Raw genomic sequence first — 57,671 nt, forward strand, 5'->3', positions numbered from 1 at the left:
GCATCTCTAAAGACTCGCACATCACAAGGCCCGTGGGAATCCCAGATCGGACTCTTTCGTTCCGGTCAAACCACTAGATTAAGGGTTTCGGCAAAATATGGTTTAGATAAAGCGCGTATATATACCCAATTAGTGGTAGAAATTACCACCTTGCCAAAACAAATGCTCTCGCTGAAACTCTTCGGATGCTCAATCTCTTGGGAAAGAGCCGGGAAGACGAAACGCGGAGGGGCGCCAGACTTAAAACTTATCTTCTCTTGTGCTGGGCGAAATGGCAGGTGAGCTCTATGGTGGTAAATGCCGAAGAGGCAAAAACGCTGCGTCATTTTCTGGAAAGCGCACCCATCGGTGCGGTTTTCGAAGAAACCGATCTCAACGTGCTCGGCACCCTGCCAATATCGTCAAAAACCTATGACCCGCACACAGTGGTCAGCAGTCAGGGGGATTGGGCCAACTCGGTCCATATCATAAAGACCGGCTGGGGATGCATCTATCGCGATCTGCCGGACGGCGACCGACAGATCCTCGACTTTCCCATGAAAGGCGATTTCCTGGGTTTCCGAACCGGACTTGGCTTCAATTATTACACGCTGATTTCGGTCACGGAGCTTTCCGTCCTCGAAATCTCTCTGGATCATCTCACCGAAAGCCTGCTCAAATCACCGCGGCTGGCCATGACTTTCATGGAACTGATGGCCCGGCAGCGCGCCATTCTGATCGAACATCTCATCAGCATCGGTCGCCGCAGTGCGCTTGTACGCATTGCACATCTTCTGCTGGAGTTGGGCCATAGGGCGCGGATCAACGGAACGGGCGATGAAAACCACTTCTTTTGCCCGCTGACGCAAAGCGAACTGGCAGACGCGCTTGGACTCACCCCGATCCATATCAATCGAATGCTGCGCGAACTGCGCGAAGACGATCTTTTGATTTTTCGCAATAATGAGGTCGAATTTCTCAACCGGTCGGCGCTGGTTCATATCTCAAGCTTCGACGAGCACTACCTGACCATGGAAATCTTCCCGCGGGTCCGGATCAGTCGGTAGGTATTTCCCGCAATAATGCGAAATGGTTTTACGCAAGATAGAAGCAGCTAAAGCATGACTTCCGAAAGTGGAAACCGGTTTCGGGATGAAGACGTTTGTGAAAACAAATAGATAGAGTGGTTCCGGCCACTCCGCTTTAACTGGAAACGCTCTAATTGCCTGTTTTACATAGACCACACCCGCAAATTGCCTCGCTACTTACTGGAGATGCGCAAGTTATGCCTCTGCTGTATTCACGTATCATGACATTTCGATACAATCCTTGACAGCGCACCGAAACTCGCGAACTGAAAACTGTTTTCATATAAAAATATTATCGAATTTTCGATGTCGATACCGAGGATAACTGTGTTGCCCATATAGCGAACATCGAAGCGGAACCTCAAATACGCCAATCATTATTCATATACATGATATCTATTTATCAGAGAATTATAGCTGGTTTCCGCTCCATCATGATGCCCGGAGGGGCAGCATTGAGGAGGACGCTCAACGATGCAAGACAATCTCGTCGATTCCGCCGTCGGCAAGGCGACCAGGCGACTTCTGCCATTTCTGGCGTTTATGCTGATCCTGGCATTTTTGGATCGCGCGAATATCGGTTTCGCCAAAGACGATCTTCAAGCCGACACAGGCTTAAGTGATGCTGCCTATGCGTTTGGTGCTGGCGTATTTTATATCGGATACGCTCTCTTCGAGGTTCCGAGCAACCTCGTCCTGCACAAGGTCGGTGCACGCCTCTGGCTGAGCCGTATCATGATTTCATGGGGCCTCGTCTCTGCCGCCATGATGTTTGCTCATACGGAAGGGGTTTTCTACACGCTTCGTTTCCTGCTCGGCGTTTGCGAGGCTGGCTTTTATCCCGGCGTCCTGCTCTACCTGACCTACTGGTTCCCGGCAAAGCAGCGCGCCCGCGCCACCGGCATCTTCTATCTCGGCGTTCCGCTGGCACTTGTTCTGGGAAGTCCGCTCTCCGGTTGGCTGCTGACCCAGCACGGCATTTTTGGTCTCACCAACTGGCAATGGATGTTCTTGGTGGAAGGACTCGGAGCGTCACTGGTTGGATTCTTCGCGCTCTTCTATTTGACGGATCGGCCGGAAAAGGCACGATGGCTTTCGCCCAAAGAGCGCAACGCCCTCACCCAGATCATCGTCATGGAAGAAGCAGCAAAGGAAACGCACGCGCCCCATTCGGCAATGTCGGTGCTGAAAGACCTTCGCGTCTGGGCATTCATCGGCATCTACTTCTTCTTTCAGATAGGCTCGGCACCCTTGACATTTTACCTCCCGTCACGCTTCGCACAGGTGGCGTCGAACGGAGAGATGAACCTGCTGATCGGCTCGCTCCTTTCATTGCCCTGGATATGCTCAGCCATCGCGACCCGTTACTTCACGGTGCTCGCCGATCGGACCAACCGGCATCGGCTTGTCTGCATGGGCATGGTGACCGCGGGAACGGTGGCACTTGCTGCCATCGGCTTTACCGGCAACCCCTGGCTGATGCTTCTCGCCGCCTGTATTGCAGTTCCAGGCCTTACAGCCTCGCAGCCTGTGTTCTGGAGCCTACCTACCCATTATCTGGGTGGAATTGGAGCGGCAAGCGGCATCGCTTTCATTGTTTCAATCGGCAATCTGGGAAATTTTTTCGCGCCTCAGATCAAGAATTGGGCCGATGTCGCAATGGGCAATCACGATGCCGGATTCTATACGCTTGCAGCGCTCTGCGGCATCACCATTCTGCTTCTGGCAAGTGTCGGCAAAACCTTTCCAGGAGAACGACCGACCACCGTAAAGTAGGGTTCATCTTCGAGAAATTATTGCTCCCGCTTTGGCGAGGTTTAGCCAGTCGCAAAGTTGTGAAAACATTCTATACTCGGCGATGGAAATCAACATTCGGAAGGACAGCATGATGAGGATAAGCGCTCGCAATCGACTAAAGGGAACCATCGTCGAAGTAACCAAAGGTGCAACCACATCTCATGTCCGCATCGATATCGGCAACGGCGTGATCGTTACCTCGTCCATTACCAATGAGGCCGTCGATGAACTCGGCCTGAAAGCTGGCGGCGCTGCGTATGCCGTGGTGAAAGCATCAGACGTGATGATTGCCGTGGACTAATGAGCCTTCCGCGTGCGAACGAAAAATCCTTCGCACGCAAATCCTCTTCTTCAACAGTTCGTCAATTGCGACAGACTGGAATAGTTGCTTCCTTCGTCCTAGATTCAGGATAGGCATCAAGGGAGCGCACATCATGACCTACAGCAAGAATCCGGAAGCGATTGCAAAGCTCACGCCGGAGCAATATCGCGTCACGCAGGAAAGCGGCACCGAGCGCCCCGGAACCGGCGAATACCTCTATAATAAGGAGCCGGGAATCTATGTCGATATCGTCTCCGGCGAGCCGCTTTTCGCTTCGTCCGACAAATATGAGTCCCATTGCGGGTGGCCCAGCTTCACCAAGCCGATCGAACCCGCCAACGTCGCGGAACTGACCGACATTTCGCATGGCATGGTGCGGACAGAAGTGCGTTCGACACATGGCGACAGCCATCTGGGACACGTCTTCCCCGACGGCCCGGTAGATCGCGGCGGTCTTCGCTATTGCATCAATTCGGCGTCGCTCCGTTTCGTTCCCAAGGACCGGATGGAGGCTGAGGGATACGGTCTGTATCTCGATCAGGTCGAGGATATCGGTTGAAGGTTTTGACCTGAGATGACAGTCGAAATCGGAGGCGTGGCCACGCGAAGTATTTGAAATGAAATACCGACGATATGAAATTAATTTACATTCAATCTAACTGATCCACAGGCATTCGACAGGGCAATTAAGTAAGACTTCTTTCTGTCGTAATGATCACTAATCTGATCCGGCGCACCGCTTCGGCGGAATCAGGCAAATGCGCAGCCTCGGTATGATTATGCTATCACCACACATACCGGGGCTTTCCGGGGCTTTTGACCAGTTCACATTGCCCTGCACATGCCATTCTGGATCTTTTTCCTGCCCAGAGCAGATGAATCATCCGATATTGCGGTTGCAGTTACCTCCTGAATTCTATTGCAAATAGCGGACAATTATATTCAATATACTGTCCCATTCTTACGAGACTGCGTGTTTCGGTTAAGCAATATGTTTGGAGGCGATTTGGACAGCGCGTTTGGGGCCTACCGGATTTATTCCGAGGAGGAGTGTGCGGAAGCACCGGCACTCGACTGGCCCTATGTTTGCGCACTGCACCTGCTTCGGAAACCCGTCGAAAGCGCCGTTTCCGAGTTTCTTGCCTTCGTTGGCAATGCATCGCGGTCGGATCGGGCATGGATGATCGGGTATACACCCGATCTCCTGCGGTTTCGCAATACGCATGAATGGTGTAAGGGCGACACCACAGCCTATATTTCCGAGCTTCAGGAGGTGCCCACCACGCTGATTGCATGGTTGCACCGTTATCTGACCGAGGGACAGGCCGTTGCCGTCCACGATGTCAAAGGTCTGCCGCGCACCGCACGCCTCATTCAGGCGGAATTCCTGCGTCAGGGAAACAAGAGCATTCTCAGCATACCGGTTTTTTATCAGGACCGGCTGCGGGGGATCATCGGCTTCGATGCAACCGTGGAAGCCAGACGCTGGTCACGCGCGGAAATCAAAGCCATGTTCCACTGCGCCAGCCTGATTGCCCACGCAAAATACTCCATACAAGATAACGAGCCGCCTTCAGACGAAGAGCCCGACCCGACATCGGTACTCTATGTCAGCAAAAGGGGGGTGATGCGTGGGGTTCCGCCCGAGGAAATCATCGGCGTTCGTTCGGCAGGCAATTACAGCGAGATATGGCTTAGCGACGGTTCCATGGTTCTCGATTCCCGTCCGCTCGGCCTATGGGCGGGCATGCTTCCGGCAAGCATCTTTTTCCGCATTCACCGTACCACATTCATAAATGTCCTGCAGGTCTCCGACATAGACAGAAGCATGATCGACAAATGGCTGGTCAGGATGCGCGGCATCGACCAGTCATGGCCGGTCTCGCGGTCCTATCGCAAAGCACTTCGTGAGCGCTTGGGCTTTTAGCCTTTATTTCGCCTTACTTTTGTCCGTTCTTCGCCGCAAAATTCGACACGAAATGCGCAGGCTTTTCTCCCATTGGTGTCATTTAACCGCTGAACAGGGTCAAATTCCGGTTTTGCCTTAATCTAAAATCGGCCGCTCAATGCAGATCCAGATGTGCTTTGAGCGGTGTGTCGTCATGCACCGGAACTGTCTGCCTTTCGATCATGCGATGGACGAGCGGCGGTTTGTCTCCCTTGTGCAACGCAAAGAGGCGTTCCGACACTTCAGCATCGGCCTGTGTCCGGCGCTGGTTATGTCGGACATATTCTACCCAGGTCGGCACGTGATAACTTTCCGTCCAGGTTTCCGGGTTCTCCAGATCACGCAGCAGCGCCCATTGCCGGGCACCGTCGCGGATGCGTATGCGGCGACGCAAGGCCATAGCGGAAAGGAACGCCGGAACGTCTTCCTGTGCAATTCTGTAATCGACCATAATCATGATCGGGCCGCTGCGTGAACGCAGATCAAGACGAAGCTGCGGCTCACTGAAACGGTTGAGCGGATCGAGATTGAGGGCCTCGAAATCAGGCTGCGGAAGGAGAAGGCCGATCAGCGCCCCGAACATCAGCACCACGGCAGCGGCCAGAAGCGCACCCGGCACGCCATATTCGTCCGCGACAGCACCCCAGAGCCAGCTGCCAGCCGCCATGCCGCCGAAGGTCGCCGTCTGATAGAGCGCCAGCGCGCGCCCCACGACCCAGCGCGGCGTGGAAAGCTGCACCGTGACATTGAACAATGACAGCGCCAGAACCCACGAAACCCCGGCAGGCAGCAGGAAAATACAGCTCAGCCACATATTCCGGCTGATCGACAGCAAGGCGCAGCTGATCGCAAAGGCGACGAAAGCGCCGCGCACCAGCCACTCATTGCCAAGAAGTTCGCGAAGCCGGGCGCTGAGCAAGGCCCCGCCAATCGCCCCAAGCCCGAAAAAGCCCAGCATGATGCCGTAGGTCAAGGCTGTTCCGTGAACGAGATCGCGCGCGACGAGCGGCAGAAGCGCCAGAATGACAATCGCGGACAGGCCGAACAGAAAGCCGCGGAACATCACTTTCAGGAGGTTCGGCGACATGGCGACATAACGCAGCCCCGCCACCATGGCTGGTCCAAGCGTTTCGCGCGGCAGGGTGGATTTGACCGTTTCCGGCTTCCACTGCCATAGCGCCAGAATGAGCGCACAATAGCTGAACGCATTGAAAATGAAGGCAAAAGCTGCACCCGCCGCCGCGACGATGATACCGCCGATGGCGGGACCGATGCTGCGCATGAGATTGAAGCTCATGCTGTTGAGCGCCACGGCCGCAGGCAGATCGGTACGGGGCACGATGTCGCCCATCGATGCCTGCCACGATGGATTATGCAACGCCCCGCCGCAGCCAATCAGGAATGTGAAGCTGAGCAGCATCCATGGGGTGAGAATGCCGAGATAGGCAAAAGCCGCCAGCGCGACCGAAATGATAAGCAGCAGAACCTGCGCGGTCAGCATAATGCGGCGGCGGTCAAAATTATCGGCCAAAGCCCCTGCCGCAACTGAAAAGATCATCACAGGCAGGGTTGTCGAAGCCTGTACCAGTGCAACCATATCGTCCGAATGGGCGATGGTTGCCATCATCCAGCCAGCGCCGACCGTCTGAACCAGACCGCCGAGGTTGGAAACCAATGTAGCAGACCAGAGCGCCCGAAATGTCTTGTATTGGAAAGGCGCCAGGGGGGAAACTTTCTGCGGCACCGGACGACCTCCCGTTCCACCTGCCTGAGAGCCAGAATCAAAAAGCGACATGTGTGTGCGAAAATGGTGATTTTCGAGTACCGGAGCGGAGCGTACTTGAACGTCCGTGAGCACCGGAACGCAGGAAATTGCCATTTGCAGCCACAGATGGCGGCTTTTGGAACAGGCTTGAATAGAGCGGATACGTGAATCTCTCTCCACGGACAAGGGGTTAAAACCGTCGGCACACGAGAATGATGATTGACTCCATCTTTCAACTAGGTAGACTGGTCTACCTAGTTACTCGGGTAAAATGTGATGAGCGATCCTGCAACGACGAGTTCAAGACCGGCACGCGAGCGGCTTTTAGCAGCGGCGGCGGAACTGTTTTACGACGAAGGCATTTCGGCAACCGGGATCGACGCGATCATCCAGCGTGCAGGCGTGGCAAAGCAGAGCCTCTACAATAACTTCACGTCCAAGGCAGAGCTGGTGGCAACCTATCTGGAGCACCGCCATGCCGAATGGCTGGACCTCTATGACAAGCGACTGGAACAAGCCGCAAACCCGATGGACGGGATTCTGGCGGTGTTCGACGCCTATCGCGATCATGCGGAATTTGCCTATGAGCACGGGTTTCGAGGCTGCGGCCTCTTGAATGCGGCAGCCGAACTGCCTGCTGGCGATCCGGGCCGCGAGGCGGTAAGAAAACACAAGGAAGAGGTCGAGGGCCTGCTTGTGACACATCTCACTGGCCTGATCCCCGACGACCCGCCCCGGGTTCAGCAGATGGCCGTGCAGCTTTCCTTCATTCTCGAAGGAGCGATCATGCGGGCTGGTCTTGAAGGCAATAGTGCACGACTGGGCGAAGCCAAGGCCATGGTCGCGACCATTTTGAAGCCAATTTAAAATGCAATCATCGAGAGACTATTTTCTGGGGGTGACCGCCATCATCGTCGCTTCCACCATCTGGGGCACGACCGGAACTGCGGCAACCTTTGCGCCAGAGGTCGGCGCGGCTGCAATCGGTGCTGCGGCCATGGGCCTTGGCGGACTGGCGCAAGCCGCAATCGCCTGGCGCGGGCTGATCGCCTCGCGAAAGGCGCTCGCCGGTCAATGGCGCATCCTCATACTGGGCGCGGTCTCAGTCGCGATCTATCCCCTCGCCTTCTATGCTTCCATGCGCATGGCTGGCGTGACCATCGGAACAGTCATTTCGCTCGGTTCCGCCCCGCTTCTTTCGGCAGGAATCGAGTATCGGCAAAGCGGCTTTCGCCCGTCGCTGCGCTGGCTGGCAGGTGCAATCATCGGCATTATCGGCATGGTCCTGCTCAGCTTGTCGGAACATGGCGGCACCCATGCCCCATCTGACGGGAACTCTATCCTCACAGGCTCTCTGGTCGGGCTGATAGCAGGCTTTACCTATGCGCTTTATTCCTCGTGCGCGCGCCAGCTGATGCAGGGCGGCATATCATCGACAACTGCAATGGGCGCGACCTTCGGCATAGGCGGTCTTCTGCTGATGCCGGTGCTGATCGCAACCGGCGGACCATTTCTCGCTTCATGGAACAATGCGGCTGTCGGGCTCTACATGGCTTTCGTGCCGATGTTTCTCGGCTATGTCTGTTTCGGTTACGGCTTGAGCCGCGTCGAAACGAGCGTGGCGACCACGATCACCCTGTTCGAGCCGGTGGTGGCAGCGTTCTTCGCGGTGGTGATCGTTGGCGAGCGGCTTTCCGCTCTCGGCTGGTTTGGCGTTCTTCTGGTCGTCATCTGCCTTGTCTGCATCACCATGCCGACCCGCAATCAGAGAATGCCGCTGGAAGCACCAGAAGCCTCGGCTTGACATGCTTTAAGCCAGTCTTTCACTGCGGTAACAGATTCCGGATGGCGCGGCTTTCTCAATGAAACCGCATAGAAATCTGCGCCCACCCGCAACTCGGTAGCCAGAGGCTGCACAAGACTGCCTGCGGCCACTTCCTTTTCCACGAAGAAACGGCTTGCCAGCGCCAGCCCTTGCCCGGCAATCGCCGCATCGATGGCAAGCGAAGTCTGGTTGAAGCGAATATTCTTCGCCGAAGTCGACACGCCATCCGGAAAAGCCTTTTCCAGATAGCGCGGCCAGAAATTATGCCCGTCATGCAGCAGCGGATAGCGTTCCAGATTTTCCGACCGCCCCGGATCGCCAAGCTTTTCGACCAGCACCGGACTTGCAACGGCGACAATCACATGCTCGAAAAGCAGCTCCGCATTCAGCCCCGGACCGAAAGGCGGCTCGCCGTAGCGAACCGCCAGATCGACGGCATCGGTCTGGAAATTGGCGACCTTGTCGCTGGCGACAATGCGCAATTCTATATCGGGCTGCGCACGCGTGAATTCGGCCAATCGCGGAATCAGCCATTTCGATGCGAAGGTCGGCGTCACGCTGATCGTCAGGTGCTGCGGTTCAGGTCGCAGCATCTCGGTCGCCTCAGAAAGCAGATCGAACGCGCGCCGCACATTGGCAATATATGCACGGGCCGGTTCGGTCATAACCAGCGTGCGGGGTTGGCGTTCAAAGAGTTTCAGTCCAAGCTCTGCCTCAAGCCCGCGTATCTGCTGGGCCACCGCCGCCTGTGTCACGCCAAGTTCTTCCGCCGCCAGCCGGAAATTCAAATGCCGCGTGACGACTTCAAACACACGCAGACCGTTGAGCGAGGGAAGTCTTTTCATAAATCTAACTCGATAGATTTTCTACTGATTAGTGTTACGCATTCTCGTTCGTAAGAATAGTAGATTTCCGATATAACGTCAAAAATGGTTATAGAAAGTTGCCGTTTCGCGCAACACTCTGAAAAAAGGAACGCACCATGACAGTAGAAAAAGTAGCGATTGTAACGGCCGGCGGAAGCGGCATGGGCGCAGCCGCCGCGCGCAGGCTTGCACAGGACGGCTTCAAGGTTGCAATTCTCTCATCTTCCGGCAAGGGCGAAGCGCTTGCACAGGAACTGGGCGGCATCGGCGTTACCGGCTCGAACCAGTCGAATGACGATCTGAAGCGCCTCGTGGACGCGGTTCTGGAAAAATGGGGCCGTATCGACGTGCTGGTAAACAGCGCAGGCCATGGCCCGCGCGCGCCGATCCTCGAAATTACCGATGAAGACTGGCACAAGGGGATGGACACCTATTTCCTGAATGCAGTTCGCCCGTCCCGTCTGGTCGTGCCGACAATGCAGAAGCAGAAGTCGGGCGTCATCATCAATATCTCGACCGCATGGGCATTCGAGCCGAGCGCCATGTTCCCGACTTCGGCGGTGTTCCGCGCCGGGCTTGCCTCTTTCACCAAGATTTTTGCCGACACCTATGCAGCAGACAATATTCGCATGAACAATGTTCTTCCGGGCTGGATCGACAGCCTGCCGAAGGTAGAAGAGCGCCGCGCAAGCGTTCCGATGCAGCGCTATGGCAAGAGCGAGGAAATCGCAGCCACGATCGCCTTCCTCGCATCGGATGGTGCCGCCTATATCACCGGCCAGAACTTGCGCGTGGATGGCGGGTTGACCCGGGCCGTTTAAGTTGACGACGCGGCGGCAGCGCAAAACCTGCCGCCGCGCCGCATCCATCAGGCCGAATAACGCTTGGCGCCATCCATCCAGGTTTCGCTGACCTTGATTTTACTGATCTTCACATCGGGCGCGGTGGGGTCTTCTTCCAGAATGGCGAAGTCCGCGAATTTTCCGGTTTCCAGCGAGCCTATCTGGTCTTCCATATGGCACTGCCAGGCCGCATCGATGGTGACGGCGCGCAGCGCTGCATCCACCGGAATACGCTCTTCCGGGAAGAACACGTCGCCGCCTTCATTCATTACGCGAGTGACGGCATCCTCGACATAGCGCAGCGGTTCAATCGGCGTCACGTTCCAGTCGGAATGGAGCGAAATCTTGAGGCCCGCAGCCAGCGCCGACGCACACGGATCGTAGAAGCGAGCGCGCTCGGGCCCCAGAAGACGGTCGCGGAACGCCTTGCCCCACCAGCGCACATGGCCGATCAGGAACGATGGCGAAACGCCCATATCCTTCATACGCACCATCTGTTCCGGATGGAAAACGCTGCAATGCTCGATGCGATGACGCAGATCGCTGTTCGAGGTTTTTCCAAGAACGGCCTCGTAGGCATCCAGAACCATATCGATTGCCGCATCGCCATTGGCGTGAACGCCAACCTGCCAGCCGCCTTCATGCGCCCGACGGATGACATCCGTTACCTGCTCGAGGCTATAGTTCAAAGCGCCGCGTGCATCGGTGCCCAGATAGTTTTCGCGCTGATAGCCGGTCTGCGCCTGATTGGAACCATCCGCCCAGGCCTTGATGCCGTCGACGCGGAAAAGATCGTTGCCGCGACCGGGCTTGATCCCTTCCTTTTCCCACTCATCCATGATCGTCGACACCAGCATGCCGCGATAGCGCACCGGAGCCTTGCCTTCGCCCAGAACCGCATCGAGGATTTTCAGATCCTGCGCACCGGCCATAATGCCGATGCCGCAATCGTGCAGCATGGTACAGCCGACGGAACTTGCATGATCCAGAAGGCGTTGGACCCGCCCGATCATATCCGCCGCCGTGGGAGACGGCATGGCCCCCAGGAACATCTGCTGCGCGGCCATCTCTTCAAGGCGTCCGGTCAGATTGCCATTGGCATCCTTCACAAAGCGGGCGCCGGATGGATCAGGCGTCTCGCGGGTGATGCCGGCAGCCTTGAAGGCGGCACTGTTGGCATAGGCGATATGGCCGTTGCTTTCCTGCATGAAGAACGGATTGTTGGGCGCAAGCGCATCCAGTTCGGCCAGCGTCGGAATTTTGGCGTCACGGGTGATGCTGGCGTCGAACTGCTGCGCGCGCACCCATTCGCCCGGCTTGGCATCAGCCACACCTTTCTGCAACTTCGACCAGACGGTCGCGTAATCCGGCGTCGTGATCGGGCTGACATCGATCCAGTCCTCGAAGGCCGTGAACACGAAATGCATATGCGGATCGATCAGGCCCGGCATCAGGGTGCGGCCCTGAAGATCCACCACCTGCGTGCCGGAACCAATGGCCGTCTGCACGTCATCCAGTTTGCCGACGGCCAAAATCTTGTTGCCGCGAATGGCAATCGCTTCGGCCTGCGGGGCCTTGTCGTTCATGGTCAGGATCGTCCCGCCCTTGAAGATGATATCGCTTGCAGGTGCCGCAGCCTGCTGCGCAAAGGCCCCGCCCGGCACGGAACAGGCAAAAGCCGAAGTCGCGGCGGCAGCGCCGAGATATTTGAGAAAATCACGCCTTGAGGCGGTGGATCGCAGATAGGCCACCATACCAGGATTACAGGCTATACACATCCGAATACCCTTCTTTACCGCCGCAGCAAAACATCACCGATCAGGTGGCAATCAACTTGCAGTTCTACACGATACTGAAAGAGTATTACAAATTATAAAATGGCAATTATTCTTATTTAAATTAGAATATGCTAAAATTAATATTCATAGCGAAATCGAAATAAAGATAAACCTTGATATGTGTTTTATCTTGTCGATTTCATATGCCCGCAACTTTGAAGCAACGATTCATAAAGTTTCTCGCCGCTTCAAGAAAGTCCAGTCAGCCGCGTTTCGATCTGCGCTCTAACCTACATTTTCTCGCCCGGCAGTTGGCTTGCCTGCCTGATCCAGTCCGCCAACTGGGCTTCATCCACATCGTCCTGCTCGTGAATGTGGAAATAACGCGTGTCCTGGCTCTTGGATTCGACCGGCGGCATCGGCTTCAGCTTTGCGCCGCGAAAGAACGCCACTTTTATATATTTGTCGAAACAATGATAGCTGAGGAACCAGCCCTCTCCCTTCAAACCGTAGAACGGAGAGTTCCATTTGACTGCCTTGTGCACATCGGGAACGGTACGCACGATGAGGGTATCAAGGCGGCGACCTGCCTCGCTTTTCCATCCCGGCATGGCAGCAATATAGGCCTGAACCGGCGCATCACCTTCCCCTTTTGCAATCTGGGGATTACCGCCCGACAAAAGTACGGGACCGTCAGGTTTTTTATCGGTCATCGCGTTTCCTCCACTGATCACCTTCCACAGGCCCCTCATCGAGGCGACCATAACATCTCATCTGGTTTACGACCAAGCTTTGGATGGCCGGAAAGAACAGCTCCCGTTTCGATGCGGCTTCGTGTAAGCAGAGCTGACCATACCAAACAAGCAGATGGCAATGAGACGATTTTTCAACCTTGCGGCACTCGGAATTGCTCTGGCATTTCTATCGCCGGGCCAAATCAACCTTGCTTTCGCGGATGAAAATCTTCCTCGCCTCCTGCCAGAACCCGGCGTGAGTGCGCATATCGAAAAACGCGAAGAGGGTTATGTTCTGATCCAGCCGGATGGATCAAAGCTCGTCCTGCTGGATTCCGACTGGCTTGCAGGGCTGGACGGACCGGTCGACTTCGAAACCGGCGACTATGATTTCGACGGCTACACCGATCTTGCCCTGCGCGCGCGAGAAGCGGGAAGCCTTGACGTCGGCGTTGCGCTTTATCTCTACGATCAGAAAGCCAGATCCTTTTCGCCCCTGATAATCGAGGACGAACTTGGCGGGAAACTCAATTGCGGTGAGCTGTGGAATGTCGAGCGCATCCCGGAGCGAAAACTGATCAAAAGCAGCTGCAGTCTGGACGGGCATTATAGCCGGGTCGATATGCTATCGATCGGTCGCGACAGAACGGTGCGGCTTGTGCAGCAATCCCGCCCGGAAGAACAAATCTCCGGCTGGCCCTACCTGATAAAACCCATGCGTATGGTCACCTACGACCCGCAGGGAAACAGTATTCTCGAAACCCCCATAGCCCCGGATGAAACGGAACAAGGCTGGGAAGTCCCGCTGGAAAAGCTGACCCTCTACAGTAACCCTGACCGGCAAAGCGCCACAAACGCCTATCTGACCAAGGGCGACAAGGTGCGCAAGCTTGCTTATGCCGGTGATGACTGGATGAAGATCGCCTATCAGGGCAAAACCGGGCCGCTGGAGCGCTGGATATCCCTGAAAGAAGCCTATGATCTTGCGGTATGGCAGGTCGAAAACGGACAAAAGCCGCAACCCCTGCAGCTCGGTCTCGCGGATTACAGCCGGGTCGACAAGGATCAGCATTACTACAGGCACCTGTTCACGCTGACCCTTTCAAATGAAGGCCAGGAGGCGGAGAACCTCAGCTATGGTGAATTGCACCTGATTTTCACATCTGCCGACGGCCGGCAGACCACGCACAAGCTCTATGACCTCTTCAACAAGACCCTGGAGCCGGGAAAGAGCGAAACGCTCGACGACAACCCCGTGCAAAAGCGAGGCGGACAGTATGTGATCTATCACCCGGTCAACGATGAAGACGCCTATTCGCCGTTCTTCCCGGAAGGACTGGCTGTCGGAAAATACAGAATCCGCCCAGTTCTGACCGGCCCCAATCTGAAGAGCCCCATTTACAGCCGGGACGAAATCGAGATGGAATATCCACCCAAACTACCGGGCAGCCTGATCGAGCCGTGAACTGGCTCCCCACCGTGCCAGTGCGTCCAGCGCCATGTTCATCGGCAAAGCTGGTGCAAACAGGAAGCCCTGCCCACTATTGCAGCCGAGTTTACACAGCATGTCGCGATCTTCCTCCGTCTCGATCCCCTCAGCGGTAACCTTGATGCCAAGGGCATCGCCAAGCTCGACCATGGCCCGCACGATATGCTGGTCGCCCTCGGAATCGGCGATGCCGCGCACGAACACCTTGTCGATCTTGATCTTGGTGATGAGGCCCTTCTTCAACGAGGCAAAGGTTGCAAAGCCGGTGCCGAAATCGTCCAGCGCGATGGAAATCCCGGCGTTCGACAGCGCGCCCAGACTGTCGTTCATCCCGCGCTGATCGAACGGAGCCTCCTCTGTAATCTCGATTTCGAGCATGGATATCGGGAGATCGCGCTTTTCCATCTGGGACAGGATTTCGTGCGGAATGCGCCCTCCAGCCAATTCGCGAGGCGAAAGATTCATGGCGACCGTCAAATCGTTGCGTCCACCCTCAATGAGTTTGTCGATCATCTCGCAGCAATTGAAAAATACATTATGCGTGAGCTGCCGCACCACCCCCACTTCGCAAGCGACGTCGATAATTTCCGGTGGAGCGATTGTGCCGTGCTGCGGATGATCCCAGCGCAGCAGAGCCTCGAAACCGATCATCCGTCCGCTGGAAAGCTCAACCACCGGCTGGAAGTAAGTTTGAACCTGCCCGGTTTCGATTGCGATACGCAGATCACGCTCGATGCTCTGCTTGCGCTCCCACTCGTGCTGAAGGCGTTTCTCGAAAAAGTAATATTCGTTGCGACCGCGTTTTTTGGCGGCATAAAGGGCGAAATCGGCCTGCAGCAGCATGTCCACGGGATCAAGGCGTTCAAGTCGGCAGATGCCGACACAAGCACCGATCTCGACCGACAAAATACCCTGATAATGCGCCGTCAAACTGCCGATAATGCGTGCCGCCACAAGGCCCGCCTCTATCTTCGCCGACGGCTCTGGATAAAGAAGCACGAATTCATCGCCGCCGATACGCGCCAGAACGGATCGTTCCGGCGAAACCTGGCGAATGCGTTGCGCAATGGCGACAAGGAGATCATCTCCCATTTTATGGCCGTAGGTATCGTTGACGGATTTGAAGCCGTCGAGATCGATCAGCATGACAATGAACGGGCCGTCCTTCAACGGAAACAGGCGAATGGAAGTTTCCAGGCCGCGCCGGTTGAAGAGCCCGGTCAGCGGGTCTTCCTGCGACTTGAGCGCCATTTCGTCCGCTGTCTGCTTGGCTTCGTGCTTCAGCCTGCTGGTTTCGATAAACCTGTTCTGCCCCAGCAGCGCGCCACGGGTGATCCCGAACCAGAACAACACGACCGAGAAAGCAAGCACGCCATGCTGCAGATCGGCCTGCCACAGAAGACAGATCGCCGTCACGGCCAGCGGTGGCGTTATGAAATTGATCGCCACCGCAGCATAGGACGCGCCATAGGTCACCGCCCCTGCACAGATGCCGGCGAGAATGACCAGATAAACCGAGGACTGCGAAGCGGTGAAGCCATGGGACAAAACCGCGACACCGGCCCAGAGCGTGCCGGACAGAGCCGCCAGCAATCGAAACCGTGTTAGCTGGCTCTGGATGGTGGCAGCGTTTTCAGCTGGCGCGGCAGCACTTCGATAAAAGGCAATAGCATCGATGAAACGGAGCGCGTTGACGATATTAACCAGCGCAAACCAGACAAAAGAAACCAGAAAGTGATGCTCAGCGACTTGAACCAGCAGGATAAGCGCAGACAGGATGCTGCTGATAGGCATTGAGAAGCGCAGGCCCTCGCAGATATCCCTGAGCTGATCCGTCAATATTTTGTCGGTGACAGGGCTGCTTCGATGGCCATATATGGACTTGGCCAGTTGCAGCCAGTATGCGATTTTCGACCCCATCTGTACGCTACCGCAAACGAGAGCACGTTCAACGTTTTCGATCAGGCACGACCCTCTTGTTCCCGAACGAAAAGGAATGACAGCAAACCTGCCCCCAACTGACAAGTATAACATGCATGCAATCTAGGGTCAGGATCTATTAATTTGATGGAAATGGCACCTGAAATGACAAGAGCTGCCAGGAGAGACGCGAAGAACGGGGCGGCTCCCCCGGCTGAGCGGTTCGACGCAGCAGATCGCGAGTCATTTCGGCGCCCGGAGGATGCGGCCCATCGCCAGACGTGCCGCATCCGGGTATTTTCAACTTGATTTCTTATTGCGCAAGACGAGATTTATTCGGTCTGCTGGACTTCCGCCGTCAGCAGCAGCTTGTCGATGCGGCGGCCGTCAAGATCCACAATTTCGAACACCCATCCGTTCTTGACGAATGTTTCACCCACATCCGGCAAATGCTTCAGTTCCTCAAGCGCCAGCCCGGCAACGGTGTTGTATTCCGCATCGTCATCGACCGAAAAATGCAGGAACTCCGAGAACTCGTCAATCGGCATCCAGCCCGAGACGAGGTATGAACCATCTGCCCGGCGTACAATCGCTTTTTCTTCGACATGATCCTCCTGCATGGCGCCGATGATCGCTTCCATCACATCGCCTGCGGTGATGACCCCTTCGAAATGGCCGTATTCGTCATAGACGAGCACCATATGGGTCGGCGTACCGCGAATGGCTTCCACCACGTCCAGCGCATCGGAAAAATCCGACACGACCGGAACGTCCCTGACAATCTCGCGCAGGTTGACGCTGCCCCTGGACGATAGTTGGTTGAAGAAGTCGCGTACCTGCAGGACGCCGATCACTTCGTCGGAATCCTCGCCGCGTACCGGAAGCCGCGAACGGCTGGTGTTCTGCAGCTGCTCGCGGATTTCGTCGAAGCTGTCGTCTATATCGACCATTTCGACATCCATGCGCGGCGTCATCAGCCCGCGCGCCGTGCGGTCGGCAAGGCGCATCACGCCCGCGATCATGCGGGATTCCTCCGTTTCGATCACGCCCGCGCTATGCGCTTCGGCGAGGACGGACCTGATCTCTTCGTCGGTCACGCCATCGCTCGACTTGCCGGACTGGCCGAGCAGTTTCAGGACCAGACGGCCCGACGTATCGAGAAGCCAGACCAGAGGTGCGGCCATTTTGGACAGCAGCGCCATCGTCGGCGCGACACGGCTTGCAACCGCTTCCGGTTCGCGCAGCGCGATCTGCTTCGGCACGAGTTCACCGACGATCAGCGACAGGTAAGTGATGACCACGACAACCGAACCGACGCCGAGCGCATCGGCAAGAGCTGGCGAAAAGCCCTGCCCCAGAAGCCAGCCCGACAGACGCGCGCCCAGCGTTGCGCCGGAAAACGCGCCCGACAGAATGCCGACAAGGGTGATACCGATCTGGACGGTGGAGAGAAAACGACCGGGATTATCTGCAAGCTCGATGGCCATGCGGGCGCCGCGGCTGCCCTTGTCGGCCATTACCCTCAGTCGTGCCGGACGGGAGGAAACCACTGCGAGTTCCGACATGGCAAGAACACCATTGAGGATCGTCAACAGCACGACCGTAATTATTTCAAAGTACAAAACTGCCCCTCGGGATCAGATAATCGGACTATAATGATAGAAAGGAACCGCCCCTCTTTCCAGAGGTGGCCGCATAAAATACTGCGATACTGCCAGATTTGCAGTAGTAACACTGCTCTCTTCTGATCAACGGCGCCAGCCTTTTCGCTTCCTTCCAGTAAATGATTCACGATGCAGGTAAAACGGCACAACCATCCTCTGGTCAGGCCAATTAGGTTTAATAGCCGAAATTCAGTAGGTCTTTCCCGCTGCACTGCGGGTTTTTTGCTGCTCGCGCAAAATTGGCTTGACCAGAAACAAGTAGCCTTCTACTTCTTCCATTCATAGGTGACGAAACTTTGCGCGAGGGAGGAAGCGCGATGGGAGGATTGCCGTCAGCAACAGCGCGCGCCGATACCGCGCCTATCTTGCTCAAACTGGATTCCGTTTCCAAAGAATTTCCGGGCGTCAAAGCCTTGTCGAATGTCAGCTTTGAATTGCGGGCGGGCGAAGTTCATGCCGTCTGCGGCGAAAACGGCGCGGGCAAATCGACCTTGATGAAGATCGTCAGCGGCGTTTATCAGCCGGATGGCGGGACAATCCATTATCGTGACCAGCCGGTCAGCTTTGCCTCCACGCTTGAATCGGAAGCGGCAGGCATCGCCATCATTCATCAGGAACTGAACCTCGTTCCGCACTTAAGCGTTGCCGAAAACATCTATCTCGCGCGCGAGCCGAAACGCGGCTTCTTTGTCGACCGCCGCAAGCTGAAGGAAGATGCACAGCGCTGCCTCGACCGGCTTGGCGTCAGGATCGACCCGTCCACCCAGGTGCTGAACCTGTCGGTCGCCCAATGCCAGATGGTTGAAATCGCCAAGGCTCTCTCGCTCAATGCTTCCGTACTCATCATGGACGAACCGACCTCCTCGCTGACCGAGCAGGAAGCGCAGCTTCTGTTCAAGGTCATCCGCGAGTTGAAGGCGCAAGGCACCGGCATCGTCTATATTTCGCATCGTCTCGATGAAATGGCGGAGATTGTAGACCGCGTCACCATCCTGCGCGACGGGCGCTATGTCTGGACCAAAGACTTTGACGCCGTCACCGTCGATGAGATCGTGGCCGGGATGGTCGGGCGCTCGCTTGATGAGAAATTTCCGGAACCGACGCGCAAGCCGACGGCAGAAGTGATTTTCTCCGTCGCAGGACTGACGCGAAGCGGCGTCTTCGAGAATATCGGATTTGAACTCCGGCGCGGAGAAATCCTCGGTTTTGCCGGGTTGATGGGTGCGGGGCGTACGGAAGTGGCGCGCGCGATCTTCGGCGCCGATCCACACGATGCCGGAACCATTGTGCTTGAAGGCGAGACGCTTTCCATCGCGAGCCCGCGTGACGCCATCGAGGCAGGCATCGCCTATCTGTCGGAAGATCGCAAGGCGCAAGGGCTGGCCGTCAAGATGCCGGTCGATGCCAATCTGACGCTTGCCAATATGGAAGCGGTCAGCAGTTCCTATGGCGTGATCGATTTCGAACGGCAGCGGCAGGCAAGCCAGCGCTATGTTGATCTTCTCAACATCAAGACACCGGGGCTGGCCCAGCCCGTACGCCTGCTTTCGGGCGGCAACCAGCAGAAGATCATCATCGGCAAATGGCTGTTCCGCGAGCCGCGCATCATGTTCTTCGACGAGCCGACGCGGGGCATCGATGTGGGCGCGAAATTCGCGATCTACCAGATCATGGACGAACTGGCCGCAAGGGGTATCGGCATTGTGCTGATCAGCTCGGAGCTGCCGGAAATTCTCGGGCTTTCGGACCGCGTGGCGGTCTTTCACGAGGGACGCATCACCGCTGTCCTGAACACGGCTGCGACATCGCAGGAAGAAATCATGACCTATGCCTCCGGGCGGGGGCGGCAGGACAAATGAGGACGCAGTAATGGCCGAAATCACTACGGACAAGCCCCAGCAGACGGCAAAATCCAAGGGGCTCAGCGACCGCCAGAAGGATATCATCCAGAAATTTGCGGCTGTCGGCAGCCTGATCCTTCTGGCGGCGATCTTTTCCGTCACCAGCAGCGCTTTCATGACCGTCAACAATGCGATGACCATCGCCTTGCAGGTGACCTCAATCGCGTTTCTCGGCATCGGTGCGACCTATGTCATCATTACCGGCGGCATCGATCTTTCGGTCGGCTCCGTGCTGGCGCTTGCCGGTGTTGTGGCCGCACTTGCGGTCAAGGACCTTTCGCTGCCCATCCCGCTCGCCATGCTGCTCGGCATATTGACGGGATCGCTCTGCGGCCTCATCAACGGCTTTGTCATCACCAAGCTGAAGCTGCCGCCCTTCATCGCCACGCTCGGCATGATGCTGATCGCGCGCGGCGTCGCGCTGCAGATCACCGGTGCGCGCGCCGTCTCCGGCCTTGGCGAATCCTTCGGCGTGCTGGGCAACGGCTCGCTGTTCCGCATCGAGAGCATCGACGAACAGGGTTTTCCGGTCGTCACCTTCCCCGGCATCCCCTACCCGGTGGTGCTGATGATCGTGATCGCGATCGCGGCGGCACTCGTGTTGAACCGCACCGTGCTTGGCCGCCACATCTATGCCATCGGGTCGAATGCGGAGGCCGCAAGGCTTTCGGGCGTCAACGTCGCCCGCGTGACGGCCTTCACCTATGTCGTATCGGGAACACTGGCGGGACTGACGGGCTGCGTTCTCATGTCCCGCCTCGTCACCGCACAGCCCAATGAAGGGGTTGCCTATGAGCTCGACGCCATTGCGAGCGCTGTCATCGGCGGCACGTCGCTGATCGGCGGTGTCGGCACGATTTCGGGTACGTTCATCGGCTCGTTCGTCATCGGAATCCTGCGGAATGGCCTCAATATGAACGGCATTTCCGCTTTCACACAGCAGATCATCATCGGCCTCGTCATTCTGGTCACGGTATGGATCGACCAGATGCGCAACCGCCGATGAGAGGGGAGACGGAATGCGTCAGGCGTTCCGGAAAAGGGTAGAGCCAAGAGCTCGATAACAGGAGGAAAATATGCGTAAACTGGTGTCTGCATTGATGGCTTCGGCCTTTGTGTTTGCAGGAGTGGCAGGCGCTTCGGCGGGCGAAATCGCCGTGATCGTCAAGACCGTGAATTCAACCTTCTGGCAGAATGTCCAGAAGGGCGCCGAAGCTGCGATCAAGGATTCCAAGGATCACACCATGACCTTCCAGGGTCCGGCGGCTGAATCGGCCATCGCCGATCAGGTCAACATGGTGGAAAATGCCGTGAACCGCAAAGTGGACGCGATCCTTCTTGCGCCGTCCGACCCGGATGCGCTGACGCCTGCCGTGAAGAAGGCCTGGGAAGCCCGCATTCCGGTCGTCATCATCGACTCGCAACTCGCCGATGGCGCCGACAAATACTACCAGTCGTTCCTCGCCACCGATAACCGCAAGGCCGGTGAAGCCGCGGCCAAGGCCCTGATCGACAAGGCAGGCACGACCGGCAAGATCGCCGTCATGTCCTATGTTGCAGGCGCTGGCTCGGAAATCGGTCGCGTCGGCGGCTTCGTGGACTACATCAAGGCCAATTCCAAGCTGGAAATCGTCGGCCCCTATTACTCGCAGTCGCAGATGGCGACAGCGCTTAACCAGACGACCGACGTTCTGGCGGCCAATAGCGACCTCGTCGGCATTTTCGGCGCCAACGAACCGACCGCCATCGGCATGGGCCGCGCGATCAAGCAGGCGGGCAAGGCTGGCAAGCTGACCGCCATCGGCTTCGACGGCAATCAGGACCTGCAGGAATTCGTCAAGGACGGCACGCTCAATGCCATTGTCGTTCAGGGTTCCTACCAGATGGGCGAAAAGGGCATCGAAACCCTGTTGAAAGTGCTGAACAAGGAAAAGGTCGAGAAGTTTGTCGATACGGGCGCCGTTGTCGTGACCAAGGACAATATCGACCAGCCGGAAGCCAAGAACGTGCTTTATTAAGCCAAAGCGACGAAGGGAGGCGTAATGCCTCCCTTCTTTATTAACGGCCATTCTTTTCGCGCCAGTTCTGGAACTTGCGCTCGGTCTCTTCCTTCGTACACGGATAGAGGCCGACAATGGTGGCGCCACTTAGCACTTCTTCCAGCACGAAATCCTCATAGGTTTCCATACCGATGCATTCGGCGGCGATTTCATCGGCAAGGTGAGCCGGAATGACCATGACGCCATCGGCATCGCCGACAAGCACATCGCCCGGAAACACCGCCGCATCGCCGCAGGCTATCGGCACGTTGATGTCCACTGCCTCATGCAGCGTCAGATTGGTCGGCGCGGAGGGCTTTGCGCAATAGGCCGGCATATCAAGCTCGCCGATCCCGCTGACGTCGCGAAAGCCGCCGTCTGAAACAATGCCCGCTGCGCCGCGCAAGGCAAGCCTTGTCACGAGGATCGACCCAGCCGTCGCCGCACGCGCATCCTTACGTGCATCCATCACCAGCACCCAACCGGGCGGACAGGCCTCTATCGCAACGCGCTGCTTATGATCCGGGTTGCGAAAAACCGTGATGGGGTTGCGGTCCTCACGCGCCGGGATATAGCGCAGCGTGAAGGCCTGACCGACCATATTTTCGCGCTTGCGCGCCACCGGCAGTACCCCTTGAATGAACTGGTTGCGCAGGCCGCGCTTGTACAGCGCCGTTGCAACGGACGCTGTCGAAACCGTCTTCAGCTTCGCCCGCGTTTCCTCGGAAAGCACATAATCTGACATCGAGGCTGCCTCTCAATAAATGACCGGTTCGTCGACAGGACGGCCGAAATCGGTTTTCAGGAAGTCGAAATCGCAGCCCTTGTCGGCCTGTTCGACATGTTTGGAAAAGACAAAGCCGTAACCGCGCTCATATTTGGGCGGCGGCGTCTGCCAGGCCGCACGCCGCGCCGCCAGCTCCTCATCCGAAACCAGCATGTTGAGACTGCGGGCTGGAATGTCGAGCTCGACCATGTCGCCGGTCTTCAGCAGGGCAAGCGGGCCGCCGATGAAGGATTCCGGCGCGACATGCAGAACACAGGCACCAAAACTCGTTCCCGACATGCGCGCATCCGAAATACGCACCATGTCGCGCAGCCCAAGCTTCAACAGCGCTTTCGGCATGGGGATCATGCCCCATTCCGGCATTCCCGGCCCGCCCTGCGGACCCGCATTGCGCAGCACCAGAACCGTGTCCGGCGTCATCGGATAATCGGGATCGTCTATGATCTTCTTCAGGTCCGGATAGCTGTCCGCGACAAGCGCCGGGCCTTGGTGGCGATGAAAGCGGGGATCGCAAGCTGCAGGCTTTATCACCGCGCCATCGGGACAGAGATTGCCTTTCAGCACCGCAAGCGAACCTTCGTGATAGACCGGATTGGAAAGCGGACGGATCACGTCCTCGTTCCAGATGTGAACCTCTTCCAGACCGTCGGTCAGCGGCTTGCCGGTCACGGTCACCGCGGACGGATCAAGCTTGTCGCCAAGCTGTTTCATCAGTGCCCGCAACCCGCCTGCATAATAGAAATCCTCCATCAGATAGGTTGTGCCGGAGGGCCTGATATTGGCGATCACAGGCGTCGTGCGTCCGATGCGGTCCAGATCGTCCAGCTCCAGCGGCACACCTGCCCGGCGCGCCATCGCGATCAGATGAATGATGGCATTTGTCGAGCATCCCGTCGCCATTGCGACCGTGACCGCATTGGTGATTGCGGCGGGCGTCATGATCTTTTTCGGCGTCAGGTCTTCCCAGACCATCTCGACGATGCGGCGGCCGCATTGCGTGGACATGCGCTGGTGATTGGCATCCGCAGCCGGGATCGATGATGCGCCAGGAAGTGTCAGCCCCATGGCTTCGGCAATCGCGGTCATGGTCGATGCGGTTCCCATGGTCATGCAATGGCCGTAGGACCGGGCGATGCCACCTTCGATCCCCTGCCATTCCTCCTTGGAAATGGTGCCTGCGCGGCGCTCGTCCCAATATTTGAAGCCATCCGTGCCGGAACCCAGATATTTACCGGCATAATTGCCGCGCAACATCGGCCCGGCAGGCAGGAAGATGAACGGCAATCCCATGCTGACTGCCCCCATGACAAGGCCCGGCGTGGTCTTGTCACAGCCGCCCATCAGAACCGCGCCGTCGATCGGATGCGAGCGCAGAAGTTCCTCGGTCTCCATTGCCAGCAGATTGCGATAGAGCATGGTTGTCGGCTTTACGAAATTTTCCGACAGCGACAATGCAGGCAGTTCCATCGGGAAGCCGCCCGCTTGCAGGATGCCGCGTTTGACCCATTCCACCCGATCCTTGAAATGCATGTGGCAAGGCTGGGCCTCGGACCACGTATTTATGATGGCGATGATCGGACGGCCTTCCCAATCGACCGGATCGTATCCCATCTGCATGGTGCGCGAACGATGGCCGAACGAGCGTTGGTCATCGGGCAGCATCCAGCGCGCCGAGCGCAGGTCACCATAGGTCTTTCTCGTCATTTCCCTACCTTCCCGATCAGAATTCATGCCGAAGAGAGTGAAACGCTCTTCGGAAAAACAGTGATTTAAAACAAATATTTATGGAGAGATAAGCGATCTCGCTATGCTCCCCTCATCCGGGTCACCGGGGCCCCGGCAACAGACGCCTGCGCCATAAACACACCACCCGACCGAGGGGCCGCCTCCAGAGCCGCTTCCGGCAACTGGCGATGCGAGGTGATGGCCAGAAGTGTCAGATCAGCCCCGCAAAAACAGGGCATTGTCGGCGCCGGAACCGGTACGGGAAGTTTTTCAAGCAGATTGCCCTCGCGGTCGAAGCGGTTCAGAACACCCGCAGAAACACCCGCGCTCCAATAAGCGCCCTCGGCATCGCAGGCACCGCCGTCCGGCCTGCCGCTCTGCTCATCGAGATCGCAAATGCGCTTGCGCCCGCTAATGTCGCCTGACTGCGGATCGAAGTCGTAACGGTCGATCCACGGCCCGCGTGAATCCGTATGAAACATGGTTCCGCCATCCGCAGTCCAGGCGAGACCATTGGAAATCTCGAAACCCTCAGCCTTCACGGATGCATTGCCGTCGCCGGTCACCCGATAGAGCCGCGAGATGGCTTTCCGCTCAGGACGGCCATCCATGCTGCCGATCCAGAAGGCACCGTCGGGGCCAACCTTGCCATCGTTGAGGCGGGAGGTGGCGGGCTCGTCATAGGCGGACCACAGCGGTTGCTGGCTACCCGTTTCAGGGTCGAACAGAACGAGCTGACGTGAAAGTGCCACCACGAGACGTCCGCTTTCGGTCAATCCAAGGCTCGCCACCTGGCTTGCAAAGGACCATTCACGAAGCACGCCCCGACCGGTATCCATGGCGGCGTCAATATCGATTTCATATATGCGGCGCCCATGGATATCGCAGGCGAAAAGTGTTCCTCTGCGGTCATCCCATACTGGGCTTTCCATCAATTGCCCGCGCAGATCGGCTATGCAGCGAAACGGTCCCATCATTCAGTCTCTGTTTTCCGCCGGATGACATCAGGATGATCGAGCACGAAATCGGAGAGTTCCAGTCCGAGACCTGCCCCCTCGAACGGATAGATCACGCCGTTCTCGATACGCGGCATCACAGTCACCAGATCGCGATACCAGGACGTGTAATAGGCGCGGACGGATTCCTGATAGATCGCATTCGGCGCGTTGAGCGACAGGTGAATGGAAGCTGCAAAAACCACCGGCCCGGTACAATCGTGCGGCGCAATGGGACGCTGGAATGCCTCGGCCATGGTGGCGATCTTTTTCGCCTCCGAAAGCCCGCCGCACCAGGAAATATCGAGCATGACATAATCGGAGGCATCGGCGCGCAGGACATCCAGAAATTGCGCGCGCGTGGCCATGGTTTCGCTGGCGCAGACCGGAATGCCGGACTGGCGCGCATAAACGGCCAGCGCCTGCGGGTTCATCATCTTGATCGGGTCTTCCGACCAGAAAGGCCGGAAGGCTTTCAATTCGCGCGCGATGGCCAGAGCCGACGTCAGGTCCCACATGGAATGAAACTCGACCATGATTTCCATCCGGTCGCCAACCGCATCGCGTATCTGGCGGAACGGTTCCAGCGCCTTGTCCAGATCGCCGGCATGGATGAAATTTCCGCCGGATGCGACGGCAAACGGGTCGAAAGGCCAGATTTTCATGGCCGTGATGCCTTCCGACAGAAGGCTTTCAGCAAGTGCGCCTGCATCCCGGTGAAAAGCCAGCTGGTCCTCGTAAGGCCCTTCCTTCGCCTCGTCGGCATCGCCGATATAACGGCGCGCGCCGCTCTTGTTATAAGTGTAACCTGCGCAGGTGTTGTAGGTACGGATCGACTGCCGCGACAAGCCGCCAAGCAGCTGATGGATCGGCTGGCCGGTCACCTTGCCGAATATATCCCACAGCGCGATGTCGATTGCCGAGGCAGCACGGATTTCCACGCCCGACGACCGAAAGCCGACATAGGGCTCCAGCAGCAGCTTGGAGATACGGTCGATCTCCAGCGGATTCTGGCCAAGAAGCAGCGGCGCGATATCGCTATGGATATAGGCTGCGACCGCATTTGCGCCGCGGAAAGTCTCGCCAAGCCCGACAATGCCTTCGTCGGTGTGGACCTGCACCCACAATATGTTGTTGAGGTGCGGAAGCTGCACCGTTTCGATAGCTGTGATTTTCATTCTGTTATGCCTCAATGCGCGGACGGTTGACGGTTGCGCGCAACGATCTGGGTCGGATTGACGAAGCGCAGTGCCAGAAGCAGCCACACCAGCGAGGTGACCATGTAAATGACCGCCATGGCGTCGATGGACTGGACGGAGCGAACCCCGGCAGCAAACACCGAATAATAAAGCGCAACCACGAGCGTCTGCGATGTCGGCCCCGCGGTCAGGAAGGTCAGTTCGAACATCGCGACCGTGCGCACCAGAACCAGAAGCATGGCCGCAAGCACGCCCGGCGTCAGCATGGGCAGAAGCACATGAATGAAGAGCTTGAACGTGCCTGCGCCGAATACGCGCGCAGCCGCCTCGACCTTCGGGTCGATCTGCTCGATGAAGGGGATCATCACCAGAATGACGAAGGGGACTGTCGGCACGAGGTTGGCGAGAACGACGCCCCAGAACGTACCGCCCACGCCGAACTTGTAAAGCACGGTCGCCAGCGGAATGCCGAAGGTTATCGGCGGCACCAGAAGCGGCAGCAGGAAGATCAGAAGCACAAGCTTCTTGCCCGGAAAATCCCGGCGCGCCATGGCATAAGCTGCCGTCACCCCCAGAATACCCGACAGGATCACCACGGCAAAGACGACCTGAAAGGTGACCAGCAGCACCTGATCAAGCTGAAATTCAGCCCAGGCCGCCGCATACCAGCGCGTGGTAAGAGCATCCGGCAGCCACGTACCGAGCCAGCGCGTGCCGAAACTCGAAACCACCACAGCCGTGATGACGGCCAGGACATTCAGTACGAAAAACCCGGTCACAAGCCAGACGAGCGTGATCCAGAGCTTGGAAAGGACGGAAGTATCGCGGATCATGACCTATCCCTTTCCGCCGGCGGTGGAACCGCGATAGAAGAGCGAACGCACGCCCAGAAGCGCACCAACGACCAGCAATTGCACCGCTGCCATGATCATGGCGATGGATGAAGCCATGGAGTCGTCATATTGCTCGAAGGCCGCCTGGGCCGCGGCAATCGAAATCACCCGCGTCGGCCCCGAAGGCGCGCCCAACAGAACGGCGGACGGAAACACGGCAAAGGCCTGTACGAAGGTGAGGCAGGCCGCGATGACCAGCCCCGGCACCAGCAGGGGCAGCATGACATGGCGGAAGCGCTGCCAGCTATTAGCGCCATGGGTGGCGGCGGCGCGCTCCAGTGCGGGATCGATGCCGGTTATGTAGGACAATGTCAGCAGGAAGGTGAACGGGAACACCGTGATGACCAGCGACGCAAAGACACCCCAGTAATTGTTGGTGAGCTTCAACGGGCTGTCGATCAGGCCGATGGTGATCAGCGTGCGGCTGAACCAGCCTTGCGGCCCGAGATAGTTGAGCAGACCTTCCGCGATCAGAACCGTGCCGAGCGTCACCGGCAGAACGAGGATCGTCGTCAGCAGGCGCTGGCACGGCATCAGGCGCACGCGCATGGCAATGGGAACGGCGAAAAGAACACTGATGATGGTGACGGGAACGGCCAGCCACAGCGTCGCGCCGATGGTCTTGTAGAGATAGGGATCGGAGAAGAACTTGCGGTAATTGGCCAGCGCTCCGCCGCCATCGATCGGATTGAACGACAGAACGAGCCCGTAAAGAAACGGATAGATGAAGACGCCCACCACAAAGAGCAGTGCGGGCAGGATCAGAAGGGTGACACCGTCGAAACCGCGATTGGCGAGGCGTTGTCGCAAGTCCGGTTTGAGTGACACATCTGCATAGGTCTCGTCCGCCATCGCTCAGCCCTCCGCCGGGAAAACCAGCGCGTGGCCAGCATCGATGCCAAGCACAATACGGCTGCCGGGCTCCACGCCCTGCGATCCGTGAAAGACCAGCTCCATCCCGGTTTCCGTGCGGGCCGTGCCGACATATTCGCGACCGCGATATTCGATGGTCTCGACGGTCGCCTGCAAGTCGTTGCGATGGCCTGAACCGGAAACGACATCATCGCCACGCGCCATCAGAACGGCATCATCGCCCGGCGCAAGCGCATCCATCGCGCGTCCAACGAGTTCGCTTCCCGCGACGGAAATAACGGCCTGCCCCTTCTCGACGCGCACGACCTTGCCCGGCAAGGCGTTGCGGAAACCCATAAAAGCGGCAACGTCGCGATAGCGCGGTTCTTCATAAAGTTCATGCGGCTTGCCGACCTGACGGATTTCCCCATCACGCAGGACCACGATGCGGTCGGCGAGCGACAGGGCTTCATCCTGATCATGGGTTACATAGATCGTCGTAGAACCGAGCTGGTTATGAATGCGGCGGATTTCGGCCCGCATCTCAAGCCGCAGCTTGGCATCGAGATTGGAAAGCGGCTCATCCATGAGAACCACCGGCGGTTCGATGACGATGGCGCGGGCAATCGCCACACGCTGCTGCTGGCCACCGGAAAGCTGCCCGGGCAACTTATCTTCCTGGCCCTGCAGCCGCACCAGAACCAATGCGGCCCGCGCGCGCTTCTCGATCTCGCTTTTCGCCAGACCGCGCATCTTGAGGCCGAAACCGACATTCTGCAGCACATTCATATGCGGAAACAGCGCATAATTCTGGAAGACCATGCCGAAACCGCGATCTTCCGGCTTCAGCTGGTCCACGCGACGATTATCGATAAAGATACCACCAGCCGTCGTACCAAGAAGACCGGCAATGCAATTGAGAGCCGTCGATTTTCCGCAGCCGGAAGGGCCGAGAAGCGCGATGAACTCGCCTTTCCGGATAGTGAGGTTGATTTCCCTCAGCGCATTGAAAGTTCCGAATGATCGGCTCATCCGGTCAAGCCGGAGTTCTTGAAAGGACATTGACGCAAACACCATGATTTGTTTGACGAGCATGAGCGTTTCCGGACGAGATGCGGCTCGCCCGGAAATAGCTGCCGGTAGCCTCAGCCCCCGGCAACCTCTTCGTCCCAGCGGCGGAATGCAGCGACCAGCGCCTCCGGTTCGAGCGGCAGCTCTATCGGATTATTGGCAATCCAGTCGGCATATTCCGGACGCCCGAACTCCGCGATGATGTTCTGGCTTTCCTTCGGCGCCATTTCGATGGTGACGTCCTTCACAGCGGGGCCCGGATAGAAATAGCCGGCATCGTAGGAATAGGCCTGCTGGTCGGGCTTGAGCGAGAACTTGATGAACTCCATCAGCACCGCGACCTTTTCCTCGGACACGCCCTTGGGAATGGCGAAATAATGCGCATCGCAAACCCAGTGGAAACCTTCCAGCTTGCTGACGCCCATCTCCTTCGGCACCACGCCGAGCGCACGCGGATTGATGTCCCAACCGGTGGTCGTCACCGTCATGTCGCGCGTGCCCTCGCCCAGTTCCTTCATGAGCGCGCCCGTTCCTGCCGGGTAATATTCGATATTCTTGTGCAGTTCCTTCAGATAGGCCCAGGTCTTGTCCCAGCCCTTGACCGGGTCTTTCGGATCGCTGTCGCCCAGCAGATAGGGAAGCCCCATCAGGAAGGTGCGTCCCGGACCGGAATTGGCCGGGCGGGCATAGATGAACTTGTTTGGATTTTCCTTCGCCCAGGCCAGCAGTTCTTCAGCGGTCTTGGGCGGCGTCTTCACCTTGTCGGGGTGAAATTCAAGCAAGGGGCCGGATGGATAATAGGACACCACGACGCCCTTGCCCTTCGACATTTCCTGCATGCGCCATGCGGGTTCCAGATAGATATCCTGAAGTTTCGGCAGGCCGTTATCCGGCAGCGCAATGATGTCGGTCCATATATCGTCGGCAAGTCCGGCGGAAAGCGCGTCCGGCCCGACAATCACCATGTCGATGTCGATGCGGTTGGCGCGCTGCTGCGCCTTGATCTTTCCCGGCAGTTCGGGTGCTGGTGCCTTGTTGAAGGTGAAGCGCGAGACAAGCGCCTTCTGCTCGGCTGCAAAATTATCGAAGATCGGTTGGGTCAGGGCCAGATTGCCTGCGGCATCGATGACATTGAGCGCCACGGGCGAAGACGGCAGTTTCGCCGACTGTGCCCACACGCCTTTCGGCAGCATGATACCCATGCCGGTCGCAATCCCGGCCCCCGCCATGAATGTGCGGCGTGAAATTCCCTTACGCATGTTCTCCTCCACTTTTTGGTTTTCCGTGCGCCCCTCTTCTCCCTGTCAGGACGCCCGGGTTTCATTTGTCAGACAATGCCATCACTCTCCCAGCCCGAGACGATCTTCTGGAGCATCTCGCGATCATTCGTTTCAAGCTGCGGCAATCCGGGTAGCCGCACCTTACCGACGTCGAATCCCTGAACCTGCAATGCTTCCTTGACAACGGTCACATTGGCGCCATTGCGGTATCTGGTGCGCATGGTCTCGAAATCGGCAATGCTTTCGACCACGGCCCGCGCTCTTGCGAAATCTCCTGCCTCCAGCGCATTCCAGACGGCAAGCGAACGCTTCGGCGCGACATTGACGAGGCCCGAGGTAAAGCCGCGGCCACCAAGGGCATAGAAAGGCAAGGCCCAGCTTTCCGCCAGACCACAGATCCATGTCGCATCCATGCCCTTCGTCGCCCGGCAGCATTCGAAGAAGAGCATCGTGTTCTGCGATGCAAACTTGACGCCGGCAACCTTCGGATGGGTAGCAAGGCGCACCATTTCATCGAGCGGGACCTGGTCTGAACGGATATAGGCGACAATGGGCAGATCGATGGCTTCGGCAATCGCAATGAAATAATCCACCTGCGCATGAGGTGCAGCGAAGGGATCGAGCGGATGATGGATCATCACGCCATCGGCTCCGGCTTTGCCCGCCGCCTGCGCGACCCTAATCGCCTCGCGCACCGAACGACCGGCGGCAGCCGTTACAGCTGCTTTTCCGTTAACCGAGGCAATGGCAATCGCCTGCAGGCGAATGACTTCTTCCTCGGTGAGACTGTAGAATTCGCCGGTATTTCCGCCGGTGACGATGTTATGAACACCCGCTTCCGCGATGCGTTCGACGATTTTACCCGTCAGCCCGGCATCGATCTCGCCCTTTGCGTCATAGGCCGTCGCATGCACGCCCGAAATGCCCCGAAGCACCCGGCGGTAGCCCACTAAATCCATTATTTCCTCCCAATGTACCGGTCAGAAGACCAGTTCGATATGCGTATCTCCCGCTTTCACGATATGCTCGCGCATCAGGCGCTCGGCCAGATCGCCGTTGCGCGCCGTAATTGCCTGCATGATCGCCTCATGCTCTTTGAACGACTGCCGCCGCACGTCCTCGCGCGACAGGACAGTCACCCTTGCGGCATGGTCGTACATGCGCTGCGCATTCTGCAACCGGCGCAGATATTCGCATCCCGATGCCTCATGGATGCCGTCGTGGAATTTCTCGTTCAGTTCGATCAGTTGATCGACATTGCCCGCCTCGACCGCCGCCCGCATTTCCTCGATCACCGAGCGAAGAAAGCCAAATGCCTCCTCGCCGCCGTGCTTGGCCGCCTGTCGCGCAATGATGCTTTCCAGCGCAGCGCGGGCGAGCGTCATCTCTTCGGCCTGTCGTGCATTGAACGATACAAACGTTCCGCGACGCGCCTCCGTTCTGACCAGCCCCTCTCCTTCCAGCTGGCGCAGAGCCTCTTTCAAAGGGCTCGTGCTGATACCGAGATCGGATGCCAGCTGCCTCTCGTTCAGCTTTTCGCCGGACTTGATCCGACCGGAAATAATCGCCTCGCGCAGATTGTCATGCACATGGTCTCGGAGGCTCTTCACCTTGATCGGAGAAAGGGGGGAAACGTTATCACCCAAGGCAACACCTGTTTGTCACGGAATTAACGCTGCGATCCTGAAACAGCGAATCTGATATGTCAATATCTGATACATCAGATATCAACGAAACTTGTTCGCCCGCCCTCAAGCAACAAAAAAGACGACCAGAGGCCGTCTTTCGTAAGTACATCCTGATATGCAATCGGCTTATTGCGCCGATCTGATTCAATCAGATCGAAATGCGCTCTAATACCCCCTGGTCCAGCCCGGCCTGTGCGATATGCAGGCGCTTGTAGCGCCCGCCCTTCATGGCCAACAGCTCGGCATGGCTACCCTGCTCGGCAATCCGCCCGCCTTCCACCACCAGAATACGGTCGGCATTGACGATGGTTGCAAGGCGATGTGCGATCACCAGCGTCGTGCGGCCTTGCGAAAGCTCGGCGAGCGATTGCTGGATGGCGCGTTCGGTTTCCGTATCGAGCGCGGAAGTCGCCTCATCGAGGATCAGGATCGGCGGATTTTTCAGGAATATGCGCGCAATGGCCATGCGCTGCTTCTGCCCGCCGGAAAGTTTTACGCCGCGCTCGCCAATGACGGTGTCGTAGCCTTCCGGCAGATTGGCGATCACGCCATCAAGCCTTGCCCGGCGCGCAGCCTCGACGATTTCCGCGTCGGTCGCATCGAGACGGCCATAGGCAATGTTTTCCCGGATCGTTCCGGCGAACAGAAACACATCCTGACTGACAATGCCGATATTCGACCGCAGAGACTTCAGGGTCATGTCGCGAATATCGATACCGTCGGCGAGAATGGCACCCTTCGTCACATCATAGAAGCGCGGCAGCAGCGAGCAGATCGTCGTCTTGCCCGCACCGGAAGGACCAACGAAGGCAATCGTTTCGCCCGCACGAATGGAAATATCGAGACCATCGACAATGGGGCGCTCGGCGCTATAGCCGAAGCTCACATCGCGATATTCAATATCACCGGTCAGACGGTCAACCGGCTGCGCACCGGAGCGATCTGCAATATCCGGGCGCGTGTCGAGAAACTCCGTATAACGCTGAAAACCGGCAATGCCCTTCGGGTAGGTTTCGATGACCGAATTGATCTTTTCAATCGGGCGGAAGAACACGTTGACCAGCAGCAGGAAGCCGACAAATCCGCCAGCCGTCAGTTCGCCGCGCACCACGAACCAGGCGCCTGCCAGCATCACCACCACCTGCACGAAACGCATCGACAGATAGGACAGCGACATTGACGCGGCCATGATCTTGTAGGCAGCAAGCTTGGTGGTCAGATATTTGTCGTTGCTCTCCGCGAAAAGCTGGCGTTCGTGGTCCTCATTCGTAAAGGCCTGAACGACGCGGATGCCGCCGACATTCTCCTCGATACGGGCGTTGAAATCGCCAACACGCCGGTAAAGCGCATGCCATGTGTTCGTCATGCGCCCGCCATAGCGGGCGGTGACATAGGCCGATAGCGGAACGATGACCGCAGTTATCAGCGCCAGCGGCGGATGCACCCACAGCATCAGGATAAAGGCGCCGATCAGGGTCATGATCGCGATGAAGACATCCTCCGGTCCGTGATGCGCTACTTCACCGATCTCTTCCAGATCCTTGGTCAGCCGCGCCACAAGATGGCCGGTCTTCTGATTGTCGAAGAAGCCGAAGGAGAGTTTCTGCAGATGATCGAAGGCCTTGCGGCGCATCTCCGTCTCGATCTTGATGCCGAGCATATGCCCCCAATAGGTCACGATGACCTGCAGGAAGGCATTGACGACGTAGATGGCCAAGAGGCCGACCGCAGCAATGGCGATCACACCAAGCTGGCCGGTCGGCAACAGCTTGTCGATGAAAAGCGTAACGGCAACCGGAAAGGCAAGCTCAAGCAGGCCGGAGGCCACCGCGCTGGTAAAATCCAGCGCGAACAGCCCACGATGCGGACGATAATATCCGGCAAAACGTTTCAGCAATCCAGCCATGGCGCGGCTCCCTCGAAGATAATCAAAGGGTGCCTAACTCATTCATCTCCCTATTAAAAGGGTAATTTGACTAAAGAATTCAAGATTTGAATGCTTCTGTTGCCGTCCGGTTCATGACGTGATCGTGGAAAATCATTCCCAAAACCATCATCGCGACGAAGAGCCATACCTGCGGCAGCCCCATTGATAGCGCCGATACGACAGGGCCGGGACAGAAACCTGCCAGCCCCCAGCCCGCGCCGAAAATGGCAGAGCCGACAATCAGCCGCCGGTCGATTTCGGTCTTTTCCGGCAAATGGAACGACTCGTCCAGCACGGGCCGTGCCATACGCCGCTGCAGCATTACACCGGGGACTGCCACTAGGAGAGCGCCGCCAAGCACAAAGGCAAGGCTCGGGTCCCAATCACCGCTGGTAATATTCAGGAAGCCGGTCACGCGCGATGGATCGATCATACCCGACAGGGACAGGCCGAAACCGAAGATCGCACCCGCAAGCAGCGTCATGGCCAAACGTGCATTTGCCGACTGTTTCATAGCAATGCTCCCGAAATGCTGGCCACCAGAATGCCGGTTAAGAGAAAGATGAGCGTGGCGGCTATCGAACGCTTGGAAAACCGCGCCATGCCAAGAATGCCATGGCCTGACGTACACCCAGATCCCATACGGGTTCCGATACCGACCAGAAGCCCTGCAACAACAATAACAGGCCAGGACATGGCCATCGTGACCGGTGGAAACGAACCGTAAATTGCAGCATAGATAATCGGCCCCAGAACGAGGCCGAGGACAAAGGCCGCATTGGCTGGAACCTGTTTGCCACCCAGAAGCCGACCGACGATGCCGCTGATACCGGCGATACGTCCATTGAACACGAGAAGCAGGATCGCGGAAAGGCCGAGCAACATGCCGCCCGCCAGCGATTGCAGATAAGTTGCGATCATACCCGTCCCTCCGGTGCGCAGAAGATACCGTAGAGCGCCTCGATCAGCTGCGCCGCCTTGGCCTCCGTCAGCCGGTAGAAAATCTGCTTGGCTTCGCGACGGGTTTCGACGATGCCCGCTTCCCGCAGCACACCCAGCTGCTGAGACAGCGTCGGCTGGTGAATGCCAAGCACTTCTTCCAGTTCACCGACCGAATATTCGCGTTCTGCAAGGGTACATGCCAGCATCAGCCGCGCCGGGTGCGAAAGCGTCTTGAGGAGTTCGGCAACCTCGGTTGCCCGCCCTTCCATTTCCGTGCGCGTCATCTTGTTTTCATGGGCGGACGCACCGCCCGGGATCGAATTCATTATGGCACCTCATCATCAATATACAATTAAATATAATGTATATTGATTTTTGCAAGAGGAACCAGATCAAAAAAGCCGCCGTTCAAAACTGAACAGCGGCTTTGAGCTTAATTCTGGAGGAATGACTGAACGGCGGCCAGTTCCGTCTGGCGCAATTCGTGCCCGCCCGGATGCCAGACAAGCTCGACATCAGCTTTCTGGCGCTCGAAGTAATGCGCGAGTGCTTCCGTCAGATCCGGCGGACAGATCGGGTCCATCCGTCCGGCGGTCATGAGAACTTTCGCACCTTCGAGCGCGGGATTGTCGTTCGGCCTGAACGGCACCAGAGGATGCAAAAGTGCCGCCTTGTCGAACACCCTGCCTTTCTCGATCAGCAGGTTCGCCATGATATTGGCGCCATTGGAATAGCCGAGCCCGATCACTTCGGATGGCTTGTGTTCAGCCACAAGCCCGGCGATGAAACCGGCCATCTTATCGGTGGCGCGAGCAAGGTCTTCCATATCGTAGACGCCCTCGCCCGTCCGACGGAAGAAGCGTGCGGCGCCATATTCCGAGACGTCACCGCGTGGCGACACGATGGTCGCTTCCGGCAAAAGCTGTTCCGCCAGACCGAAAAACTGGTTCTCATCGCCGCCTGTGCCGTGAAACACAATGAAGAGCGGCGCTCCCTTCGCTCCGGCCTTCAGCCGGTGTTCATAGGTTTGAATGGTCATGTTCGATCTCCTGTCCGACGTCTTCAGATCGTGTCGGAATGCTAGAACATTTCCGGCAAGGGCGCGAAACGTCCACGCACGGAATTCAGTTCAATATAACGATGCGCATGACCATTAGAATATTGACAATGATGCACAGATTGTCTCGTTTTATGAGACAGTGACCAGCATTCATTTTTCATCTGGACGTAGCGCCCATTCAAAGTTTAGCTACCTGCAACAGCAATGTAGAAAGGTTCCCCATGGCGTCCGGCTTGTTTGCGCTTCTCGATGATGTCGCAGCCATCGCGAAAATGGCGGCAGCTTCGCTCGACGACGTTGCGGGACAAACAGCGAAAGCCAGCGCCAAGGCGGCAGGCATCGTCATCGACGATACGGCCGTCACGCCGAAATATGTGGTAGGGTTGAAGCCGGAACGCGAATTGCCGGTCATCTGGAAAATCACCAAGGGATCGCTGCGCAACAAGCTCATCTTCCTGCTGCCGCTGGCGCTCATTCTCGGCTATTTCGCCCCCTCTTTCATCATGCCGCTTCTGATGATCGGCGGCGTGTATCTGGCTTTCGAAGGAACGGAAAAACTGGTCGAGTTCTTCATCCCGCACAAGGAAGAGGAACATGAGGAGACCAAGGGCGCAACAGCCAAGGAGATCGAACAAACGACCGTTAATGGCGCGATCCGCACGGACTTCATCCTGTCGGCGGAAATCATGGCGCTGACGCTGGCGGGACTTGCCCCGTCGAGTATCTATACGCAGGCGGCCATCCTTGCGAGCGTCGGCATACTGATCACTTTTGCGGTCTATGGCGTGGTCGGCATCATCGTAAAACTTGACGATATCGGCGTTTCGCTTGTGCGCAACAGCCATACAGCTTTCGGCAGGCAGCTTGGCAAGGGGCTGGTTGCGGGTATGCCCATCATATTGAAGGTTCTGAGCACCGTCGGCACCGTCGCCATGCTTTGGGTCGGCGGCAGCATCATCGTACACGGACTGGATTCCATCGGCATCCATAGCGTTGAAGCCTTCATCCATTCCATCGTCTCGCACCTGCCGACCGAAGGCACCCGGTTTTCGGCCGCTTTCGAATGGATCGCCACGTCTTTCCTGCAGGCCGTGCTTGCGGTCCTGATCGGCATCGTCGTCGTGATAGCCGTCAACAGCTTCAAATCGTTAAAAACCGAGGCCTAGAGCGCGTTTCTATCTGTTTGTTTTTCAAGCATGTCTTTATCCCGAAACCGGTTCCCACTTTCGGGAGACATGCCCCAACTTCGGGCCAGATAGCGCTTGAACCATTCAATGGTCCGGTCCCATGCGAGCTTCGCCGCCGCTTCGTCGTAACGCGGCGTGGAATCATTATGGAAGCCGTGATTGACGCCCGGATAGATGTAAGCCTCGTAGGTCTTGCCGTTCTTTTTCAACGCTTCCTCATAGGCCGGCCAGCCTTCATTGATGCGCGTATCGAGTTCTGCATAGTGTAACAGGAGCGGCGCCTTGATGCGCGACACTTCATCCGTCGGAGCCTGCCTGCCATAGAAAGGCACAGCGGCTGCGAGTTCCGGGAATGCGACCGCCGCCGCATTGGCGACACCACCGCCATAGCAGAAGCCGGTGATGCCGACTTTTCCGGTCGTCAGATCGCTTTTCATCATGAAATCGACCGCCGCAAAGAAGTCGTTCATCAGCTTGGTCGGATCGACCTGCTGCTGCAATTCGCGGCCCTTGTCATCGTTACCCGGATAGCCCCCGACCGAAGTGAGTCCATCAGGCGCGAGCGCGATGAAACCGGCCTTTGCAACGCGGCGGGCCACATCTTCGATGTAGGGATTGAGACCGCGATTTTCGTGCACCACCACCACGGCGGGCAGTTTGCCTTGCAGCTTGGCCGGTCGCACCAGATAAGCGCGAACCTTGCCGTTTCCTTCCGGTGACGGATAGGTGATATATTCAGGATGGATATCGGGATCGGTGAATTCGACCTGCTGCGCCATCGCATAATCGGGACTGAGCGAGGCTAGTATGGTTGTTGCCGTCATGGTGCCGACCGCAAATTTTGCGGCCCGGTCCAGAAACTCGCGTTTGGTTATCCGGCCATGGGCATAGAAATCGTAGAGTTCGAGAAGTTCTTGCGGGAAATCCTTCGCCGTCAGACGTGTCATGGTCAGCCCTTCCTCTCAAAGAAGGACAGTTTAACACAGGGTGAAACAGCGTAAACGCTAGTGTGGCGAATCCGAAATTCGTATCACTCTGGAGCGGGGTTGCGAACGAATTTCGGATTCAAAGCCACACTAGCCGTCCTGCACCCCGAAAGGTGCAGGACCGGAACAATCAGCGATAGACGATACCACCGTCCGTCAGGATGGCCTGACCGGTGATGTAGTCGGAATCCGGGCTTGCGAGGAACGACACCAGAGCCGCCACATCGTCCGGCGTCTGGGCGCGGCCAAGCGCGATCCCTTCCACATATTTCTTGTAGGTCTCGCCTTTCGGCGCACCGGTGATTTCCGAGAAGCGTTCATCAATTTCGACCCACATATCGGTGCCGACAATACCGGGGCAATAGGCGTTCACGGTGATCCCGGCGCTTGCATATTCCTGGGCTGCAGCCTGGGTCAGCGCACGCACCGCGAATTTTGTGGCCGAATAGACGCCCAGCATCGCAAACCCGTCATGGCCCGCGATGGAAGAGGCATTGATGATCTTGCCCTTCTGCTTGCGCGCCTTGAACTTGGCAGCTGCGGCCTGAATGCCCCACAGAACGCCATCGACATTGATGCGAAATATCCGCTCGACCTCTTCAGGCTTGACATCGGCTATGGGTTGCACCTGCGCAATACCGGCATTGTTGACAATGACATCGAAACCGCCAAGCGTCTTTTCCGCATGGTCAATCGCGGCATAGACATCATCACGCTTGCTGACATCGGCAGAGAAGGTGGATGCCTTGCGGCCCAGCGCCTCGACTTCCTTCTTGACCGCATCAAGCTTGTCGGCCTTCAGGTCGACCAGCGCGATATCAAAGCCGTCCTTGGCCAACCGCAACGCAATACCGCGCCCAATGCCCTGTGCTGCGCCCGTGACAAGAGCAACCTTACCGTTTGCCGACATAATTCATCCTTTCCTGCGTGATTGGTGAATGGCAATGCAACGCATCCCAAAAGCGATATGGAACACGCGCCTGCCCCATCAACCCATATCGGGGCCGGATTTCATTGATTGCGATCAACTTTGCTAAATTAGCTTATTTCTTAAAATACCGTTCCTCATTCCTCGCACCCAGCAATTCCAGTGCGAGCTTGCGCGCCCCGGTAGAAATATCCGGGTTGAAAATCAGCCAGTAGCCCTTGTCACTGGTCTGGGACACCGCGCAAGCATGAACAAGCTGTCCGCGCTGCACGGCCCCGTCGATCAGCCCCGCCCAGCCAAGCGCCACGCCCTGATCGGCGATAGCTGCCTCGATCACCAGATTATAGGTGTTGAAGACCAGCCCGTAATTGTCATCCTCTATGTCCTCACCAATAGCATCGAGCCAAGACTGCCACGTGAACCAGCGGTCACCCTGCAAAGTATCAAGATGCAGGAGCGAGGCCGCACCGAGCCGTTTCCCCTCCGGAAACGGGCCATGCTGGGCAAGATAGGCCGGGGAACAGACCGGCACGACTTGTTCGCCGATGAAAGCGATGGCGTCTTTCGGAAAATCCTCGCGACCGCCGAACAGGATCGAAATATCTGCATCACGTCGGTCGAGAGGCTGGAGCATGGACGAGGCCGTGATGCGGACATCCACTTCCGGATGTTTCGGGCGAAACTGCGCGACACGCGGCATCAGCCAGAATGTCGCAAAGCCGTAATCGGTCGCGATACGCAATCCCGGCGCACGCTGGCGGCGTTTGATCTGCTGCACCGCCTCCTCGATTCCATCGAGACCGGAGCGCACGGCCTCATAAAGAATGCGGCCCTCCGGCAATATCTCGACGCCGCGGGCCCGCCGGGCGAACAATGCAACGCCCAGACGCTCCTCGATGCGCTTTATCTGATAGCTGACCGCCGGTTGCGTCATGCCGAGTTCACGCGCTGCAAGGGTCAGATTTTCCAATCGTCCCACCGCTTCGAAAACGCCAAGACTGCCAAGGTCCCAGGATGGAGAAACCATAAATATTCTCTATAGCTTCGATAAAAAATGAATGGGTTTTTCCTTAGCCTAAATGATGTTTTCCTTAAAGTAGGAATTCGAGACATAATCCGTTTTAATTAATCAGAGGGGTCATCAATGGGCTATTTGAAGATTGCAGCACTGGCGTTCACGGCACTGGCTGGGCTTTCAGGAGCCGCTTCTGCTGCCGATCCCGCGGCCTGCGAAACCATCCGGCTGTCCGATCCGGGCTGGACCGACATCACCTCCACCAACTCCGTCGCAAGCGTATTGCTAGAGGGGTTGGGCTATAAGCCCGACGTGAAGACCATGTCCGTGCCGATCGGTTATGAGGCGCTCAAGACCGGCAATCTTGACGTTTTCCTCGGCAACTGGATGCCCGCACAACAGAAGTTCCGCGACGATCTCGACAAGGCGAAAGCCGCCGAAGTCATCGTGAAAAACCTCGAAGGGGCGAAGTTCACGCTGGCTGTGCCGGATTATGTGGCAAGCGAAGGCGTGAAGGACTTTGCCGATCTTGCCGCCCATGCCGACAAGTTCGGCAAGGAGATTTACGGCATCGAGCCGGGCGCACCTGCCAATCAGAACATCCAGAAAATCATCGAGGATCAGAAATTCAAGCTCGACGGCTGGAAGATGGTGGAATCGAGCGAGCAGGCCATGCTCGCGCAGGTGGACCGCAAGAACAAGGATAAGGCATGGGTCGTGTTCCTGGCCTGGGCACCGCACCCGATGAACAACAAGCTGAAGATCGAATATCTCGCGGGCGGCGATGACTATTTCGGCCCGAATTTCGGTGGTGCGGAGGTCTATACGCTTGGCCGCACCGGCTGGGCCGCACAATGTCCGAATGCCGCGACATTCTTCAAGAACCTCATTTTCACCGTCGATATCGAGAATGAGCTGATGGGCAAGATTCTGGATGAGGGCGCGGAAGGTCCCGCAGCAGCCAAGGAATGGCTGAAGGCGCATCCGGACCAGATCGACAAGTGGCTTGCGGGCGTCACCACCTTCAAGGGCGAACCGGGCGCGGAAGCCGTCAAGGCAAGCCTCGGTCTCTGACCGTCAACAACGAGACTTAAAAGGCGGGCGTTTCAGCGTCCGCCGTTTCGCGTTCCCACACTTGCCAACGGTCCCGCACAATGAAAAAGCCGAATATCCTCGTTCTCATGGTCGACCAGCTGAACGGCACGTTCTTTCCGGATGGCCCTGCCGAATTCCTGCATGTTCCCAATCTGAGAAAGCTTGCCGAACGTTCCACCCGTTTTACCAATTGCTATACGGCAAGCCCGCTCTGCGCACCGGCGCGCGCGTCGTTCATGTCGGGCCAGCTGCCGTTTCGGACCGGTGTTTACGACAATGCGGCAGAGTTTTCGTCTGAAATCCCGACCTATGCGCATCATCTCCGCAACGCTGGTTACCAGACGGCGCTTTCCGGCAAGATGCATTTCGTCGGGCCGGATCAGCTGCACGGTTTTGAACAGCGGCTCACCACCGACATCTACCCGGCAGATTTCGGCTGGACGCCGGATTATCGCAAGCCAGGCGAGCGCATCGACTGGTGGTATCACAATCTCGGCTCCATCACCGGAGCAGGTTCCGCCGAAATCACCAACCAGCTCGAATATGACGATGAAGTCGCCTATCAGGCCGAAGCGAAGCTCTATGATCTGGCTCGCGGTCACGACCAGCGGCCATGGTGTCTGACAGTCAGCTTCACGCATCCCCACGATCCTTACGTAGCACGCAAGCGCTTCTTCGATCTCTATGAGGACATTTCCGAACTGGATCCCAAAATCGCGCCTCTGCTTGAAAGCGAGATCGACCCGCATACGGAACGCCTGTTGCGGGCCTGCAAGGCCGAGGATTATGACCTGACCCGCGAACAGGTTCGCACGGCGCGTCAGGCCTATTTTGCCAATATCTCCTATGTGGATGAAAAGATCGGCACCCTGCTCGATGTGATCGAACGCTGCGGCATGACGGATGACACGATTGTGGTCTTCACTTCCGATCACGGCGATATGCTTGGTGAACGTGGCCTGTGGTTCAAGATGAGTTTCTTCGATGGTTCGGCGCGCGTCCCGCTGATGGTCGCGGCTCCGCAACTGAAACCGGGCCGCGTGGACGCGCCCGTCTCGACGCTCGACGTCCTGCCGACACTGGCCGACCTTGCCGGTATCGACCTCAGGGGCATCATGCCATGGACCGACGGCGTGTCTCTGACAGATGTTGCCTCCGGCACCGCCGAACGCGGTGCGGTTCCGGTCGAATATGCAGCCGAGGGTACCATTGCACCGATGGTCTCGCTGCGTGACGGTAACTGGAAGCTCAACCTTTGCCGCGCTGACCCGCCGCAACTGTTCAACCTCGCCGACGATCCGGACGAGTTGCGCAATCTGGCCGAGCTGCCGGACTTCAAAGCCGTTCTGGACGACCTTCTGGCCAAAGCTGAAACACGCTGGAATCTGGAACGCTACGATGCCGACGTCCGGGCCAGTCAGGCTCGTCGTCACGTCGTCTATCCGGCATTGCGCAACGGTGCCTATTATCCATGGGACTACCAGCCGCTGCAAAAGGCATCCGAGCGCTACATGCGCAACCACATGGACCTGAACGTGCTGGAAGAAAACCAGCGCTTTCCGCGCTGAATATAATAAGCGGGGCCACTGGCCCCGCCCGTTCAAGTTCTTACTGTTCCGAGAATTCCAGAACCGTGCCGCTGGCATTTTCCGGCAGCACGGCGATGCCTGCAGATGTCTTCACGTGGGAAATGCCATTGGCATCCAGAACACCCCGTGTCCTGTCCAGCGAAGCGACCCGGATACGCAGGACGGCGAAAGCCCTGCCCGGTGTTTTGGCAAAATCCACGCCGGGATAGATTTCTGCGGCTTTTTCCTCACTCACAACCAATATGTCCGCCGAGCGCGTGCCGGTCGAAACCTTCCAGCCGCCATCCTGCGTCTCTGCCTTTCCGTCCGCGAACAGGCGCGCAAAACCTTTGGCCGCAGTTTCGGGATCGGATGAAATAGCAACAATGGCGGAAAGGCCATTTGCACCATTTGCATGTTCGATCAGTTCCGGCAGCCAGACCGTTTCGCGGGTCTTGTGCTGACACATGAACACCATGCCCTGCGGCACTTCACTTTCCGCGAAAGATACGGTTTCAAAAGCCGCAACACCCTCGCCGCCGTTTGGCAGCTGAACAGGACGCTGAAATGCACCGACCTCGCCGGTCTTGATGCCAAGTGCGCCCAGTTCCGCCTTCGCATCACGCGCATTGTCGATGCGGCAGGCGATGGCATGGAGGCCTTCGCCCTGCGCCGCCAGTTTCTCGCGCTGGTGCAGATTGCCCGGCGTCTCGGCAACGATGCCAAGCAGCTCGAAATAATCTTCCGGGAACATGATTGTGTAGTTGCCGGTGCCCTTCTCCTTGCTGTGGAGACCGCGTGGGCTCAGCGTGAATCCGAAACGGCGATATTGCTCGGCACTATCCTCCAGATCGTCGACCAGCAGAAAAATATGATCGACGCCTTTGACCGGATGAGACATGCAAATTTTCCTTTCTATTTTTCGTCGGAGCCAGAACGATCTCGTGGATCGTAACCTTGGGATTCATATTGGCAACATAGAGCGTGGTTTCGGCCATATCCGCGAGCTGGATGACATCATCCATGCGGGAGAGATCGAAACCCGGATGACGCGCGAGAAGCGGCGTCGCCAGCCCTCAAGTGCGAACCGTCTCGCCATGGCAGCGCCGATGCCAGACCCGGCGCCGGTAATCCGGACCGTATCGCGTTCGTTTTGTCCGAGTTTGTGTTCAGCTCGGGAGAAATCCGGTCATCAACAAACTCCGTCGTAGAAAATCGACATCTATTAACGCAGGCCGGTCGAGAAATTTTACCAATTTTGCCCGATATATTAGTTTATCTTGACAATATCGCCATGGATTCTAGCATATCAGTGCTTGCATAGAATAAAGATCCTCTGGAGCAGCTTTTTGAGCAATTTCAGGGGCTTGAACAATATTGGGAGCTGCGGGAAAAGAGGCTCGAAAGCCCTCCCTCAACGTCCTTCAGGGGAACAGAGAATGCATATCAGAAAAGCTGGCTTTGGCTTGTTTCTCGCAGCGTTTTCGCTTGCTACGGCGTCTTCCCACGCCGAAGAAGTGAAGCGCGGCGGCACTGTCATCGTCCATATGAACACCGAGCAGGGTGTGCTCAACCCTGCGCTGCGCGCCTCCACCGGCGTCTACCAGATCACCGGCCGCATCATGGAGCCGCTGATTGACCGCACTTACGAGGGCTATGTGCCGGTTCTGGCCACAAGCTGGTCGTCTTCGGAAGACGGCAAGGCCATCACCTTCAAGCTGCGCGAGAATGTGCGCTGGCATGACGGCCAGCCTTTCACCTGCGATGACGTTTCCTACAGCGCAATGAACCTCTGGAAGAAACTCCTCAACTATTCGACCACGCTTCAGGCCAATCTCGAAGCTGTCGATTGCACCGATCCTTACACAGCAGTGTTCCGCTATTCCAAGCCGATGCCGCTGGAACTGCTCGTCGCAGCCATGCCCGATCTCGGTCATCCAGTGCCGAAGCATCTTTATGAAGGCACGGATATTCTGAAGAACAAGTACAACGCCGCGCCGGTTGGCACGGGGCCATTCAAGTTCGTCGAATATCAACGCGGCCAGCACATTATTGCCGAGCGTAATGACGATTACTGGCGTGGCAAGGAATATCCTTATCTCGACCGCGTGGTCTGGCGCTTCATGCCGGACAAGGCCGCCGCAGCCGCAGCGCTTGAAGCCGGTGAAATGATGGAAACCGCCTTCAACGGCATCTCCATGTCGGATACCGAGCGCCTCCAGAAGGATGGCCGCTTCGACACCGGCACCAAGGGTTTCGAAAACAACGTTGCCCACTCGACCGTCGAGTTCAACCTGCGCAATCCGATCCTTGCCAATCTGAAGGTTCGTCAGGCGATCTATCACGCGCTCGACATCGATTTCGCGATCAAGACGATCATGCGCGGCTATGCCAAGCCGGGCCGTGGCCCGATCCCGAGCACCGGTGGTGCCAACTATACGGATCAGGTCCAGACTTACCCATATGATGTTGAAAAGGCGAAGAAACTTCTCGACGAAGCCGGCTATCCGGTCAAGGAGAACGGCATCCGCTTCAAGCTGCGCCATCGCCCGGCGCCATGGGGTGAATATACGCAGCTCTGGGCTGAATATTATGCGCAGGCCATGAAGGAAGTCGGCATCGACGTCGAAATCCTGACCAATGATGCACCGGGCTTCCTCAACGGCGTCTATCGCGATCACGACTTCGACACGGCCAGCGGCTGGCATCAGTTCCGCTCTGACCCGGCTGTTTCCACAACCGTCTGGCTGCGTTCCGGCGCTCCGGTCGGCACCGCATGGTCCAACCAGTTCGACTACAAGTCGGATGAAATGGACAGCCTGATCGACAAGGCCGCGAGCGAGCTCGACCCGGCCAAGCGTGCCGATCTTTATCACCAGATCCAGCAGCTTGAGATGAAGGACCTGCCGGTCATCTTCGCCATCGAACATCCGTTCGTCGGCGTGACCAACAAGGTCTTGAAGAACCACCACAACACGCCACGCTGGGATTCTTCCAGCTGGTACGATTTGTGGATCGACCAATAAGCAACGTGCAGCCGCTGCCGGTCATCCGGCAGTGGCTTCCCCTCTTCCCTGAATGCTGAAATGCCTATCTTGCAGGATAATCCGCAATGCCCCTGCCCCCGCTCCTGACTTTTGCGCTGCGGCGCATCTTGCAGGCGATCCCCGTCATCCTCCTCATCATGATCGGGTCATTCCTGCTGATCAAGCTCGCGCCCGGCGATACCGTGGACGCGCTTGTCGGCGACATGGGCGGCGCAGACCCCCAATTCGTCGCCAATCTGCGCGCTGAATATGGCCTCGACCAACCGATCTGGACGCAGCTCTGGATTTACATGACCAAGCTGGCGCAGTTCGATTTCGGCTGGTCCTATGTCTACGAGCAGCCGGTGCTGGATGTACTGATGGCCCGCCTCGTGCCGACCCTCCTGCTCATGGTTTCGTCGCTTTCGGTGGCCTTCATTTTCGGTATTGCGCTTGGAGCTCTCGCGGCGCGCAAGGCATATTCCCTGACCGACAATGCGATTTCCACGCTTGGCCTTGTCTTCTATGCCATGCCAAGCTTCTTCCTCAGCCTCATCCTGATGTTCATCTTTTCCGTCAAGCTCGGCTGGCTGCCGGTCGGCGGCTACAAGACGATTGCCGGTTTTTATACCGGCTGGAAGAATGTCTGGGATATTGCCGTGCACCTTGTCATGCCGACGACGGCGCTTTCGCTCATCTATCTTGCATTCTATATGCGCCTGATGCGCACCAGCGTGCTGGAAGTGGCCGACCTCGATTATGTCCGCACGGCCCGCGCCAAGGGCGCCAGCGGTGCAAGGCTGATGTTCCATCACATCATGCGCAACGCCTTTCTGCCCGTCGTGACGCTGCTCGGACTGCAATTCTCGACTGTGCTTGGCGGCTCCGTCGTGATCGAGACAATCTTCTCGTTGCCCGGTCTCGGTCAGCTCGCCTACACCTCCGTGATCAAGCGCGACCTCAACACGCTCATGGGCATCATCTTCCTGTGCTCGGTGCTGGTGGTGATCGTGAATTTCATCACCGATCTCATCTATGCGCGGCTTGATTCCAGGATCGAACTGTCATGACTTCACAGGACCTCTCCCTCACCCGCCCGCAGGTCTCGCGCGCAAAAATTCTGTGGCAGCGTTTCAGCCGCAACCGCGCCGCCGTGCTGGGCCTTATCCTCTTCATTGCCGTGGTCCTGATTGCGCTGCTGGCCGATGTCATTACGCCCGGTGACCCGCTGCGGCGCGCTGGCGACCCGCTCGTCTGGCCATTCGTCAATGCTGCCACGCCGCTTGGCACCGATCAGCTCGGGCGCGATATCATGGCAGGCATCTTCCATGGCGCGCGCATCTCGCTTCTGATCGGCGTGGTGGCCACCCTGATTTCCATCGTGATCGGCATCATCATCGGCGCTCTTGCCGGCTATTATGGTGGTTGGGTGGATGACGTTTTGATGCGTATCACCGAGGCTTTCCAGACTGTTCCAAGCTTCGTTCTGCTTCTGACACTGGTGGCAATCTTCGGCTCTTCCATCGAAAACATCATCATCTGCATAGGCATCGTGTCGTGGACTGCGCCGGCCCGCATGGTGCGCGCCGAATTTCTGGCGCTGCGCAAGCGCGAATTCATCGATGCCGCGCGCAATCTGGGTGTCGGCAACGTCTCGATCATCTTTCGCGAAATCCTGCCGAATGCCCTGCCGCCGGTGATTGTCTTTGCATCCGTGGTGATGGCCACCTCCATCCTGATGGAAAGCGCTCTCGCCTTCCTTGGTCTCGGCGATCCGAACTATGCAAGCTGGGGCAACATGATCGGCCAGGGTCGCGCCGTGTTGCGCACCGACTGGTTCTGCTCGGTCATTCCCGGCATCGCCATTCTGCTCACCGTTCTTTCCTTCAGCCTGCTTGGCGAAGGCCTGAACGACGCGCTTAATCCGAGGCAGAAGAAATAATGACCGCCGCACCCGTTCTCGAAATCAAAAGCCTGCAGATCGCGCTGCCGAAGGGCGCCGACCGCCCTTACGCCCTGCAGGACCTGACACTGACAATCAATCCCGGTGAAATCGTCTGCCTCGTCGGCGAAAGCGGCTCCGGAAAATCGCTTTCAGCGGGCGCGATCATGCGCCTTCTGCCGGAACCGCATGTGCGCGTAACCCATGGCACGATCAAGCTTGAAGGCACCGATCTTTATTCACTCAGCGAAGCCGATATGAAGAAGCTGCGCGGCGACCGGATCGGCATGATCTTTCAAGAGCCGATGACCGCGCTCAACCCGCAGAAGACGGTCGGCTGGCAGATCGATGAAGTGCTGCGCCTGCACACGAAGCTTGGACGCAAGGAGCGTCGTGCCGCCGTACTGGACATGCTGGCAGAGGTAAAAATTCCGGACCCGGAATCCGCCTATAACGCCTATCCGCACCAGATTTCGGGCGGGCAGCGCCAGCGCGTCATGATTGCGATGGCGCTGATCCTGAAGCCGCGCCTCATCATCGCCGACGAGCCGACCACGGCACTCGACGTGACCACGCAGGCACAGATCCTGAAACTGATCCGCGACCTGCAACGCGAACACAATACCGGCATTCTGTTCATCACGCATGACTTCGGCGTCGTGGCGGAAATTGCCGACCGTGTCGCGGTGCTGCGGCTTGGCGAACTGGTTGAGGAAGGTCCGGCAAACGAAGTGCTGAACCATCCGCAGCACGCTTACACAAAGGCGCTGATCGCATCGGTTCCAGCCCTCACCCCGCCCGAACCGAAGCCGTCAGTTGAAGCGCAGCCGATCATTCTCAGGGCGAGCGCTTTACGCAAAACCTTCAAGGCGCGCGGCGGATTGCTGAGCGGAAAACGCAGCGCCGTTCCCGCCGTGAAGGACCTTTCGTTCGAGCTGCGTCAGGGCGAAACGCTTGGCGTCGTCGGCGAAAGCGGTTCGGGTAAGACCACCGTTTCGCGCATCGTCACCCGTCTGCTGGAAGCCGATAGCGGCAAGGTCGATGTGAATGGCAGGGATTTTCTGAGCGCCAGCCCGCGTGAAGTGCGGGCCATGCGCAAGGACATCCAGATGGTCTTTCAGGACCCGATGGCCTCGCTCAATCCGCGCCGCCGCGTGGTGGACCTGATTGCGCAGGGGCCAATCGTCCATGGCATGCCGAAGGATGAGGCGCACGCAAAGGCCCGCGAATTGCTGGAGCTGGTCGAGCTTTCGCCCGCTGCCGCCGACCGATTTCCTCACGAGTTCTCGGGCGGGCAGCGCCAACGCATCGGCATTGCCCGCGCCCTTGCTCTGGAGCCGCGCATCATTGTCGCCGACGAACCGGTCTCCGCGCTCGATGTCTCCGTGCAGGCGCAAGTTCTGCGGCTTCTGGCCGATTTGCGCGAACGGCTCAACCTGTCGCTGCTTTTCGTAACGCACGATTTGCGTGTTGCCGCGCAGCTCTGCGACCGCATCATCGTCATGTCGAAGGGCGAGATCGCCGAAGCCGGTCTGACAGCCGAAGTCTTCGCCAACCCGCAACATGAATATACACAGCGCCTGCTTGCCTCCATTCCCGGCAAGAGTTGGACGCCACCCATTTTGGAAAACGCGTGACACAATGCAGAAGATAGAATTTCCACCATCCATTTGGGCCGCCACCGCACCTGAACGCGTACCGGCCCCCACGCTTGCGAAAGACGCGGAAGCCGATGTCGCCATTGTCGGCGGCGGCTTTACGGGGCTTTCCGCCGCACTCCATCTGGCAAAGCGCGGCAAGCGCGTCATCCTGCTTGAAGGCAATGCGGTCGGCTGGGGCGCGTCCGGGCGCAACAACGGACAGGTCATCCCGACCATGACTTCCGCCGAGCCGGATGCAATCGCCAAACGCTACGGCGCATCGGGTGAACGTTTTGCCAGACTGATCGGCAATAGCGCCGACATTCTTTTCTCCATCGTGCGCGACGAAAACATCGAGGCCGAGGCCGAGCAGAACGGCTGGTTCCAGCCTGCCCATTCGCCGGGCCGGGTGAAGCTGTCGCAAACCCGCGTGGAAGCATGGAAACGCTTCGGCTTCCCGGCAGAGTTTTTCGACCGTGCTGCAACATCGCGGCTGTTGGGCAGCGATTTCTGGTATGGCGGCATGTTCAACCCGACCGGAGGTCATATCAATCCGCTGGCTTTCGCACGGGGACTTGCCGCCGCTGCCGAACGCCACGGCGCAATCATCCACGAGCAAAGCCCGGTCATTTCCTATGCTCAAGTGGGCGACCACTGGGAGGTCAAGACTGCCAGCGCCACCGTACGCGCCAAGGGTTTTCTGCTGGCGACCAATGCCTATACCGGCGAACTGCGTGAAGGGCTTGCCCCGCGCCTTGCCCGCACCATTGTGCCGGTACTCTCGTGGCAGATGGCGACCGCGCCCGTCAGCGATAATCTGCGCGCAACGATTTTGCCCGGACGGCAAGCCGTTTCCGATACGCGCGGCGATCTGCGCTTCTTCCGCTACGACGCCCGCAATCGGCTGATTACCGGCGGTGTGGTGATGGGCGATTTCAACGTGACTGAGCGCGTCAGGCGCAAGACGGCGCGCAACATGGCGGAAGCCTTCCCCGCACTTGGCGAGCCGGAAATCACCCATGTGTGGAGCGGCTATATCGGCATGACGTGGGATCGCTTTCCCCGCGTTCATCAGCTCGGCCCCAATGGCTGGGCGTGGATCGGCTGCAACGGGCGCGGCGTTGCGCTTGGCACATCGCTTGGGCGTGAATTCGCACGCGCGCTGGACGGCGAGCCGGTACAGGAGCTTGCCTTGCCCGTATCGGAACCGGCACCGCTGCCTTTTCATAAAGTCGCGCGGAAGATCGCTCCTTTTTATCTCGCCTGGCTTCGGCGCAAGGACCTCTCCGAGCCGCGGTAGCGAACGGGGCCAACTAAATGTGTCCAAACTGTTGCGTCTGGAAGTCCGGGATAGGCTACATAGCTAATACTAACGAGCATTCATGTGAAAGGTCAGGCTCATGAATCAAATGTCAATTCTTGAACGTCGCCGCATCGAAGCACTGGTTCTCAAGAACGTCTACGAAGTTATTCGAGAGCGCTCCGGTGAGGAAGAAGCGCAGGCAGCAATCGGTGAAGCAGTCAGCCGTTCGGCCATCGAACAGGGCAAGAGCTTTGCTGACGAGCTGGGCCACACGCCGACAATACAGGATTTTGCCGATATCCAGCCGCTCTGGACGAAGGAAAATGCACTGGAGATCGACGTGATCTCGCAGGGCGAAGATCATTTCGATTTCAACGTTACGCGCTGCCGCTATTCGGAAATGTACCGCGAGATGGGCCTTGGCCATATCGGTCACCTGCTTTCCTGCAATCGCGATGGCGATTTCTGCATCGGCTACAATCCCGACATGAAGCTGGAACGCACGCAGACCATCATGAAGGGCGCAAGCCACTGCGATTTCCGCTACCGCCTCGACACGACTGAAGACAACACAAAAGGAGCCTGACATGCCGGTTGAAAACTGGACATCGAACCAGCTGGACGAACTCGTCGCGTTCCGTCGTGACCTGCACGAAAACCCCGAGCTGCTTTACGATGTGAACCGGACCGCGGAAAAAGTGGCCGAAGCGTTGCGCGCCGCAGGCGTCGACGAGGTGGTGACCGGCATCGGACGCACCGGCGTCGTCGGCGTCATTCGCGGTCAGTCGAACCGTTCCGGTCGCGCCATCGGCCTGCGTGCCGACATGGATGCGCTGCCGATCCTCGAAGAAACCGGCGCGGAATGGTCGTCGAAAGTACCAGGCAAGATGCATGCCTGCGGTCATGATGGTCATACGACTATGCTTTTGGGCGCGGCTCGCGAACTCGCGCAAAGCCGCGCCTTCGACGGCACGGTCATCGTGATCTTCCAGCCTGCCGAAGAAGGTGGCGCTGGCGCCAAGGCGATGATCGATGATGGCCTGTTCAAGCGTTGGCCGGTCAACGAAGTTTACGGCATGCATAACCGCCCGAATCTCGCTGTCGGGCATTTTACCATCAATTCCGGCCCAATCATGGGATCGGTCGACATTCTCGACATAACCATCGAAGGCGTTGGCGGACATGCGGCCATGCCGCAGCTGAGCATAGACCCCATTCCCGTGACGGCAGCTCTCATTCAAGCGATTCAGGCCCTGACAGCCCGCACCATCGATCCACTGGATTCCGCAGTGATCTCGATCACCACCATTCAGGGTGGCGATGCGTTCAACGTCATTCCGCAGAAAATCCGGCTAACCGGCACGGTTCGTACGCTTCGCGAGGAAGTGCGCGATCACATCGAAGAGCGATTGACCCGCGCCGTTCAGGGCATTGCCGATGCTTTCGGCGCCAAGGCCACACTCGACTATCAGCGCAGCTACCCCGTCACTGTTAATCACGAGCGGGAAACTGAGCTGGCGGCAATCGCTGCAGAAGCAGTTGCCGGTTCCGACCGCGTGACTCGCGACATGCCCGCAACGCTCGGCGGTGAAGACTTTGCCTTCATGCTGAACGAAGTACCCGGTGCGATGATCAATATCGGCAATGGCCCGAGCGCCAATCTCCATCATCCGAAGTATGACTTCAACGACGATGTCATTGCCTGGGGTTGCTCATACTGGACCACGCTCATTCGCCATCGGCTGCCGATAGAGAATTGATAGCCACCTATATATAAATGGGGCGGCACCTTTGGGAGCCGCCCTTTGTGTTTTGCGTAGAAAGCGAAGTTGCAGAACAATAAAACCTCTAGTTTATCTGAGCCGCTCGTAATATAACGCGCTCCCAATAAACCATCGCGGCTTTTCCCGATGGGAAAAGAGAATTCGGTTTGGACGCATACTGAACATTTCAGTGTTCGGAAATGCGGAAAGCCATTGGTCGAGCGGGAAATCCATGAATATCGAATCTGCCTTGAGTGACAGCGCCAATATTTTTGACCTTGCGCCAATTTCCCTGTGGCTTGAGGATTATAGCGGCCTGCGCAAGCAGTTCGAAGAATGGCGAGCGCTTGGCGTTACCGATCTCAGGACTTTCCTACATGAAGACACGACCCGGCTTCGCATCTGCACCAGCCATATCCGGGTTCTCAAGGTCAACCGCAAGACGCTTTCGCTTTTCGAAGCGGACAGCGTCAGCCATCTGGTCGCCAACCTGGAACGCGTGTTCCGCGACGACATGCTGGACCCGCATATCGACGAGATGGTCCAGCTCTGGAATGGCGGTAATGCCTTCTCAAGCGATACCATCAACTATTCGCTTGGCGGCAAGCGGCTCGACATACAGCTCAAGGGCGTCGTGCTGCCTGGCTATGAGCACACATGGGAGCGGGTTCTACTGTCCATCGAGGATGTGACCGCCCGCGAAGACGCCCGCCGCGAACAGGACCGCCACAAGCAGCACGCGCAGGGCCTTTTCGAACATTCGCCCGTGTCGCTTTGGGTCGAGGATTTCAGCCGCATCAAGCAATTGATGGACGATGTGCGCCAGCGCGGCATCGTTGATTTTCGGGTATTTACCGACGTGCATCCGGAATTCGTACGTCAGTGCATGAGCGAAATCCGGGTTCTCGAAGTTAATACCGAGACGACGGCCCTTTTCCTCGCACCGGACAAGAAGACGCTGCTGCAGAACTTGCCGCTCGTCTTCAAGGATGAAATGGAATCATCGTTTCGCGAACAGCTGATCGATCTGTGGAACGGTATCCTGTTCCAGCGGCGCGAAGTGGTGAACTATGCACTCGACGGCACCGAACGGCATGTCCTTCTGCAGCTCTCGGTTCTGCCAGGGCATGAGACGGACTGGTCGCTGGTGCAGATCGCGCTTACCGACATCACCGCGCGCAAGAAGGCCGAAGCCTATCTGGAATATCTGGGCAAACACGACGTTCTGACCAAGCTTCACAATCGCGCCTACTATGTCGATGAGCTTAACCGGCTGGAACGCAAGGGTCATACGCCTGTTTCCGTCATCATCATCGATCTCAACGGCCTCAAGGCCGCGAATGACCAATGGGGCCATGCGACAGGCGACGGATTGCTGCGGCGCATCGGCGAAGTGCTGAATGAGGCCGTAAAGCAGCCGGGACACGCGGCGCGCATCGGCGGTGACGAATTCGCAGTTGTGCTGCCTTATGTGGATGAGCGCGGCGCCGAGGCGATGGTCGAGGACATTCAAAGGCTGGTCGATATCAACAACCAGTATTATTCGCAGCTCAAGCTCAATCTTTCCATTGGCTCCGCGACCAGTATGCCGGGCGAAAAGCTGGAAACCGTTGCCAAGCGTGCCGACCTGCTGATGTATGAGAACAAGCGCCAGCAATATACGAGCGGCATGATCTAGTCATCAAATGCGATAATCGTCTTGCCGCGCGTCAGATCGGTGACGAGGCGGGATAGTTCATCCCGCATGGCAATGGGCATGGTGCCCGCGATTTCCACGCCGGTGCCGGTGAAGTTCTCTTGCGCGATGGCAAGGTTTTCCACCGCTGTCAGACGGGCCTTCAGCAGCGCATGATCTGAAAAATCGCAGGCGAACTGAAATCCGACCAGCGGAATAACTTCTGTTTTCTCCGCCTGTCGCAGACAGGTTGCAGCCGTGCCGCCATAGGCGCGCATCAGGCCGCCGCTTCCTAGAAGAATGCCGCCGAACCAGCGCGTGACCACAACTGCAATATTATCGAGTTGCTGACCGTCGATTGCCTGCAGGATCGGCTTTCCTGCCGTGCCGCTCGGCTCGCCATCGTCGCTGAAACGGTAGTTCTGCCCCATACGCCAGGCCCAGCAATTATGGCTTGCCGACAGGTCGGAATGCTCGCTCAAAAAGTCCTTCGCCGCCTGCTCGCTCGCCACAGGCGCGGCAATGGCCAGAAACCGACTTTTCTTAATCTCCTGACTATAGGTTTCGACGCGACTAATCGTGAACATGGCAATCCTGCAAAGATGATTTCGGGGCCTAGCATTTTCCATTGAGGATGACGACCCCTTCCAGCTTCCCCTGGCATTGCGCCCACCGGATATAGGGTATAAGGCAATTGAAAAATGGGCCCATATTTTTGAGCTCTGTTCTTGCATATCTAGAGCGGGATGCGCTCACATACGTTCGCGCTACCGCTCTATCTATTTGATTTTACCGCATTTGTGCGACGTCAGATGATTCCATCTGACTGCAAAATGCTCCAGATGAAAGGTCCAGCCGATGTTCGATTTGATCGTGAGAAACGCCAATCTCCCCGACGGTCGCGAGAAGCAGGACATTTTGGTCAAGGACGGCAAGATTGCCGATATCGTGCCCTCCAAGGGTGAGCATCAGGCGGCGCAGGAAATCGATGCGACCGACCGGCTCGTGACGCCGCCTTTCGTCGACCCGCATTTCCACATGGATGCGACCCTGTCGCTCGGCCTGCCGCGCCTCAATCGTTCCGGCACGCTTCTGGAAGGTATCGCGCTGTGGGGCGAACTAAAGCCGATACTGACCGTTGAGGCCATGGTCGAGCGCGCGCTGCGCTATTGCGATCTGGCCGTTTCGCAAGGGTTGCTCGCCATTCGCAGCCATGTCGATGTCAGCGATCCGCGCCTCTTCACCGCTGAAGCGATGATCGAAGTGCGTGAGAAGGTGAAGCCCTACATTGACCTGCAGCTCGTAGCCTTCCCGCAGGACGGCTACTATCGTTCGCCGGGCGCGGTCGATCTCGTCAACCGCTCGCTCGATATGGGCCTCGACGTCGTCGGCGGTATTCCGCATTTCGAACGCACCATGGCCGATGGCGCAGCCTCGCTGGAAGAACTCTGCCGCATTGCCGCCGAACGCGGCCTGCCGGTCGATATCCATTGCGACGAAAGCGACGATCCGATGTCTCGCCATGTCGAAACGCTGGCCGCGCAGACCATGCGTTTTGGCCTGCAGGGTCGCGTTTCCGGCTCACACCTGACCTCCATGCATTCCATGGATAATTATTACGTCTCGAAGCTCATTCCGCTGATTGCGGAAGCAAAAATGAATGCCATTCCGAACCCGCTCATCAACATCACGCTTCAGGGCCGTGCGGACACCTATCCGAAGCGCCGCGGCATGACCCGCGTGCCGGAACTGATGGCGGCGGGTATCAATGTCGCTTTCGGCCATGACTGCGTTATGGACCCCTGGTATTCGATGGGTTCCGGCGACATGCTGGAAGTCGGCCACATGGCGATCCATGTCGCACAGATGACCTCCATCGAAGGCAAACGCCAGGTTTTCGACGCACTCACCGTCAATTCCGCCAAGGCGCTGGGCCTCGAAGGCTACGGCCTTGCAAAGGGCTGCAATGCCGACTTCGTGGTGCTGCAGGCACGCGATCCGATTGAAGCGCTGCGCCTCAAGGCAAACCGCCTCAAGGTCGTGAAGCGCGGCAAGGTCATCGCTGAAACCCCGCAGCGCGTAAGCCGCATCAACCTCGAAGGCCGTCCGTCTTCAGTTGACGGGGCCGATTACGCGCCAGTCGGCCAGCTTTAGAATCTTCTTGAATTAAAGGTGGTTTGGGCAATGATGGAAATCGTTGCTCATGACATCGCACGTCAAAACGAAGCAACCGGCTGCGCGCATCCGTGCGCCGAAAACACACATGAGGGGTCCCTTACCAAAATGACCAAAATCATCAAAACACCGAACTTTACCCGTCGCGATATTCTTGCGATGTCGGCAGCACTCGGCGCAACGGCAATGACAACCCGCGTGTTCGCGGCAGACGAAAAGCTGAAGGTTGCAGGCATTCACGCCTCGCCGGTTGAAAATGCCTGGAACTCACGCCTGCATGAAGCGCTGAAGCAGGCCAATGACGAAGGCGTCATCGAATATGTCTTCTCCGAAGGCGTTTCGGCGAGCGACTATCCCCGCGCCATGCGCGAATATGCCGAACAGGGCATCAAGCTGATTGTCGGCGAATCCTATGCCGTCGAACGCGAAGCGCGCCAGGTGGCAGGCGATTATCCGCAAACGGCTTTCGTCATGGGTTCCTCGGGCAAGCCGCAGGGCGACAATTTCGGTGTTTTCGGCACCTGGAACTTCGAGGCTGCCTATCTCGCAGGCATGCTGGCAGGCGCGATGAGCAAGTCCGGCACCTTCGGCTCGGTCGGCGCCGTGCCGATCCCGGAAGTCAATATGCTCATCAATGCCTTTCAGGACGGCGTGAAGGAAACCCGGCCTGACGCGAAGTTCATCGCGTCGTTCATCGGCACCTTCTTCGACCCGCCGAAAGCACGAGAAGCCGGTCTTGCCCAGATCGACTCGGGCGCAGATATCCTGTTCGGTGAGCGCATCGGCACCGCAGACGCAGCCAAGGAGCGCGGCATCAAGGCCATCGGCTCGCTGATCGATTATACGCCGCGCTATCCCGATACGGTCTTTGCCAATGCGATCTGGAATTTCCGCCCGATCCTCAATGCGGCTGTCGCCGACGTGAAGGCCAGTCAGGCAACCGGCAAGGATTACACGCCGTTCAGCCTTATGAAGGAAGGCGGCAACGACAT

At 57.7% G+C, this 57,671-nt stretch carries 51 protein-coding genes and 1 pseudogene (1 of these 52 running past the window's edge); 26 read left to right on the forward strand and 26 right to left on the reverse strand.

Annotation, left to right across the window (positions count from 1 at the left end; translation table 11 throughout):
* The first annotated feature begins 287 nt into the window (after positions 1-287).
* From JNC70_RS12470 to JNC70_RS12490, 5 genes are all read left to right on the forward strand, one after another.
* On the forward strand, positions 288-1,046 hold the full coding sequence (locus tag JNC70_RS12470) for a Crp/Fnr family transcriptional regulator (RefSeq protein ID WP_104754387.1): 759 nt from the start codon (positions 288-290) through the stop codon (positions 1,044-1,046).
* A 495-nt stretch (positions 1,047-1,541) separates the two neighbouring features.
* Positions 1,542-2,843 carry an MFS transporter gene (locus JNC70_RS12475; RefSeq protein WP_104754386.1) on the forward strand — a complete coding sequence of 434 codons (1,302 nt, stop codon included), beginning with the start codon at positions 1,542-1,544 and terminating at the stop codon, positions 2,841-2,843.
* Between the two features lie 112 nt (positions 2,844-2,955).
* Entirely contained in the window at positions 2,956-3,165 is a 210-nt protein-coding gene (locus tag JNC70_RS12480; protein WP_012092797.1) for a TOBE domain-containing protein, read from the forward strand.
* A gap of 133 nt (positions 3,166-3,298) precedes the next feature.
* Positions 3,299-3,745 (forward strand): peptide-methionine (R)-S-oxide reductase MsrB, encoded by a 447-nt coding sequence (gene msrB, locus JNC70_RS12485; protein WP_374788599.1) that lies wholly within the window; start codon positions 3,299-3,301, stop codon positions 3,743-3,745.
* Between the two features lie 447 nt (positions 3,746-4,192).
* The gene (locus JNC70_RS12490) at positions 4,193-5,113 is read left to right on the forward strand and encodes a GAF domain-containing DNA-binding protein (RefSeq protein WP_104754597.1); all 921 of its coding nucleotides are present in this window, start codon (positions 4,193-4,195) and stop codon (positions 5,111-5,113) included.
* A gap of 136 nt (positions 5,114-5,249) precedes the next feature.
* Here JNC70_RS12490 and JNC70_RS12495 read toward each other — a convergent pair whose 3' ends face one another.
* Positions 5,250-6,878: an MFS transporter gene (locus tag JNC70_RS12495; RefSeq protein ID WP_104754384.1), complete on the reverse strand. Its 1,629-nt coding sequence runs from the start codon at positions 6,876-6,878 to the stop codon at positions 5,250-5,252.
* Positions 6,879-7,175: 297 nt separating this feature from the next.
* Between JNC70_RS12495 and JNC70_RS12500 the strand changes: the two genes are divergently transcribed.
* Both JNC70_RS12500 and JNC70_RS12505 read left to right on the forward strand, forming a co-directional pair.
* Positions 7,176-7,766, forward strand: coding sequence for a TetR/AcrR family transcriptional regulator (locus JNC70_RS12500; RefSeq protein ID WP_104754383.1), 591 nt, complete (start codon positions 7,176-7,178; stop codon positions 7,764-7,766).
* Position 7,767: 1 nt separating this feature from the next.
* On the forward strand, positions 7,768-8,703 hold the full coding sequence (locus tag JNC70_RS12505) for a DMT family transporter (RefSeq protein WP_104754382.1): 936 nt from the start codon (positions 7,768-7,770) through the stop codon (positions 8,701-8,703).
* Here the strand turns inward: JNC70_RS12505 and JNC70_RS12510 are convergent.
* The gene (locus JNC70_RS12510; protein WP_104754381.1) at positions 8,664-9,569 is read right to left on the reverse strand and encodes a LysR substrate-binding domain-containing protein; all 906 of its coding nucleotides are present in this window, start codon (positions 9,567-9,569) and stop codon (positions 8,664-8,666) included. The two genes, JNC70_RS12505 and JNC70_RS12510, sit on opposite strands and share 40 nt — an antisense overlap.
* A 137-nt stretch (positions 9,570-9,706) precedes the next feature.
* On the opposite strand from JNC70_RS12510, the gene JNC70_RS12515 reads away from it, so the two are divergent.
* Complete coding sequence (locus JNC70_RS12515) at positions 9,707-10,411, forward strand: SDR family oxidoreductase (protein WP_104754380.1); 705 nt, start codon at positions 9,707-9,709, stop codon at positions 10,409-10,411.
* Between the two features lie 47 nt (positions 10,412-10,458).
* Here the strand turns inward: JNC70_RS12515 and JNC70_RS12520 are convergent, their stop codons facing one another.
* Both JNC70_RS12520 and JNC70_RS12525 read right to left on the reverse strand, forming a co-directional pair.
* Entirely contained in the window at positions 10,459-12,210 is a 1,752-nt protein-coding gene (locus JNC70_RS12520; RefSeq protein ID WP_104754379.1) for an amidohydrolase, read from the reverse strand.
* A 290-nt stretch (positions 12,211-12,500) separates the two neighbouring features.
* Positions 12,501-12,923: a DUF1801 domain-containing protein gene (locus tag JNC70_RS12525; RefSeq protein WP_104754378.1), complete on the reverse strand. Its 423-nt coding sequence runs from the start codon at positions 12,921-12,923 to the stop codon at positions 12,501-12,503.
* Positions 12,924-13,083: 160 nt separating this feature from the next.
* Here JNC70_RS12525 and JNC70_RS12530 point away from each other — a divergent pair, with 160 nt between their 5' ends.
* Positions 13,084-14,409 (forward strand): SH3 domain-containing protein, encoded by a 1,326-nt coding sequence (locus JNC70_RS12530; RefSeq protein ID WP_245414713.1) that lies wholly within the window; start codon positions 13,084-13,086, stop codon positions 14,407-14,409.
* On the opposite strand, the gene JNC70_RS12535 is transcribed toward JNC70_RS12530, so the two are convergent.
* Positions 14,383-16,227 (reverse strand): putative bifunctional diguanylate cyclase/phosphodiesterase, encoded by a 1,845-nt coding sequence (locus tag JNC70_RS12535; protein WP_374788600.1) that lies wholly within the window; start codon positions 16,225-16,227, stop codon positions 14,383-14,385. The two genes, JNC70_RS12530 and JNC70_RS12535, sit on opposite strands and share 27 nt — an antisense overlap.
* 458 nt (positions 16,228-16,685) lie before the next feature.
* Positions 16,686-17,975: a hemolysin family protein gene (locus JNC70_RS12540; RefSeq protein WP_104754375.1), complete on the reverse strand. Its 1,290-nt coding sequence runs from the start codon at positions 17,973-17,975 to the stop codon at positions 16,686-16,688.
* Between the two features lie 359 nt (positions 17,976-18,334).
* Here JNC70_RS12540 and JNC70_RS12545 point away from each other — a divergent pair, with 359 nt between their 5' ends.
* The 3 genes from JNC70_RS12545 (at position 18,335) to JNC70_RS12555 (ending at position 21,936) form a co-directional block, all read left to right on the forward strand.
* The gene (locus JNC70_RS12545) at positions 18,335-19,876 is read left to right on the forward strand and encodes a sugar ABC transporter ATP-binding protein (protein WP_104754374.1); all 1,542 of its coding nucleotides are present in this window, start codon (positions 18,335-18,337) and stop codon (positions 19,874-19,876) included.
* Between the two features lie 10 nt (positions 19,877-19,886).
* Positions 19,887-20,924: an ABC transporter permease gene (locus tag JNC70_RS12550; protein ID WP_104754373.1), complete on the forward strand. Its 1,038-nt coding sequence runs from the start codon at positions 19,887-19,889 to the stop codon at positions 20,922-20,924.
* Between the two features lie 70 nt (positions 20,925-20,994).
* Complete coding sequence (locus JNC70_RS12555; protein ID WP_104754372.1) at positions 20,995-21,936, forward strand: ABC transporter substrate-binding protein; 942 nt, start codon at positions 20,995-20,997, stop codon at positions 21,934-21,936.
* Between the two features lie 40 nt (positions 21,937-21,976).
* Here JNC70_RS12555 and JNC70_RS12560 read toward each other — a convergent pair whose 3' ends face one another.
* The 15 genes from JNC70_RS12560 to JNC70_RS12630 form a co-directional block, all read right to left on the reverse strand.
* Positions 21,977-22,702: a ribonuclease activity regulator RraA gene (locus tag JNC70_RS12560; protein ID WP_104754371.1), complete on the reverse strand. Its 726-nt coding sequence runs from the start codon at positions 22,700-22,702 to the stop codon at positions 21,977-21,979.
* A 12-nt stretch (positions 22,703-22,714) separates the two neighbouring features.
* A complete protein-coding gene (gene araD / locus JNC70_RS12565) occupies positions 22,715-24,448 on the reverse strand; it encodes an L-arabinonate dehydratase (protein WP_104754370.1) in 1,734 nt (577 codons plus the stop codon).
* A gap of 101 nt (positions 24,449-24,549) precedes the next feature.
* Positions 24,550-25,446, reverse strand: coding sequence for an SMP-30/gluconolactonase/LRE family protein (locus JNC70_RS12570; protein WP_104754369.1), 897 nt, complete (start codon positions 25,444-25,446; stop codon positions 24,550-24,552).
* Positions 25,443-26,642 (reverse strand): mandelate racemase/muconate lactonizing enzyme family protein, encoded by a 1,200-nt coding sequence (locus JNC70_RS12575; RefSeq protein WP_104754368.1) that lies wholly within the window; start codon positions 26,640-26,642, stop codon positions 25,443-25,445. Before JNC70_RS12575 ends, JNC70_RS12570 begins: the two co-directional genes overlap by 4 nt.
* Positions 26,643-26,653: 11 nt before the next feature.
* A complete protein-coding gene (locus JNC70_RS12580) occupies positions 26,654-27,496 on the reverse strand; it encodes an ABC transporter permease (protein WP_104754367.1) in 843 nt (280 codons plus the stop codon).
* Positions 27,497-27,499: 3 nt separating this feature from the next.
* Entirely contained in the window at positions 27,500-28,408 is a 909-nt protein-coding gene (locus JNC70_RS12585; RefSeq protein ID WP_104754366.1) for an ABC transporter permease, read from the reverse strand.
* A 3-nt stretch (positions 28,409-28,411) separates the two neighbouring features.
* Positions 28,412-29,485, reverse strand: coding sequence for an ABC transporter ATP-binding protein (locus JNC70_RS12590; RefSeq protein ID WP_374788633.1), 1,074 nt, complete (start codon positions 29,483-29,485; stop codon positions 28,412-28,414).
* Between the two features lie 68 nt (positions 29,486-29,553).
* Complete coding sequence (locus JNC70_RS12595; protein ID WP_245414722.1) at positions 29,554-30,708, reverse strand: extracellular solute-binding protein; 1,155 nt, start codon at positions 30,706-30,708, stop codon at positions 29,554-29,556.
* Between the two features lie 98 nt (positions 30,709-30,806).
* Complete coding sequence (locus tag JNC70_RS12600) at positions 30,807-31,718, reverse strand: dihydrodipicolinate synthase family protein (RefSeq protein WP_104754364.1); 912 nt, start codon at positions 31,716-31,718, stop codon at positions 30,807-30,809.
* Between the two features lie 21 nt (positions 31,719-31,739).
* Positions 31,740-32,348, reverse strand: a complete 609-nt coding sequence (locus JNC70_RS12605; RefSeq protein WP_104754363.1) for a GntR family transcriptional regulator — start codon at positions 32,346-32,348, stop codon at positions 31,740-31,742.
* 247 nt (positions 32,349-32,595) lie between these two features.
* Positions 32,596-34,353 (reverse strand): ABC transporter ATP-binding protein, encoded by a 1,758-nt coding sequence (locus JNC70_RS12610; RefSeq protein WP_104754362.1) that lies wholly within the window; start codon positions 34,351-34,353, stop codon positions 32,596-32,598.
* Positions 34,354-34,432: 79 nt separating this feature from the next.
* Complete coding sequence (locus JNC70_RS12615; protein ID WP_104754361.1) at positions 34,433-34,888, reverse strand: YeeE/YedE family protein; 456 nt, start codon at positions 34,886-34,888, stop codon at positions 34,433-34,435.
* Positions 34,885-35,295, reverse strand: a complete 411-nt coding sequence (locus JNC70_RS12620) for a YeeE/YedE family protein (protein ID WP_104754360.1) — start codon at positions 35,293-35,295, stop codon at positions 34,885-34,887. Before JNC70_RS12620 ends, JNC70_RS12615 begins: the two co-directional genes overlap by 4 nt.
* On the reverse strand, positions 35,292-35,642 hold the full coding sequence (bigR, locus tag JNC70_RS12625; RefSeq protein ID WP_104754359.1) for a sulfite-sensing transcriptional repressor BigR: 351 nt from the start codon (positions 35,640-35,642) through the stop codon (positions 35,292-35,294). Before bigR ends, JNC70_RS12620 begins: the two co-directional genes overlap by 4 nt.
* A 107-nt stretch (positions 35,643-35,749) precedes the next feature.
* Complete coding sequence (locus JNC70_RS12630; RefSeq protein WP_104754358.1) at positions 35,750-36,355, reverse strand: alpha/beta hydrolase; 606 nt, start codon at positions 36,353-36,355, stop codon at positions 35,750-35,752.
* 242 nt (positions 36,356-36,597) lie between these two features.
* On the opposite strand from JNC70_RS12630, the gene JNC70_RS12635 reads away from it, so the two are divergent.
* Complete coding sequence (locus tag JNC70_RS12635; RefSeq protein ID WP_104754357.1) at positions 36,598-37,542, forward strand: DUF808 domain-containing protein; 945 nt, start codon at positions 36,598-36,600, stop codon at positions 37,540-37,542.
* An 83-nt stretch (positions 37,543-37,625) separates the two neighbouring features.
* Here JNC70_RS12635 and yghX read toward each other — a convergent pair.
* The 3 genes and pseudogenes from yghX to JNC70_RS12650 all read right to left on the reverse strand — a co-directional run.
* Positions 37,626-38,510, reverse strand: a pseudogene (gene yghX, locus JNC70_RS12640) (YghX family hydrolase); the annotation flags it as partial.
* Between the two features lie 169 nt (positions 38,511-38,679).
* Entirely contained in the window at positions 38,680-39,459 is a 780-nt protein-coding gene (locus JNC70_RS12645) for an acetoin reductase (RefSeq protein WP_104754356.1), read from the reverse strand.
* 133 nt (positions 39,460-39,592) lie between these two features.
* Positions 39,593-40,504 (reverse strand): LysR substrate-binding domain-containing protein, encoded by a 912-nt coding sequence (locus JNC70_RS12650; protein ID WP_104754355.1) that lies wholly within the window; start codon positions 40,502-40,504, stop codon positions 39,593-39,595.
* A gap of 117 nt (positions 40,505-40,621) precedes the next feature.
* On the opposite strand from JNC70_RS12650, the gene choX reads away from it, so the two are divergent.
* Together choX and betC are read left to right on the forward strand one after the other, a co-directional pair.
* Positions 40,622-41,566: a choline ABC transporter substrate-binding protein gene (gene choX, locus JNC70_RS12655; protein WP_104754354.1), complete on the forward strand. Its 945-nt coding sequence runs from the start codon at positions 40,622-40,624 to the stop codon at positions 41,564-41,566.
* 80 nt (positions 41,567-41,646) lie between these two features.
* Positions 41,647-43,155, forward strand: coding sequence for a choline-sulfatase (gene betC / locus JNC70_RS12660; protein ID WP_104754353.1), 1,509 nt, complete (start codon positions 41,647-41,649; stop codon positions 43,153-43,155).
* A gap of 40 nt (positions 43,156-43,195) precedes the next feature.
* Here the strand turns inward: betC and JNC70_RS12665 are convergent, their stop codons facing one another.
* Complete coding sequence (locus tag JNC70_RS12665; RefSeq protein ID WP_104754352.1) at positions 43,196-44,056, reverse strand: VOC family protein; 861 nt, start codon at positions 44,054-44,056, stop codon at positions 43,196-43,198.
* Here JNC70_RS12665 and JNC70_RS12670 point away from each other — a divergent pair.
* The 9 genes from JNC70_RS12670 (at position 44,055) to JNC70_RS12710 (ending at position 54,507) form a co-directional block, all read left to right on the forward strand.
* Positions 44,055-44,366 (forward strand): hypothetical protein, encoded by a 312-nt coding sequence (locus JNC70_RS12670; RefSeq protein WP_208623427.1) that lies wholly within the window; start codon positions 44,055-44,057, stop codon positions 44,364-44,366. The two genes, JNC70_RS12665 and JNC70_RS12670, sit on opposite strands and share 2 nt — an antisense overlap.
* Positions 44,367-44,594: 228 nt before the next feature.
* Positions 44,595-46,181: an ABC transporter substrate-binding protein gene (locus JNC70_RS12675; RefSeq protein WP_211695138.1), complete on the forward strand. Its 1,587-nt coding sequence runs from the start codon at positions 44,595-44,597 to the stop codon at positions 46,179-46,181.
* A gap of 86 nt (positions 46,182-46,267) precedes the next feature.
* On the forward strand, positions 46,268-47,251 hold the full coding sequence (locus tag JNC70_RS12680; RefSeq protein ID WP_104754350.1) for an ABC transporter permease: 984 nt from the start codon (positions 46,268-46,270) through the stop codon (positions 47,249-47,251).
* The gene (locus JNC70_RS12685) at positions 47,248-48,123 is read left to right on the forward strand and encodes an ABC transporter permease (RefSeq protein WP_104754349.1); all 876 of its coding nucleotides are present in this window, start codon (positions 47,248-47,250) and stop codon (positions 48,121-48,123) included. The genes JNC70_RS12680 and JNC70_RS12685 overlap by 4 nt, the downstream gene beginning before the upstream one ends.
* Complete coding sequence (locus JNC70_RS12690) at positions 48,123-49,760, forward strand: ABC transporter ATP-binding protein (RefSeq protein WP_374788601.1); 1,638 nt, start codon at positions 48,123-48,125, stop codon at positions 49,758-49,760. Before JNC70_RS12685 ends, JNC70_RS12690 begins: the two co-directional genes overlap by 1 nt.
* Before the next feature lie 4 nt (positions 49,761-49,764).
* The gene (locus tag JNC70_RS12695; protein ID WP_104754347.1) at positions 49,765-51,063 is read left to right on the forward strand and encodes an NAD(P)/FAD-dependent oxidoreductase; all 1,299 of its coding nucleotides are present in this window, start codon (positions 49,765-49,767) and stop codon (positions 51,061-51,063) included.
* Between the two features lie 100 nt (positions 51,064-51,163).
* Positions 51,164-51,652: an L-2-amino-thiazoline-4-carboxylic acid hydrolase gene (locus tag JNC70_RS12700; RefSeq protein WP_104754346.1), complete on the forward strand. Its 489-nt coding sequence runs from the start codon at positions 51,164-51,166 to the stop codon at positions 51,650-51,652.
* A 1-nt stretch (position 51,653) separates the two neighbouring features.
* Positions 51,654-52,826, forward strand: a complete 1,173-nt coding sequence (locus tag JNC70_RS12705; protein WP_104754345.1) for a M20 aminoacylase family protein — start codon at positions 51,654-51,656, stop codon at positions 52,824-52,826.
* 235 nt (positions 52,827-53,061) lie between these two features.
* Positions 53,062-54,507: a sensor domain-containing diguanylate cyclase gene (locus JNC70_RS12710; RefSeq protein WP_104754344.1), complete on the forward strand. Its 1,446-nt coding sequence runs from the start codon at positions 53,062-53,064 to the stop codon at positions 54,505-54,507.
* Here the strand turns inward: JNC70_RS12710 and JNC70_RS12715 are convergent.
* A complete protein-coding gene (locus JNC70_RS12715; protein WP_104754343.1) occupies positions 54,504-55,091 on the reverse strand; it encodes an IMPACT family protein in 588 nt (195 codons plus the stop codon). The genes JNC70_RS12710 and JNC70_RS12715 overlap by 4 nt on opposite strands.
* A gap of 271 nt (positions 55,092-55,362) precedes the next feature.
* Here JNC70_RS12715 and JNC70_RS12720 point away from each other — a divergent pair, with 271 nt between their 5' ends.
* Both JNC70_RS12720 and JNC70_RS12725 read left to right on the forward strand, forming a co-directional pair.
* Entirely contained in the window at positions 55,363-56,658 is a 1,296-nt protein-coding gene (locus tag JNC70_RS12720; RefSeq protein ID WP_104754341.1) for an amidohydrolase family protein, read from the forward strand.
* A 129-nt stretch (positions 56,659-56,787) separates the two neighbouring features.
* A protein-coding gene (locus tag JNC70_RS12725; RefSeq protein ID WP_104754595.1) for a BMP family protein crosses the window boundary here: on the forward strand, positions 56,788-57,671 show its 5' portion. 115 nt of this gene lie beyond the right edge of the window; only the first 884 of its 999 coding nucleotides appear in the window; the start codon lies at positions 56,788-56,790; the stop codon falls past the right edge of the window.

The sequence above is a fragment of the Brucella oryzae genome (assembly GCF_041929965.1).
Lineage (GTDB): Bacteria > Pseudomonadota > Alphaproteobacteria > Rhizobiales > Rhizobiaceae > Brucella > Brucella oryzae.

What these genes read in the sequence shown, in the direction of transcription:
- JNC70_RS12470 (WP_104754387.1), top strand. Translation starts at nt 288, where the DNA reads ATGGTGGTAAATGCCGAAGAGGCAAAAACGCTGCGTCATTTTCTGGAA.
- JNC70_RS12475 (WP_104754386.1), top strand. Translation starts at nt 1,542, where the DNA reads ATGCAAGACAATCTCGTCGATTCCGCCGTCGGCAAGGCGACCAGGCGA.
- JNC70_RS12480 (WP_012092797.1), top strand. Translation starts at nt 2,956, where the DNA reads ATGAGGATAAGCGCTCGCAATCGACTAAAGGGAACCATCGTCGAAGTA.
- msrB (WP_374788599.1), top strand. Translation starts at nt 3,299, where the DNA reads ATGACCTACAGCAAGAATCCGGAAGCGATTGCAAAGCTCACGCCGGAG.
- JNC70_RS12500 (WP_104754383.1), top strand. Translation starts at nt 7,176, where the DNA reads ATGAGCGATCCTGCAACGACGAGTTCAAGACCGGCACGCGAGCGGCTT.
- JNC70_RS12505 (WP_104754382.1), top strand. Translation starts at nt 7,768, where the DNA reads ATGCAATCATCGAGAGACTATTTTCTGGGGGTGACCGCCATCATCGTC.
- JNC70_RS12510 (WP_104754381.1), bottom strand. Translation starts at nt 9,569, where the DNA reads ATGAAAAGACTTCCCTCGCTCAACGGTCTGCGTGTGTTTGAAGTCGTC.
- JNC70_RS12515 (WP_104754380.1), top strand. Translation starts at nt 9,707, where the DNA reads ATGACAGTAGAAAAAGTAGCGATTGTAACGGCCGGCGGAAGCGGCATG.
- JNC70_RS12520 (WP_104754379.1), bottom strand. Translation starts at nt 12,210, where the DNA reads ATGTGTATAGCCTGTAATCCTGGTATGGTGGCCTATCTGCGATCCACC.
- JNC70_RS12525 (WP_104754378.1), bottom strand. Translation starts at nt 12,923, where the DNA reads ATGACCGATAAAAAACCTGACGGTCCCGTACTTTTGTCGGGCGGTAAT.
- JNC70_RS12530 (WP_245414713.1), top strand. Translation starts at nt 13,084, where the DNA reads ATGAGACGATTTTTCAACCTTGCGGCACTCGGAATTGCTCTGGCATTT.
- JNC70_RS12535 (WP_374788600.1), bottom strand. Translation starts at nt 16,227, where the DNA reads ATGCCTATCAGCAGCATCCTGTCTGCGCTTATCCTGCTGGTTCAAGTC.
- JNC70_RS12545 (WP_104754374.1), top strand. Translation starts at nt 18,335, where the DNA reads ATGGGAGGATTGCCGTCAGCAACAGCGCGCGCCGATACCGCGCCTATC.
- JNC70_RS12550 (WP_104754373.1), top strand. Translation starts at nt 19,887, where the DNA reads ATGGCCGAAATCACTACGGACAAGCCCCAGCAGACGGCAAAATCCAAG.
- JNC70_RS12555 (WP_104754372.1), top strand. Translation starts at nt 20,995, where the DNA reads ATGCGTAAACTGGTGTCTGCATTGATGGCTTCGGCCTTTGTGTTTGCA.
- JNC70_RS12560 (WP_104754371.1), bottom strand. Translation starts at nt 22,702, where the DNA reads ATGTCAGATTATGTGCTTTCCGAGGAAACGCGGGCGAAGCTGAAGACG.
- araD (WP_104754370.1), bottom strand. Translation starts at nt 24,448, where the DNA reads ATGACGAGAAAGACCTATGGTGACCTGCGCTCGGCGCGCTGGATGCTG.
- JNC70_RS12570 (WP_104754369.1), bottom strand. Translation starts at nt 25,446, where the DNA reads ATGATGGGACCGTTTCGCTGCATAGCCGATCTGCGCGGGCAATTGATG.
- JNC70_RS12575 (WP_104754368.1), bottom strand. Translation starts at nt 26,642, where the DNA reads ATGAAAATCACAGCTATCGAAACGGTGCAGCTTCCGCACCTCAACAAC.
- JNC70_RS12580 (WP_104754367.1), bottom strand. Translation starts at nt 27,496, where the DNA reads ATGATCCGCGATACTTCCGTCCTTTCCAAGCTCTGGATCACGCTCGTC.
- JNC70_RS12585 (WP_104754366.1), bottom strand. Translation starts at nt 28,408, where the DNA reads ATGGCGGACGAGACCTATGCAGATGTGTCACTCAAACCGGACTTGCGA.
- JNC70_RS12590 (WP_374788633.1), bottom strand. Translation starts at nt 29,485, where the DNA reads ATGGTGTTTGCGTCAATGTCCTTTCAAGAACTCCGGCTTGACCGGATG.
- JNC70_RS12595 (WP_245414722.1), bottom strand. Translation starts at nt 30,708, where the DNA reads ATGGCGGGGGCCGGGATTGCGACCGGCATGGGTATCATGCTGCCGAAA.
- JNC70_RS12600 (WP_104754364.1), bottom strand. Translation starts at nt 31,718, where the DNA reads ATGGATTTAGTGGGCTACCGCCGGGTGCTTCGGGGCATTTCGGGCGTG.
- JNC70_RS12610 (WP_104754362.1), bottom strand. Translation starts at nt 34,353, where the DNA reads ATGGCTGGATTGCTGAAACGTTTTGCCGGATATTATCGTCCGCATCGT.
- JNC70_RS12615 (WP_104754361.1), bottom strand. Translation starts at nt 34,888, where the DNA reads ATGAAACAGTCGGCAAATGCACGTTTGGCCATGACGCTGCTTGCGGGT.
- JNC70_RS12620 (WP_104754360.1), bottom strand. Translation starts at nt 35,295, where the DNA reads ATGATCGCAACTTATCTGCAATCGCTGGCGGGCGGCATGTTGCTCGGC.
- bigR (WP_104754359.1), bottom strand. Translation starts at nt 35,642, where the DNA reads ATGAATTCGATCCCGGGCGGTGCGTCCGCCCATGAAAACAAGATGACG.
- JNC70_RS12630 (WP_104754358.1), bottom strand. Translation starts at nt 36,355, where the DNA reads ATGACCATTCAAACCTATGAACACCGGCTGAAGGCCGGAGCGAAGGGA.
- JNC70_RS12635 (WP_104754357.1), top strand. Translation starts at nt 36,598, where the DNA reads ATGGCGTCCGGCTTGTTTGCGCTTCTCGATGATGTCGCAGCCATCGCG.
- JNC70_RS12645 (WP_104754356.1), bottom strand. Translation starts at nt 39,459, where the DNA reads ATGTCGGCAAACGGTAAGGTTGCTCTTGTCACGGGCGCAGCACAGGGC.
- JNC70_RS12650 (WP_104754355.1), bottom strand. Translation starts at nt 40,504, where the DNA reads ATGGTTTCTCCATCCTGGGACCTTGGCAGTCTTGGCGTTTTCGAAGCG.
- choX (WP_104754354.1), top strand. Translation starts at nt 40,622, where the DNA reads ATGGGCTATTTGAAGATTGCAGCACTGGCGTTCACGGCACTGGCTGGG.
- betC (WP_104754353.1), top strand. Translation starts at nt 41,647, where the DNA reads ATGAAAAAGCCGAATATCCTCGTTCTCATGGTCGACCAGCTGAACGGC.
- JNC70_RS12670 (WP_208623427.1), top strand. Translation starts at nt 44,055, where the DNA reads ATGCAAATTTTCCTTTCTATTTTTCGTCGGAGCCAGAACGATCTCGTG.
- JNC70_RS12665 (WP_104754352.1), bottom strand. Translation starts at nt 44,056, where the DNA reads ATGTCTCATCCGGTCAAAGGCGTCGATCATATTTTTCTGCTGGTCGAC.
- JNC70_RS12675 (WP_211695138.1), top strand. Translation starts at nt 44,595, where the DNA reads ATGCATATCAGAAAAGCTGGCTTTGGCTTGTTTCTCGCAGCGTTTTCG.
- JNC70_RS12680 (WP_104754350.1), top strand. Translation starts at nt 46,268, where the DNA reads ATGCCCCTGCCCCCGCTCCTGACTTTTGCGCTGCGGCGCATCTTGCAG.
- JNC70_RS12685 (WP_104754349.1), top strand. Translation starts at nt 47,248, where the DNA reads ATGACTTCACAGGACCTCTCCCTCACCCGCCCGCAGGTCTCGCGCGCA.
- JNC70_RS12690 (WP_374788601.1), top strand. Translation starts at nt 48,123, where the DNA reads ATGACCGCCGCACCCGTTCTCGAAATCAAAAGCCTGCAGATCGCGCTG.
- JNC70_RS12695 (WP_104754347.1), top strand. Translation starts at nt 49,765, where the DNA reads ATGCAGAAGATAGAATTTCCACCATCCATTTGGGCCGCCACCGCACCT.
- JNC70_RS12700 (WP_104754346.1), top strand. Translation starts at nt 51,164, where the DNA reads ATGAATCAAATGTCAATTCTTGAACGTCGCCGCATCGAAGCACTGGTT.
- JNC70_RS12705 (WP_104754345.1), top strand. Translation starts at nt 51,654, where the DNA reads ATGCCGGTTGAAAACTGGACATCGAACCAGCTGGACGAACTCGTCGCG.
- JNC70_RS12710 (WP_104754344.1), top strand. Translation starts at nt 53,062, where the DNA reads ATGAATATCGAATCTGCCTTGAGTGACAGCGCCAATATTTTTGACCTT.
- JNC70_RS12715 (WP_104754343.1), bottom strand. Translation starts at nt 55,091, where the DNA reads ATGTTCACGATTAGTCGCGTCGAAACCTATAGTCAGGAGATTAAGAAA.
- JNC70_RS12720 (WP_104754341.1), top strand. Translation starts at nt 55,363, where the DNA reads ATGTTCGATTTGATCGTGAGAAACGCCAATCTCCCCGACGGTCGCGAG.